This is a genomic window from Microbacterium sp. SORGH_AS_0862, from assembly GCF_030818795.1.
Lineage (GTDB): Bacteria > Actinomycetota > Actinomycetes > Actinomycetales > Microbacteriaceae > Microbacterium.
In genome coordinates this window covers 1,654,302-1,709,158 of record NZ_JAUTAY010000001.1, presented here as the reverse complement: position 1 = coordinate 1,709,158, position 54,857 = coordinate 1,654,302, and the positions used below count along the sequence as shown (strand labels likewise).

Below are 54,857 nucleotides of genomic sequence, written 5' to 3'. Positions count from 1 at the left end.
CGCGCGCGTTCTGCGAAAGGTTGCCGTGCAGATCGACCGAGGGGATGCCGGCAGACGTCAGCTTCTTGGCGAGCTTCTTCGCCTGGTGCTTGGTGCGCGTGAAGAGGATGCGGCGACCGCGCCCGGACGCCAGGCGCTCGACGAGATCGTTCTTGTCGTCGTCGGAGACGTGGAAGACCCGGTGGGTCATCGCGGCTGCGGGGACGCTGGACTCGTCGACCTCGTGGCGCACCTCGTTCTGGAGGAACTTGCGCACCAGCGTGTCGACGCCGCGGTCGAGCGTCGCGCTGAAGAGCAGTCGCTGGCCACCGGTCGGTGTCGCGCCGAGGATGCGGGTGACGCCCGGCAGGAAGCCCAGGTCGGCCATGTGGTCGGCCTCGTCCAGCACGGCGACCTGCACGCGGTCGAGACGGATGACGCCCTGCTTCATGAGGTCTTCGAGGCGACCCGGGCAGGCCACGACGATGTCGACGCCTGCGCGCAGCGCCTGTTCCTGCGGCTTCTGGCTCACGCCGCCGAAGATCGTGGTGACGTTCAGGCCCACGGCGGCCGCGAGCGGCGCGAGGGTCGCGGCGATCTGCGTCGCGAGCTCACGGGTGGGGGCGAGCACGAGGCCGGTCGGGCGACCGGCGGTGCGCGAGACGCCTGTGAGGCGCGCCACCATCGGCAGCGAGAACGCGATCGTCTTGCCGCTGCCGGTGCGGCCGCGGCCCAGCACATCGCGACCGGCAAGCGCGTCGGGCAGGGTGTCCTGCTGGATGGGGAACGGCTCGGTCTTGCCGGAGGCGGCGAGGACGGAAGCCAGCGGCGCGGGCACGCCGAGATCAAGGAAGGAAGGCATGAAGAAGTGCTTTCGGATGAGGCGATCGATCGTGATCGCAAGACGGGGCGACGGCGCGGATTCGCGCATCGGTTCGCCGCTCGAGAAGAGGGCCCAGCGCCCGGAGGCGGAGCACGCGTATCGACGACGCAGCCGCCCGAAGGCGACACACAACCCTAACACCGGTGGACGCGGGTGCATTCCGGATGCGGCAAGCGCCGGTCTTCTCGCGGTGCTCCCGCCCAACAAGACAGGACCGGGCCGGCGGTCGATGCCGCGCAGCCCGGTCCGTCGTCCGCCGTCTCAGCCGCCGAGCACCTCGCGCTCGAGGCGGGCGTAGCTGGCCTCCATGCCCTCGGTCATGCCGGTCGCGAGCACCATGTCGCGCGTGGCCGCATCCGGATACCCGATGAGGAGGGTGAGCAGCGTCGCGCCGTCCTCCTCGTAGAGCGAGAGGTCGTTCGTGGTCGAGGGGAAATCGGTCCCGGTCATGTGCTCGGTCGTCACCCAGCGCCGCTCGGGCACGACGAGCTGCGTCTGCCCGTCGAAGCCGAACGGCTCGCCGACGACACCCGCGCCGGGCGCCCACGCGTAGAGGTAGTCGCCGCCGGCGACGAGGTCGATCTCGCACGTGGTCATGGTCCAGCCCTCGGGGCCGAGCAGCCAGCGGCGCACGAGGTCGGGCTCGGTGTGCGCCCGCCAGACGAGGTCGCGCGGACCATCGATGAGCCGGGTGATGCGCACGTGCTGATCGCTGAGGATCTCGGTGCGTGTGCCCTTGCCCTCGGCGTAGGCACGCAGGTCCTGCAGCACCGCGTCGAGCTGGTTGAACGCCAGCTTCGATCCCTCGACGGCGCCCATCGCGATGACCTGCTTGAGCGCCTCGATCGAGTCGAAGTGCGAGACGTTCGTCAGCCGCGATCCGGCCTCGGTCGACGCGAAGGTGAAGGTCATGTGCTGCACCGGCATGCCCTCGACGGGGACGCCGTCCGCATCCGTGAACATGTCACGCACCTCGAACATCGTGGGCTCGTCGATCGCCACGAACTCCCACGCCCCGCTGTACGGCTCGCCCTGGGGGCTGGTCATCGTGTAGCGCGCGGTCCCGCCCACGGCGAAGTCGAACACGGAGAAGGATGCGGGATAGCCGGGCGGGCCCCAGAAGCGCTCCAGCTGACGCGGGTCGGTGAGGGCACGCCACAGGCGCTCGACGGGGGCGTCGACATCGGCGACGAGCGTCATGGTGAGCGCTTCGGGGTCGTGCGTGACGGCGGTGACGGGCATGGGGATCTCCAGGTGGGTTCGGCGGATGCGGCCGGTGCCGCATCCGGGTCAGGGCTCTTCGGCGAGCAGATCGTCGAGGCGGGAGATGCGCGATCGCCAGAGCTTCTCGTACTCGGCGAGCAGCAGGCGGGCGCGGGCGATCATTGCGGGATCGGCGCTCACGAGCCGCTCCCTTCCTTCGGCGCGCTTGGTGACCAGGCGCGCGGTCTCGAGCACGGCGACGTGCTTCTGGACGGCCGCGAACGACACGTCGTACACGGCCGCGAGGGCGGAGACCGACTGCTCGGCCTCGATCGTGCGCCGCAGGATGTCGCGGCGTGTGCGATCGGCGAGGGCCCGGAAGATCCGGTCCACCTCGGCGTCGCTGAGTTCCGTTTGTACAACCATTTGGTTGCACGTTAGCGCGCGGATGCGGGGTGCACAAGGGGGTGGGCGCACGTCCGGCAGAACCCACGCAGACGCGCGCACTGCCCCTCAACGGCTGAGCCGTGCAGCGCCGGCATCCTCATCTCGCTCAGCTCCGATGTCGGCGTCAACGAGCCGGGACTCCCTCGATCCACACCGACTCGACCCGGTGTCGCAATGTCCGCCCTTGGAAGGGCGTGTTCGCGGATGCGCTCATGTGATCGGCTCCGTCGACGGCGTACGTCGCCCCCGCACGGACGAGCGCGAAGGTGGCGGGCTCTCCCACAATGAGCGGACGCCCCGCCACAGACGCCACTCCGCCGATGGCAGCCGGGCGGTGGGCGAGAACGTCCGCAACGCGGGACCAATCGACCCTGCCGTCCGCATCCTCGAACACATCTGCCACGATCGAGAGCGCCGTCTCCAGTCCGGTGAAGCCGAAAGCGGCGTCCGCGAGCGGAGCGAGCTTCTTCGCCTTCGAATGAGGGGCGTGATCGGTCGCGACGATGTCGATCGTTCCATCGCGTAGCCCGAGCCGCAGCGCCTCGACGTCAGCCTCGGCCCTCAACGGGGGGTTCACCTTGAAGACACCGTTCTCCGCCTGAAGCAGGGAGTCGGTGAGGAGCAGGTGGTGCGGTGCGACCTCCGCCGTCACGGGGACCCCGCGTGCCTTGGCGGCGCGCACGAGCGCAACCGTCCCCGCCGTCGACACGTGGCAGATGTGCAAGCGTCCACCCGTGGCCGCTGCGAGGTCGATATCACGCGCGACGACCGCTTCTTCCGCCTCGACCGGCCACGGCTCCACTCCGAGGCTGGAAGCGACCCGCGCGTTCGCGACACCCCGCTCTGCAAGAGACGCGCTCTGCGCGTGCTGAGCGAAGACACCGCCCAGCACGGCGAGCGATCGAAGAAGCGCCTCGACGACAGCGGGGTCGTCGACACACGCCCCGTCATCGGAGAAGACATGCACCCCCTGCGCCCGCAGCGCCGCCACGTCGACGAGCTCCCGCCCCCGGCGTCCCATCGTCGCCGCAGCGATCGTGTGCACGCGCGAGCTCGCGCCGCGGGCGAGCTCGCGCTGGAGAAGCACATGCTGGACGCTGTCTACCGCGGGCTCGGTGTTCGGCATCGCGAACACGTCGGTGTACCCGCCGGCGACGGCCGCACGCGTGCCCGAAGCGATGTCCTCCGCTCCCTCCCCGCCAGGCTCACGAAGATGTGTGTGCAGATCGACCAGCCCCGGAAGGAGAACGAGGTCGCTCCGCCGCGAAACGGAGTCGCATATGGACGCTATGCGCCCCCTCTCCACGCGAACGTCGACGACACGCTGCGGCGCGTGCGACAGACGGACGGCCTCCAGGATCATTTGAGCGCTCCACGCAGATCGAAGACGGGGCCGTCGACGCAGACGAGGGGGCCCTCTGAGGCGGGGTCGGAGCGCATCGGAGCCGCGCAGCCATGACAATAACCGAGGCCGCATGCCATGTGAGCCTCGAGGGACACCTGGACCATGCTCCCCCAGCGATCCCCGAGGCGCCTCGCCAACAGCGCCAGCCGCGATGACCCGCAGACGAAAATGGCGCGCGGAGGAAGAGTGTCGAAGCGCCCCTCGAGCAGCTGCTCGACCGCTGCGATCTCACTCGAACCGTTCGCATCGTGCACGGCAATGGCCTGAACGCCCAACTCCGCGGCATCCGACTCGCCGATGACGCGCTGAGCCGTGCGCGCACTCAACACCGCGACGGCCGGGATCGCGCGCGTCCTCGCGTCCTCGGCCACAGTCATGAACGCGCAGATGCCGATCCCTCTCCCCATGAGCAGAATCGGTCCGGGCCCGTCGGGAATGCTGTAGCCGCGCCCCAGGGGACCGGTAGCTAGAAGCGAGGAACCCGCCTCGGCCTGCGAGAGGATGCGGGTACCCCTGCCTACCTGCCCGTAGATGAGCTCGATCGTGCCGTCGTCGACGCGTCGCCGGTGGATCGCCATCGGTCGCGGAAGGAGAACGCGTTCAGCACCGGGGACAGTGACCATGACGAATTGACCTGATTGGGCGCGTTCCGCGATCGCCGGCGCCTCCAGGACGAGGCGTCGGTAGGTCTGACTGACCGTTTCGTGACGGAGGACCCGTGCCGACACCGACACCGGTTCCGGGAGCGAGAACGGGACGGCCTGCGCACGAAGCTGATCCGCGAGGGCGTCGGGGATCACGCGTCGACGTCCAGCCGATAGAGCGCGGCGAGGAGCACATCCACACCGCTGGCGAGGTCGCTCGCCTCGGTGTGCTCTTCGGGGACATGGCTGAGTCCGTCGACGCTCGGAACGAAGATCATGCCCGTCGGGGTGACCCTGTTCACCTGTTGGGCATCATGGCTGGCGCCGCTGGAGAGCAGTCGGTACGCCAGCCCATGCTCAGCCGCCGCAGCGACGAGATGATCCTTGACGATCGCGGGCAGCACGACCGGCGATGTGTCGGCGATCACCTTCACCGAGACGTCTGTGCCTTCCGCCTCCGCGGCAGCCCGGTACGCGGAGACGAGCTGGTCGACAGTGGCCCTCTGTCGATCACTGTCGACGTCTCGCACATCCACAACGAAATCGACGCGTCCGGGGGATCGTCGTGATGGCCCCCGGCGACACATCGAGACGGCCGACGGTGACCCTGGTGCCGTGGTGAGCGGAATCGTTCGCGATGCTGTTGCCTGCGATGACGCACGATGCGGCGGCGACGAGCGCATCACGCCGCCGGTGCATGGGAGTGGCACCCGTGTGCGATGCCGTCCCATCGACCACGACATGCAGGCGGGTGCTCCCCGAGATGGAGTCCACCACTCCGATGGCGACGCCCGCATCCTGAAGCACCGCCCCCTGCTCCACATGAAGCTCCACGAAGGCGTGCCACTGAGCGGGATCCCACACGTGCGAGAGGAGCTCGTCAGGCGCGAGCCCGACATCACACATGGCCTGATACATGGAAACGCCGTCTACGTCTCGCAGATGCCGAGTGTCCTCCACGGAGGTCAGGCCGGCGATCATCCGTGATCCGTTGCAGGCCTGGCCGAACCTGGCGCCCTCCTCCGCGGCGAAGGCGACGAAACGCCACGGTCGCCGCCGCGCGATCGAGCTCCCCACCGCGAGACGGGCGACCTCCATCGCTGCGACCACACCTGCGATACCGTCGAATCGACCGCCGTGAACGACGCTGTCCAGATGCGACCCGGTACCGATCGCACCTGCGACGTCGGTGTCTGCCGTCGGAGCGAGTTCTGCAACGGTGTTGCCGGCTGCATCCGTGTGCACGGCGCAGCCCAACTCCCGCATCCGTTCCTCGAAGAAGGCATGAGCACGGCGTTCGAGAGCGGAATACGCCAGCCGCGTCACCCCGTCACCTGCCTCCGTGAAGGCCGCGAATGCGCTCAGATCAGCGGTGAGCCTCGAGGCCTCGGCGGGATGAACCGGCAGCACAGCCGTTCTCATCGCTCGGAGTCCCCGAGCGTACGCGCAGTCAGCAGACCGTCCCGGTCGCCCTCTGCCGGGGTGAGCTGCGCCACCGCGACGCACGTGTGACCGGCTCCGGCCAGCGCTTCCGCGGCGACGTCGATCTGTCGTGCCGACTCGGCCGATGCCGACACCAAGCCCACGCGAGCGGGCGGTATCTCCCAGCTCAGGTACAGCAGGCCCTCGTCCTCGGACAGCTGCACGGCCGGCACCCCCGAAGCGTCGGCGACCGCGAAAGCGAGTATCAGGTTCTCCGGACTGGTCCAGCAGGCGATGGCTGTGATGTCAGCGTCGAGCCCGCTCAAAGCGCGCGCCACCTCCGCAGCGACCTCACGAGCAGCTCGCGGGTCCTTCTCGGGGTGAAGACGAGCCCGCTCGTGTCCGGACGTGATCTTGCGGATGTTGTGTGCAATGGGAGTCATGACAGATCCTCTCGTGGGCTGATGATCGGGCTCGACGGCAACGTGAACAACGCATCCGCGCCAGGAGGCATCGCCCACACGGCGCGCCGGGCGACCACTGTCACCGCATCGTTCTGATACGCGTGCGCATCGGCTGCGCGTGCAGCAACGACGACGATCTGCTCGCCCGGAACGACCATGTCGCCCTCCTTACCGAAGGCGACACCGGTCGCCAGCGAGACGGCGGCTCCCAGAGCCTCGGCGCCGTCGCCGGTCGCGACGATCCTGTCGAAGTGAGGCGGCAGGGCGCGGGCGAGTTCGCTGGCCACACGACGCAGCGTCGAAGGTCGGTGGATCCACGCCGGCGTGCCGACCCCCGCGAGCGCTGCACCGTCGGCCAGGAGATCTGCTCGTAGTTCCTGGAGTCGGAGGGGGTCGTCGATCCAGTCGCCGCTCATCGCAGCTCTCCCATCTGCGTCATCAGCCGCTCGGCTGTGAGGTCTTGGTCGTCTGCGGCGATGTATCCGTTGGCGAGGGAGAGAGCACGTCCAGCGGCGATGACGCTCTGCGCAGCCTTCACTCTCGACTCCGCTGAATCCATGCGCGCCGCAGCGGCGGCGATCGTGACGGCGACGTCCACGCGGCCATCGGCCTCGTAGACGGGCGCGGCGACAGCCCAGACATCGTCGTCTAGTTCGTTGTCGCACACGTCGAAGCCGAAGCCGCGAACCTTGGCGAGATGATCGATGACGCGGTTCACCTCCCGGATCGTGCCGGGGGTGAAAGCGTCGCGTGGCGCCGCAGTGAGGAGGTGCTCGACGAACATCGGGTCCTGATAGGCCAAGATCGTCCGCGCCGAAGCGGCGGCATGAAGCGGCATCTCCTGACCTGCACGGACGAACAGACGCAGCGGATGGCGGCCTTCGACCAGCGAGATGCAGATGACGCGGGTGTCGTACATTCGGGTGAGAAACACCGTCTCCCCCGTCGCAACCGAGGCCACCCGCAGCGCATCAGGGGGTGCGACGATCGTTTCGGTGCGGCCGTGGCTCCGCCCGAGCCGGACGGCCTCCGGACCCAACCGGTATCGCTTCGTCGTGGGCGAGCGAACGACCCACCCCTCTGATTCGAGCGCCGCGAGAAGCCGGTGAACGGTGGCGAAGGGGATCCCGAGCTCAGAATGGATGGCTTTCATCGGCAGCCCCGCGGGAGCATCTGCCAGGTGGCTCAGCACCCTGAGGGCCCGGGTGATGCCCGTGAGACCCGCAGTGCCGCCCGCCCGTGTTTCTTCGGTCATGCAACAGCCCCCACTAGTTCGTCGAGCCCGCGCGCACCGTTCGCGATGACACGAGACCGTAGCTCGTCCACGATGTCTACCATCGATGAGGGCCGGGAGAAGGTGGCAGTTCCCACTTGCACGGCCGACGCGCCGAGACTCATGTAGTCGAGGGCGTCATCGGCCGTCATGATCCCCCCGCACGCGACCACAGGAATCCGCACGGCTCGCGCGCTCTGCCACACGAGCCGCTGGACGATGGGTTTGATCGACGGACCCGTGAGCCCACCCACGACGTTGCCGAGGATGGGACGACGCGTGCGCTCGTCCAGGGCCAGCACGGGCAGGGAGTTGGACACACAGACCGCGTCCGCTCCCGCCGCTTCGGCGGCCCCCGCGCACTCGGCGATCGAGGCGACCATGGGCGGGAGTTTGACGATGAGCGGCCGATCGGTCTCTCGCCGAGTCTGCGCGACGACGGTCATGATCGCCGACGGATCCGAGCCGATGTCTCTGCCGTCGGCGTCCAGATTCGGGCAGGAGACATTCAGTTCGTACGCGTCGGCCGCGTTGCCCAGTTCCGCGACGACGGGAGCATAATCCCCTTCGCGGTGCCCTCCGACACTGACGATCACCGACGTGCCCAACGCACGGTAGGCGGGATGCAGACTCTTCAGGTATCCGGTCGGACCCAGGCTGGGGATCCCGACGCTGTTGATCATTCCCGCCGGTATCTCGCTCAGGCGGTGCGGTGCGTTCCCGCCCCGCGCTTCGGCGAACACCGTCTTGGTGACCACGGCACCCAACCGCTGGCACGCCAACAAGGGCGCGAGCTCCGGCCCGAAGCATCCAGACGCCGGCATCACGGGATTGTTCAGCACGAGCGAACCGATGCGTACGCTCAGATCGACACCGACCGCCGGAGGGTCGGTCAGAACAGGAGAGATCACGCATACCTCCGTGTGAGAAGCCGTTCGGCCACCCTGACGGACTGGAACAGGGCCCAACCGATGAAGGACAGTATGAGCAAGGCGACGATCACCAGTGCCACGTCGTCATTGTCCTGCCCCTGCTTCTCGAGGAAGCCCAAGCCGGCCGTCGCACCGATGAACTCACCGATCACCGCAGCCGTCACGCCCGCCAGCATGCCGATTCCGAGACCGGACGCGAGTGCGGGGAGCGTGAAGGGCAGTTCCATGCGCACGGCGCGGCGCATCGCTCCCATGTTCAGGATCTTCGCGAGGTCCAACATCGCAGAGGGCAGTGCGTCGAGACGGGCGAGCATCGTGATGAGCACCGGGTAGAAGACAACGAGAGCCACGAGAGTGATCTTGGAGCCGATACCGAGACCGATCCACAGAATGAGCAACGGCGCGATCGAGATCTTGGGAGTCACCTGCATCACGACGACCACCGGCAAGAGCAGACGGCGGATGACGGGGACACGATAGAAGAGCATCGCGAGCACGACGCCCGCCAGAGCACCGATGACAGCGCCCTGCAGAACCTCGGCCAGAGTCTGCGCCGTGTTCAGCTGCAAAGACCCGCTCCCGAGGAGCGACTGCGCGCGCGCCAGCACCTCGCCGGGCGACGGGAGGACATAAGTAGGCAGACCGCCGTACTCGGCGAGCGCCCACCACGCGAAGAGGCCGGTGGCGAGTGAGGCCGCTCCGACAAGGAGCGACCTCACTCGCGACGCGGTAGAGGCGTCAGAGGTCACCGGGCTCCACCACCAGATCGGAGGCGTCGAAGGCCTTCGGGATGATGCCGTACTCCGCCTGATTGTCGATGGAGGCCTGCCAGCGATCGAGATCACCGTAACCGAGACCGTTCGCCTTCGTCGCGTCCGACGTCCACAGGTCCGGGATGAAGACGTTCTGGATCACATCGGTCACTGTCTTCTCCTGGCCCGCGAAGGTATCGGCGTAAGCGGGGATGACCTGCGCGACGGAGTCGGCGGGATGAGCGATCACGTACTCGATGCCCTTATCCAACGCCGAGACGAATCCGCGAACGACCTCCGGCTTCGACTCGCGGAAGGACGGGCTCGTCACCAGGACGTTACCGAACGAGGGAAGGTACTCGTCGCTGAGGATCTGGCCGACGGGGAAGCCTGCGGCCTGGAGAGCATAGTAGCGAATGCGCGAGAAGGCGATCGCGTCCACCTCGCCGTTCTGGAGAGCCTGGACGATGGCCCCGGACCCTACTGTCGACACCTGCACGTCGTTGACCGTCAGCCCTGCCGACTGGAGGATGGCCTGCAGCTGGATGTAGTTCGGGCTGCCGAGGTCGGTGACCGCGATGCGCTTGCCTGCCAGGTCCGCCGGTGAGGTGATGCCTGCAGTGTCCTTGTTGAACAGGATGGCGCCGATCCCCTGCTGATACGTCGTGTGGACGATGTCGACATCCACACCCTTGGCCTTCGCCGTGATGACGGAGTCACCGTTGGGGAATCCGAACTGCACGTTGCCGGCCGCAACGTTCTGTAGGATCGCGGAGCCTTCGGCATAGGTGAACTCGACATCGATTCCCTCGTCCGCGAAGTAGCCCTGCTCGACGGCTTCATAGAGCGGCGCGTAGTAGGGCACTGCGGCGCCGTCGATCTGAAGGGTGACCTTCGTCGTCTCGCCGCCAGCGGCGGATCCGCCGCTGTTGTTCGCGACGTCGGCGGGGCTACAGCCGGTGATCAAGAGAGCCGCCGCAGCGGTTGCCGCGACGAGCGCGGCGATGTTCTTGCGTGACATGCTTTTCCTTTGCGGGTGTGTGTCGGGTGGTGCAGGTCAGATCGCTCGCCACCGCAGGATGCGGCGTTCGGCGAACGAGATCACGCCGAAGCCGGCCAAACCGGTGACGATCGTGACGATGACGGCTGCGATGAGCAGCGAGCTGTTGTACGAGGTATTGCCGAGGACCATGAGATAGCCGAGCCCCTCTTGGGCGGAGATGAACTCCGCCAGGAACGCGCCGGTCATCGCGTCGACGATCGCGATCTTTGCCCCCGCGAACAGCTCCGGCATGGCGTGCGGCAGCTGAAACTGGAAGAAGTAGCGACCGCGGCCGACGCCGAGGATGCGGCCGAGGTCGCCGAAGGCGGGTGGTGTGGACGACAGTCCGAGCTGCATCGCGATCATCATCGGGAAGAACGTCAGCGTGAGGATGAGCACGAGCTGCGACTCGAGGCCGAGCCCGAACCACAGCACGAGCAGTGGGGCGATCGCGATCTTGGGGGCTGCCTGGAGCACGAGGATGTACGGATTTGCGATGTCTCGCGCCCACCGAGAACGCCACAGCACGTATCCGAGGCCGCATCCGATCACGACTCCGCCGATGAAGCCCAGTGCGATGTTGCGCAGGGTGTATCCGAGGTGCACCCAGAGCTCACCGCTGACCGTCAAGCCGACGAGCGCCTCTCCGACAGCGCCCGGGCTGGGAAGCAAGTACTGCGGGACATTCGCGATCGTGACGTACGCCCACCACAGCGCGATGATGACGACGACATATGCGAGCGCCCGCCCGACAAGCATGAGCGGCCGCGAGGTGATGCGCGGCCGCGACACTTCGGCCAGCTCGGTCGTCGTCATCCGAGTTCCTCGCGGAGCATGCCGGTGAAGTGCGCGAACTCCGGGAGTTGTCGCGTTTCGGATGACCGCTCACGAGAGAACGGCACGTCATGGATCGACTTGATTCGACCGGGCCGCGGGCTCATCACCACGACCCGGTCGGCGAGGTAGGCGGCCTCCTCGACGCTGTGGGTGACGAGCACGATCGTCTTGTGCGTGCGCTCCCAGATGGCGAGAAGGTCGTCCTGCAGCTTGTCGCGGGTGATCGCGTCGAGCGCACCGAAGGGCTCGTCCATGAGCAGGACGCGCGGGTCGTACGCCAACGCTCGCAGGATTCCGACGCGCTGCTTCATTCCCCCGGAGAGCTGTGAGGGATACGACTGCGCGAAATCGCGCAGTCCGACCATCTCGAGCAGTTCTTCCACTCGCGCCGAGCGGGCAGCCTTGTCCATCCGCTGACTTTCCAGGCCCAGCGCCACGTTGCGGCTCACGGATCGCCATGGAAGAAGGGTGGCCTCCTGGAAGACGAAGCCAATGTCCTTGCCGGGCCGCGGGGGCACGGACCACTTGAGAGAACCGACGTAGTCGTCGTCGAGGCCCGCAATCATGCGGAGCAGCGTGGACTTGCCGCATCCGCTTGGTCCGATCAACGCGACGATCTCTTGATCTCCGATCGACAAGCTGACGTCGCTGAGCGCCATCACATCAGGATTGCCGCGTCGGCGGTAGGTCTTGGTGACGTGGTCGATGTCGAGCAGAGTTGTCATAGCTTCCTTGTTTTCACTGAGCGAAAGTATGTTTCCATGAACTGCGCACAGAGTTTCGGGGCATCGGCGACCCGGCGAGCGAGAGAAAGCAAGTCTCCACCGGATGTGTTTCCGCGACGTTACAACGGCCTTGCATTCAATTTCAAGCACAAGCCCGGGTGCAACCATTAATGTAGTGAGGCCGGATGTACCGGCTTCCCGCAGGAGAAATCGGAATCAACTTCCGCTAGGAGAGAATTGAACATTCCACTGCGCTCCGCCGCGGATCCGTGGCTCGACGGGCGTCCGCCCCACATCCCCTCCGACGGCTCACCCTTGCCCGAAGTGTGCCTTCTGCCCGGCGACCCGGCGCGGGTGGGCTTGGCGGCCCCTCTCTTCGACAGCTTCGAGATCATCGGCTCGCGGCGAGAGTTCACTCTCGCGGTCGGTTCGTACAGGGGTACGTCCATCGCCATCTGCTCGACCGGAATCGGCGGACCGTCCACGGAGATCGCCCTGATCGAGTTGCACCGATTGGGGGTACGCACGTTCATCCGGGTGGGTGGGATGGGCGCTTCGAATCCTTCGGTCGCGCCCGGATCCCTCACCTCGGTCCAGAGGACGTTCAGAGAGGGTGGGGCAGCGCGCTTCTATGACTCCAGCACGGAGCCGGTGAGCGCGGACCCATCCGTGGCCGCCGCGCTCGAGCGCGCAGCCCGGACTCGTGATGAGACGCTGCTTCCGGTGTCCACGCTGTCGTGCGATTCGTACTACCTCGGTGAAGGGCGCCCGGTCAGCGGATTCGAGGACTTCGCGCGCGACCGGCTCCGACATGTCACCGAACTCGGCGCAGACGCAATGGACATGGAGTGCGAGACCGTCTTCGTGATCGCTCGCGCGCTCAACGCCCGATATGGGGCGCTGCTCGCCGCACACGGCAACAGAGCCACCGACGAATGGCTAGAGGACTACGAGCCCGTCCAGCTGCGACTTCTCCAGGTCGCTCTCGACGCATCGGTGAATCTGACCCCCACCGACCGGCTCGGACCGTAGACCGCGCGGGCAGAGCCCGCGCCTCCAGCCCCCGCCCTCGACCGCTGAGCCGTGCAGCGCCGGCACCCGAGTGAAACAATGAGGGATGCCCGCGCGCCGTGTCTCGATGGACGATGTCGCCCGCCACGTGGGTCTGAGCCGCAGCACGGTGTCGTTCGTCATCAACGACCGCACCGACATCCGCATCGTGGAGCACACCGAGCGCCGCGTCTGGGAAGCCGTGACGGAGCTGGGGTAACGCCCCCACGCGGCCGCCCGCGCCCTCGCGTCCGACGCGTACCCACGAGATGGGCGATCTCGAGGTCCGCGGCACACACGAGCTCGACGTGCGCGCCTCGTCGTACGAGCTGACCTGCACGCTCGAGTGGGCTGCAGCGGATGCGGCGAACGATATCGGCCTCGAGGTGTGCCGCGCCCCCGGCGGAGGGCGCTTCGTCTCGGCGGGCATCGAGCCACCCGCCGCCCGCGCCTACCTCGACCGCACGCACACGGTGAACCCCGGCGGCGGGCGCACGCACGCGCCGCTCGAGCACACCGCCGCACGGGTGAGCCTGCGACTGCTCGTCGACCGCACGAGCGTCGAGCTGTTCGTCGACGAGGGTCGCAGCGCACAGTCGCACCGTGTCTTCCCCCTCGCGGGCGACGACCGCATCCATTTCTACGCACGCGGGGGGAGCGCCGTGTTCCGCGACCTGGCCGTCCGCGAGCTCTCGGTGGTCGCCCCGGAGGTGTCGGGGATGAGCACGGGGTGCTCGTCGTCGGCGAGAGCCTCATCGACATCGTGACGGATGCGGGCCCTCGCACGACGGAGGTCGCGGGCGACTCCCCCGCCAACGTGGCCCTCGGACTCGCACGGCAGCAGGTGCCGGTGCGGCTGCTCACCGCTCTGGGCCGCGATGCGCGGGGCGAGCGGATCGGCGCGCACCTGCGCGCGGCGGGCGTCGAGATCCTCGACTCCTCGTGGTCGCTGTCGACGACGTCGACGGCGCATGCCCGCATCCGGGGCGACGGGTCGGCCGAGTACGTCTTCGACCTCGACTGGACGCTGCCTCAGACCGACCGGCTGGAGCCCGCCGATCTCGTGCACATCGGCTCGGTCGGCGCGTTCCTGGAGCCCGGCGCGACCACCCTCGAGCGATGGCTGGAGCGCCGTGACGAGAGCACCCTCGTGACGTTCGACCCCAACATCCGTCCCGCGCTGCTCGCGGACCGCGAGGCGTCGGTGGCGGGGTTCGAACGCCTCGCCGCGGTGTCGGACGTCGTCAAGCTCAGCGACGAGGACGCACAGTGGCTGTACCCCTCCCTGCCGCTCGACCGCGTCGCAGAGCGCGTACGGCGCTGCGGCCCTCGCCTGGTCGCGACGACCCGCGGCGGCGCCGGCGCGCTGCTGCATGCGGCGGGCGTGTCGGTGCAGCAGGGCGCCCCGTCGGTTGCCGTACGCGACACCGTCGGCGCAGGCGACACCTTCATGACCGCGCTCATCCAGCGCGTGCGGGCGACGCCCCGCATCCTCGACGCACCCGAGCGCTCCGCGATCGCGGAGGCCGGGGCGTACGCGGTCGCGGCGGCGGCGTTGACCGTGCAGCGCGTCGGTGCGGATCTGCCCACCGCGGCCCAGATCGTCGCGGCGATGGAGTGACCCGACCACCGAACGGAGCGACCAGAAGAGGCGAACCGAGTCGCCCGTTGCGCCGGAAGGAATACAGTCGTGGTCACCGCGCCCGCCCCGCATCTCGTCTTCGCCGCTGGGCCACGGCCGTCGGATTCGCCCTCGTTCCCGTGGTCTTCACCGCGGGGGGCGCTGGTGCTCGCGCTCGATCCCGCATCCGCCTCCCTGGTGCTGACGGGCACGACCATGCTCTCCGCGGCGCTCGGGCTGATCGTCCTCCTCACCGGCGGCGAGAGCCCGGCGGCGACCTGGACGCAGGTGGTGTTCACGGCCGTGTTCGGCCTGGTGGCCGCTCAGCTGGTCGTGCTCACGGACAGCCTGTGGCCCGTGATCGCCTGGCACGCACTGTGGGACTTCACGAACACCGTGGGCGGCAACCTCTCCACGCCCGAGGCGTTGACCGGAATCGGTGCCGCTGTCGTCGTGCTCATCATGTACTCGCTCGTGCTCGGCCGCCGGATCTCGGCCGGCGCCGCCTCGGGGGCGCGGCGATGACGGCGGCGTCCCTGGGCGGACGGGAGCTGACCGCGCGCCAGATCGAGCTGGCGGACGCCGCGCTCACGATCATCGCGCGCGACGGGATGGCGGCGCTGTCGTTCCGTTCGGTGGCGGCCGAGGCCGGCTGCTCCCTCGGGGCGGTGCAGAAGGCCTTCCCGCGCAAGGAGCGCATGCTCGCGGCCGCGTTCGCCCGGCTGCGCGAGCAGTCCGTCGCGCTCCCGCCCGACGCTCCGGGTCGACCGACCCTGCGGAGCTGGCTCGTCTCGCTGATCCTCAACATCCTGCCGCTCGACGAGCACCGACGCTCCGCGCAGCGCCAGTGCGAGGCGTTCGCGCACGGCGCCGCATCCGATTCCACGATCCGCGCGGCGGTCTCCGAGAGCGACGCGCAGCTGCGGGGCCTGCTCGCCTCGCTCGTCCTGCGCGCCCGTGAGGAGCGGGAGATCCCCGCCCACATCGACCCGGAGGCCACCGCGTGGGCGGTGCTGGCACTGACCCAGGGCGTCGCGACGCAGCTGAGCTACGACACCCTCCCGACGAACGAGCTGCGTATGCGCCTGGACGGCGCCGTGGCCGCACTGCTGGCCGCGCCCGCAGCGGACGCGGATACGGCACCGCACAACTAGACTGAGCAGGTCCGGCACCCCGATCCCTGGAGCTCAGCCGCGTGACCACTCCCGCCACCGCCTCGCGTCCTGCCGCCGATACCGTCGAGAACGCTCGGGCCACCCCCGAACGCGAGCAGCCGTACGCCGCTCTCGGCCTCAAGCCCGACGAGTACGACCGCATCCGCGAGATCCTCGGCCGTCGCCCCACCAGCGGCGAGCTGGCCATGTACTCGGTCATGTGGAGCGAGCACTGCTCGTACAAGTCGAGCAAGATCTACCTCCGCCAGTTCGGCCAGAAGGTCACCGACGAGATGCGCGAGCGACTCATGGTCGGCATGGGTCAGAACGCCGGCGTCGTGGATGTGGGCGAGGGCTGGGCAGTGACCTTCAAGGTCGAGTCCCACAACCACCCCAGCTACATCGAGCCCTTCCAGGGCGCGGCCACCGGCGTCGGCGGCATCGTGCGCGACATCATCTCGATGGGCGCGCGCCCGGTCGCCGTCATGGACCAGCTCCGCTTCGGCGCGATCGACAACCCGGACACCGCCCGCGTCGTCCACGGCGTCACGAGCGGCATCTCCTTCTACGGCAACTGCCTGGGCCTGCCGAACATCGGCGGCGAGACCGTCTTCGACAGCGTCTACCAGGGCAACCCGCTCGTGAACGCCCTCGCGGTGGGCGTGCTGCGCCACGAGGACCTCAAGCTCGCCGACGCGACGGGCCCCGGCAACAAGGTCGTGCTCTTCGGCGCCCGCACCGGCGGCGACGGCATCGGCGGCGCCTCCATCCTCGCCTCCGACACGTTCGCCGACGGCGGCCCGACCAAGCGCCCCGCCGTGCAGGTGGGCGACCCGTTCGCCGAGAAGGTGCTCATCGAGTGCTGCCTCGAGCTGTACCGCGACGAGCTCGTGGAGGCCATCCAGGACCTCGGCGCCGCCGGCATCTCCTGCGCGACGAGCGAGCTGGCCGCGAACGGCGGATCCGGGATGCGGGTCGACCTCGAGAAGGTGCTGCTGCGCGACCCCTCGCTGACTCCCGAAGAGATCCTCATGTCGGAGTCGCAGGAGCGGATGATGGCGATCGTCGCCCCGGAGAAGCTCGACGCCTTCCTCGCCGTCGTCGACAAGTGGGAGGTCGAGACGAGCGTGCTCGGCGAGGTGACCGGCGACGGCCGCCTCGCGATCTTCTGGCACGGCGAGCAGATCGTCGACGTCGATCCCTCGACCGTCGCCGTCGACGGCCCCGTCTACGAGCGTCCGGTCGCCTACCCGACGTGGATCGACGCACTCCAGGCGGACTCCGCATCCGCCCTGCCGCGTCCGAACGACGCGGCGGCGCTGCGCGAGCAGTTCCTGCAGCTGCTCGGCAGCCCGAACCTCGCCGACACGTCGTGGATCACGAACCAGTACGACTACTACGTGCTCGGAAACACCGCGCTCAGCTTCCCCGATGACGCCGGCATGATCCGCGTCGACGAGGAGTCCGGCCTGGGCTTCGCGATCGCCACGGACGCGAACGGGCGCTTCTGCCAGCTCGACCCGTACCAGGGCGCGAAGCTGGCCCTCGCCGAGGCGTACCGCAACGTCGCCGTCACGGGCGCCACTCCCACCGCCGTCACCGACTGCCTCAACTTCGGCAGCCCCGAGAACCCCGAGGTCATGTGGCAGTTCTCGCAGGCCGTCGAGGGCCTCTCCGACGCGTGCCTCGATCTCGGCATCCCCGTGACCGGCGGCAACGTCAGCTTCTACAACCAGACCGGCGACGTCCCGATCCACCCCACCCCCGTGGTGGGCGTCATGGGCATCATCGACGACGTCGCCCGCCGCATCCCGAGCGGATGGCAGGATGCGGGCGAGAACCTCTACCTGCTGGGCGTCACGGCGAACGAGCTCAGCGGTTCGGCGTGGGCCCAGGTCGTGCACGACCACCTCGGCGGTCGTCCGCCGGCGGTCGACCTCGCCGCTGAGAAGCGCCTGGCTCAGCTGCTGCGGGCCGCCGGCGATCAGGGACTCGTCTCCAGCGCCCACGACCTCTCGGAGGGCGGCCTCGGACAGGCCCTCGCCGAGGGCGTCATGCGCTTCGGCGTCGGCGCGCGCGTCTGGCTCACCGAGATCATGGAGCGCGACGGGGTGGATGCCGCATCCGCTCTCTTCTCCGAGTCGACCGGTCGCGTCATCGTCAGCGTGCCCCGCGAGGAGGACGTGAAGTTCCGCGGTCTCTGCGACGGACGCGACTACCCCGTGCTGCGCATCGGTGTCACCGATTCCGGCGACGGCGAGTCGGTGCTCGAGGTGCAGGACGTGTTCACCCTGTCGGTTTCCGAGCTGCGGGAGCGCTCGCGCGCGACGCTGCCCGCCGCGTTCGGTCCGACGGTGACCGAGGACGCCTGATGAACGACGACGAGGAGTACGAGGGCTTCGCCGACAAGCGCCAGATGCGCATGAAGGTCGTCGCCTGGGTGGTGATCATCGCTCTCGTGCTCGTCGGCGGCGGCTCGACCGTCCTCGCGCTGCTCTTCGGCTGAAGCGGATCGGCGCGGTCCGTTCGGATGCTGCGGGGTCCTGGGGGTCCTAGTGCGACATCTGCACGACTCGTGGTGCGGACGTGAACTCGCGAGGCGGATGAGGCGGGATTCACGGTGTCCGCCGTGCACATGTCGGACCGACTGAGCCGCCCCGGCTGTGCCTGTGTCCGCCGCATCCCCTCGGCCGTCCGTCCTGTCGCGCCGTACGATGGGAATGTGGGACCCCTGCTCGAGTTCCTCGCGGTCTGGTGGTGGACCGCCCCCGCTGCGGCGGGCGCCGGCACCGTCGGATACGTCGCGGCCACGACCGGGCGGCGCCGGGCGCGTCGTCTGGCGCTGGATGCGGCGCGGCACCAGGAACAGCATGCGGTCCGTGAGCTGCTCGGCGCCCGGGCCCGCACGCGTGCCGCGCAGGCCGAGGTGCAGGCCGCCCGTGCCACCCGCAGCGCCTCGCACTCCGAGGCGCGCCGCGCGCTGAACCAGGCACGCGAGGCGCAGCGCACAGCCACGCTGCTTCTGCGCGCCGCGCGCACGCGGGTGAAGGCGGAACGCGCGCAGCTGGCCGCCCGCGACGCCGAACTCCCGCTCGCGCGGATCGTGCGCGAGCACGACACGATCGCCGCGCGCTGGCTCGAGTACGAGACAGACGTCGAGCTCGCGATCGCCGTGCCCCAGATGAGCGACCCCCACCATCCGGCGACAGCCGCCTACCTGCAGGCGATGCAACGGGCGCAGTGGCTGCGCCCGCCGAACGGCGCGACGCGCATGGATCCCGCGGACTACGTGGCCTACGCCGCTGCGGTCCGTGAGCTGAACGATGCGTTCGCCGCCGCGGAGACCGCGGCCCTGCGGGCCTCCGCGGAGCGCGGGCGTCGGCATCCCGAGGTTCCGCCGCGCGAGAGCGCGTCGGCATCCGATCCGCCTCGCGTCATCCGCACCGAGCCCGCGCGGCCCGCACCGGAGACGCGGAAGCCCGCGCCGCGCACGCCGGAGTCGTCCGGAACGGCCGAGGGGGTCGTCCGCACCGTCTGGCCCGTGCCGCGCCGCTCCGGTGGCGCCGGTCGCGACCCGCGGTCCTGAGCCGGCGAGCACGCGCGCCCGGCGTCTCGGAGTGGCGCCATCTGCACGACCGACCCCGATCTGCCCGCCTCGCGGGCCCCGGACCACACACCGGCTCCGGCGATCGTGCGGACGTCGCGGCCGAGGGGAGCGGGCAGTGCGGTGTCCCCCGGCGTCAGCGCGGCAGCGTCAGGATCTCCGCGCCGGTCTCCGTGATGGCGATCGTGTGCTCGGTGTGGGCCGTGCGGCATCCGGTGGCGCTGCGCAGCGTCCAGCCGTCGTCGTCGATCACCAGTTGATCCGTGTCGACCATGACCCACGGCTCGAGCGCGAGCAGGAGGCCCGGACGCAGCACGAAGCCGCGCCCGGGACGCCCGGCGTTCGGGACGTGCGGATCCTGGTGCATCGTCGTGCCGATGCCGTGGCCACCGAACTCGACGTTCACGGAGTAGCCGGCCTGCTTGAGCACGGTGCCGATCGCGCGAGACAGATCGCCCACCTTGGCGCCCGGCTTCGCGGCCGCGATACCCGCGGCGAGGGCGCGCTCGGTCGCGTCGATCAGCGCGACGCTCTCGGCGGGGCGGGTCTCGCCGACGATGAAGCTCACCGCCGCATCCGCGGAGATGCCGTCGAGCGTGACGGCGAGGTCGAGGGTCAGCAGGTCGCCGTCGGCGACGCGCTCGTCATGCGGCATGCCGTGCAGGACGGCGTCGTTGACGGCGGTGCAGATGTAATGGCCGAACGGCCCACGGCCGAACGAGGGCGCGTAGTCGACGTAGCACGACACGGCACCGGCGCCCAGGATCATCTCCTTCGCCCAGGCGTCGATCTCGAGCAGGTTGGTGCCCGGCACGACGCGCGAGCGGATCGTATCGAGGATCTGACCGACGAGGGCACCCGTACGGCGTGCGCGGTCGACCTCGGCGGGCGTGAAGATCTCGATCATGAAAATAACTATACCGGTCGAGAAATACCGCTATCGTGGGCGCATGATGGTCCGACTCCCTCTGACACCCGTCGAGATGGAGCGCGGCCGACGCCTCGGCGCAGCTCTGCGGCGAGCGCGGGGCGAGCGCTCGATGCTCGAAGTGGCGCTCGACGCCGGCATCTCCCCCGAGACGCTGCGAAAGATCGAGTCGGGTCGCGTCGCCACGCCCGCATTCTCCACGGTCGCCGCCGTAGCGTCGGTCATCGGCCTGTCACTCGACGAGCTCTGGGCGGATGCGGCCGGCGCAGCGCCCGGGACACGACGAACTCTGGCCTCCTGACCCGCGATCGGAGCACCGCGGCTCCTAACATGGAGAAGTGGATCAGCTGTTCGCGTTCCTCCAGCACAACTGGTGGCTCGCCTTCCCCCTCATCGGCGTCGCCGGCGGCGTCGCCCGCGCGTGGGAACGAGGCGCGAAACGGCGGCATGAGAGGCGACTCGAACTGATCCGCGCCAGGAGCGGAGCGGTCCCACAGGCGCCCGTCGAGCCGCGGCCGGAGCCTGTGGCATCCGCGCTCGAACGCACGCTCGCCGAACACGACGCGACCACGGCGCGCTGGCTCGAGTACGAGCTCGACGTCGCCAAGATGATCGCCTACCCCGCCATGAGCGACGGGCGCCAGGAGCTCACGGCCGCGTTCCTGCGCGCCAAGCGGGTCGCGGACCGGATGCGGCCGGCATCGGCGGATGCGAGGATCACCGCGGCAGAGCTCGCCGCGTACCAGAACGCCCGTCACGGACTACGAGGTGGCCTTCGACGTCGCCGAACGCGAGGCGCGACGCGTACGCGATGCCGGGTTCACGCCGTCCGAGCGCAAACGCCTCGACACCGCGCAGCAGCTGCTCTCGGTCGCGGTAGACGAGGCGGCGACTCCCGCCGAGCGACAGCTCGCGTATCGCCGGGTGCGCGAAGAACTCGACGGGTTGATCTCGCTCTCCGATGCGGCGATCGACGAGCTCGAGCGACGCGTCGCCCTCGAGCTTCCTGCCACCGCCGCCTGGAACGGGGCCGATGCGGCGGAGGCCGGTCCCCCGGCATCCACGACCGGGTCGGATGAAGAGGGGCACCGGCGCGAACCGCCGATGCCCCCGGGCCCCCGCGACGCCCCCCAGCGACACTCACATCCATAACGCAGGCCGCGTCGTCTCAGGCAATCGCCTAACGTGGACGCCGTCCAAAGATATACCACGCCCATCTTTCACTTCAGGAGCCATGGCCGAGTCACTGCGCGCACGCAAGAAGCGCGACACCGAGAACGCGATCGAGATCGCGGCCGTCGAGCTCGCCCTCGAGCGCGGCCACGCGAATGTCACGGTCGCCGACATCTGCGAGCGCGCCGACGTGTCGCGCAGCACGTTCTTCAACTACATGAGCTCCCGCGAGACCGCGCTCTTCGGACGCTCGCTGCACCTGCTGCCGGCCGACCAGGCGGCCGTCATCATCGAGATGTCGGCGGACGTCCCGCTCACCACCGCGGTCTTCCGGCTGATCATCGCCTCGATCGGCCACGCGCAGATCAACGCGGTGGTGGCGGAGGGACGCAATCGGATGCTGCTGGAACAGCCCGATACGCAGGCCGCGATCCTCGCGCCCTTCCTCTCGCTGACCACGGAGCTCACGGCGTTCCTCGCGCCGTGGCTCGCGGCGCACCCCGAGTGCCGGCGGCTCGCCGGCGATGACACGTCGATCGTGCGTGAGGCATCGCTGACGGTGCTCGTGACCGTCTCCGCGTTCCAATCGCTCATCTCCGACATGACCGGCGCGGGCGACGTGGAAGCCACCGAGGCGGCGTTCCGCGATTCGGTCCGCAAGCTCGCCCTGCTCGCCGAGGAGAGCGCGCACTGAACGCCAGAATGCGCTGAGCGCGAGAGCGCAGTGAGAACCAGCACGCACCGAATGCCGGAACGCGCCGCACCCCGAAGGATGCGGCGCGTTCCGGCGACGATCGTCAGGACGTCAGCGCGTCCACCCACGCCTGGTTCTCGGCGATCCAGTCGGTGACCGCCGGGGCGTAGTCGTTGCCGCTGCCGCCGGAGTTGAACATCGCATCCTCGAGCGAGTACAGGGTGTCGTTGTCCATCTTGAACGACGCGAGCCAGTCGTTCACCTCGGGGAAGTCGTCCTTGAAGCTCGCCGACGTCACCGTGTGGATGCCCTCGGCGTCGCCGAGCAAGCCATCAGGATCCTCGAGGTCCTTGAGCGGGAAGGCGTTGTAGGCCCAGTGCGGACGCCACAGGGTCACGGCGATGTCCTTGCCCGCATCCGTCGCCGCCTGAAGCTCGGTGAGCATCGCCGGCGTCGAGGACGTGACGAAGTCGAGTCCTTCCAGACCGTAGCCGGGGATGACCTCGTCCTGCGTGACGGTCACGAGACCGGATCCCGCCTCGATGCCGACGAGACGGTTGCCGAAGACGTCGGCGTTGTCGGCGAGCTCGGTGAGCGAGTCGATGGGAGCGTCCTCGTTGACGGCGATCGTCAGCTTGGCCTCGTCGTTCCAGGCGCCGAGGTCGACGAGGTCGTCGCCGTAGGTCTCCATGTACTGGGCGTGGGTCAGCGGCAGCCAGGTGTCCAGCGTCAGGTCGTAGTCGCCGTTCGCGATACCGGTGTAGACCGCTGCCGGGTCCGCGTACTCGAGCTCGACCTCGTAGCCCTGCTCCTCGAGCACGTTCTTCCACAGCTCGGACGCGGCGATGCCCTCGTCCCAGCCGTTGAACACGGCGATCGTGATGGGACGCTCGCCCGACCCTTCGCCCGCGTCGCCGGCAGCAGAGCAGCCGGTCAGGGCGAGGGCGGCGACGCCCGCGAGGGCGATTCCGGCGGTCAGGTTCTTCTTGGTGACAGTCATCTGCAGTCCTCTCCGTCCGCGTGCTGTCGCGGACAAGGTCGGTACGGCACGTCGAGTGTCGACGGCCGCTCGCGAGTGATGAGCTCGCAAGTTCTCGGATGGGCCGGCGCGCGCTCAGGCCGCGCGGGCGAGCTCACGGCGTCGGCTGAGGAGCGCCCGCTTCGGGCGGGGGCCCGCGAAGCTCGAGGTGACGCGGTCGAGGATCATCGCGATGATGACGACGGCGAGACCCGCCTCCACGCCCAGCGCGATGTCGATCCGGCTGAGGGCCTGCACGATCTGACCGCCGAGCCCGCCCGCTCCCACCATGCCGGCGATGACGACCATCGACAGGCTCAGCATGATGACCTGGTTCACGCCGGCCATGATGCTCGGAAGCGCCAGGGGCAGCTGGATCTGGCGCAGGATGCGGCCGGGCGAGGCGCCGAAGGCGTGACCGGCCTCGACGACCTCGGTGTCCACACCGCGGATGCCGAGCTCCGTCAGTCGCACACCGGGAGACATCGCGAAGACGATGGTGGCGACGATGCCCGGCACGGGGCCCACGCTGAACATGATGAGCGCGGGGATCAGGTAGACGAAGGCGGGCATCGTCTGGAGGAAGTCGAGCACGGGCCGCACGACGGCGGAGACGCGATCGCTGCGAGCGGCCCAGATGCCCAAGGGAAGGGCGATGGCGACCGCGATGACGGCGGCGATGATCACGAGCGCGAGGGTGTCCATGGCCGCATCCCATTGATCGATCGTGACGATCAGCAGGAGCCCGATCGCCGTGCCCAGGGCCAGTCTCCACCCCTTCGCGAAGAACGCGAGCGCGACGAATACAGCGATGATCACCCAGAACGGCGGGCCGGACAGCACGGTGTCGAGCCCGTCGTAGAGGGCACGGAAGGCGACGCTGATCCCGTCGAAGAGCCAGGAGAAGGTCTTGATGATCCAGCGGACGGCGGTCTCGACGACGTCGCCGAGGGGAAGGCGGAAGAGATCGTTCACCGCGCACCTCCCGTGGTCGTGGCGGCGGGTTGGTCGACGACGGCGAGCGTCTCGGTGAGCACGCTCGCGGGCACGGATGCGGGGACGTCGATGATCGGGTTCTCGCGCGTGACGGTGGGAACGTTGCCGAGGGCGGCCAGGAGGGTGACGCGGGGGATCACGCCGATGAGGCGCTGACGCTCGTCGACCACGGCGACGGGGTAGGGCGACTCGACGGAGTGCTCGACGACATCCGTCAGCGGGTCATCGGGTCCGACCACCTGCTGCGCGCGCTGCACGATGCGGCGGAGGTCGGTCTCGCCCGCCTTGACCGCGCGGATCACGGCGCGGTCGGTCACGGCCCCGAGATAGCGGCGGTTCTCGACGACGGCCACCGCTCCGGCCTGGAGGTCACGCATGACGCGCAGGGCGCCCCGCATCCCGGCCGACACGGGCGTCGTCGCCTGCGGCGGCGCCATCACGGACGATGCGGTCAGCACGCGGGCCCGGTCGACGTCCTGCACGAACTGGGCGACGTAGTCGTTCGCCGGGTCGGTGAGGATCTCCTCCGGGGTGCCGTTCTGCACGATGCGCCCGTCGCGCATGACAGCGATGCGGTCGCCGAGGAACATGGCCTCGTTCAGGTCGTGCGTGATGAAGACGATCGTGCGCCCGAGCTCCTGCTGCAGCTCGATGAGCTGCTCCTGCATCTCGCGGCGGATGAGGGGGTCGAGGGCCGAGAACGCCTCGTCCATGAGGAGGATGTCGGTGCCGGAGGTGAGGGCGCGGGCGAGGCCGACGCGCTGGCGCATTCCGCCGGAGAGCTCACCGGGCATCGCGTCGACCCGATCGCCGAGGCCGACCTTGTCGAGGATCTCGCGGGCGCGCTCGCGGCGCTCCTGCGTGCCGACGCCCTGGATCTCCAGCGCGTACGCGGCGTTGTCGAGCACCGTGCGGTGCGGCAGAAGCGCGAAGTGCTGGAACACCATCGAGATCGACGAGCGTCGGATGCGGCGCAGCTGCGCGGCCGACGCCGTGGTCACGTTCTGGCCCTGCACGAGTACCTCGCCGGCGCTCGGGGGCAGCAGTCCATTGAGCATCCGGATGATCGTGGACTTGCCGGAGCCGGAGAGGCCCATGATCACGAAGATCTCGCCCGGGTCGACGGTGAAGCTCGCGTCGATCACCGCGGCCGTGCCGCGGTCCGACACCTCGGCTCGGGTCTTGCCCGCGCGCAACTGCTCGATGACGGACTTGGGATTCTTACCGAAGACCTTGAACAGGTTCCGCGCCTCAATGGCATGTTCGACACTCACGTGGATTGCACCTCGGCAGTCCGGTGCACAGACTGCATCGGTCACGCCCGGGTGGACGACCACAGGCGGTCGCGTCGGGAGGCGCAACACGCACGGGCACCGGGCATAGGGCCCGGGCACGGTCGCCGACCGTACGCTCGCCGACGCGCTCCCGGAGGGGCATCAGGCGACCGCGGACTGGTCGTGGGGCCCGGCGACGGGCCTTTTCCAACGTGTCATGCGTTTTCGGGGTTCGCAAGTCGGCCCCCGCGGTTGCCGCATCCGACCGATCGCGCTACCGCGCCCGCGTGATATCAAACGTCGCGCCCGTGCGCACATGCGGCGTGAATACCGGCTCCGCGCGGGTGCTCTGCGGGAGTAGGTTCACACCATGTACCGAATCCCCGCCGGCGAGACGTTCGACTTTCTGCGCGGACGCTCACTCGACCAGCTGTGCTTCGGGCGCTATCAACTGATCATGCGCTTCGACGAGGGCATCTACGTGTCCGTGGAGGGCCAGTTGGGGGTGCAGCAAACGGATTCTGAGGAGACCGTGGTCGACGACACCCGCGACGCCGCGGCGACTCTCGTCGCCGCGCTGGGAACTCTCGTCGCGGACGTCGTGGTCGACGACGATCGCAGTCTCTCGATGACCTTCGAGGGCGGACTGCGCGTTCGCGTCATCGACAGCTCCGACGAGTACGAGTCCTTCCAGATCGGGCACGGACAGAGCGTCTTCATCGTCTGACAGCGACGCGTACGCGCTCCGGTCCATCTCGGACGCGCGATGCGGTGCGATCCGAGTCCTGACGCGCACGTCGATCCGCGTACTTGACGCCGCCACACTCGTCGTTGCATGGTTAGTTAGTCAAGTAATGAACCACCGAACGGGGACCCAGTGATCGAAGAGGGCAGACCGCTCTTCCTGCAGATCGCGGAGAGCGTCGAGGACGCGATCGTCGACGGCAGCCTCCGCGAGGAGGACCAGGCGCCGTCGACCAACGAACTCGCCGCGTTCCACCGCATCAATCCCGCCACCGCAGCCAAAGGAGTCAACATGCTCGTCGACAAGGGCGTGCTCTACAAGCGCCGGGGGGTGGGCATGTTCGTCGCCCCCGGCGCCCGCGAGGTGCTCCTGAACGAGCGCCGCACCGCGTTCGCCGACCGCTTCGTCGAGCCGCTGCTGGCCGAGGCCCGCCGGCTCGGACTCGGCCCGGAGGACATCACCCATCTCATCACGGACCGCGCCGCCAACACCCCCGACGCCAACGCCAACACCAACGAAGGAGCGAACCAGTGACCGCCGTGATCGAGGTCAGCGCACTGACCAAGCGGTACCACGACACCGTCGCGATCGACGACGTCAGCTTCCGCATCGAGAAGGACGCCATCTACGGCCTCCTCGGACGCAACGGCGCGGGCAAGACGACGATCATGTCGATCCTCACCGCGCAGAACTTCGCCACCTCGGGACAGGTGCGCGTGTTCGGCGAGGACCCCTACGAGAACGCCCACGTGCTCTCGCGGGTCTGCTTCGTCCGTGAGAGCCAGCGCTACCCCGACGACGCCCTCCCCGCTCATGCGTTCCGCATCGCCAGGCTCTTCTTCCCGAACTGGGACCAGGAGCTCGCCGAGCGGCTCGTCGCGGACTTCCGCCTGCCGATGAAGACACGCATCAAGAAGCTCTCGCGCGGACAGCTCTCCGCGGTCGGCGTCATCATCGGCATCGCCTCCCGCGCCGAGATCACATTCTTCGACGAGCCGTATCTCGGACTGGATGCGGTCGCCCGCCAGATCTTCTACGACCGGCTCCTCGAGGACTACGCCGAACACCCCCGCACCATCATCCTCTCGAGCCACCTCATCGACGAGGTGTCGAACCTCCTCGAGAAGGTCATCGTCGTCGAGGGCGGTCGCGTTCTGCTGGATGAGGACACCGAGGCGCTGCGTGAGCGCGCGACGAGCGTCGTCGGCGACGCCGATGCGGTCGACGCCTTCGTCGCCGGCCGGGAGGTGCTGCACCGCGAGAGCCTCGGCCGCGTCGCATCCGTCACCGTGCTCGGCGCGGTCACCCCGGATGAACGCGCACGCATGCGGGATGCGGGCCTCGAGCTCGCGCCCGTGTCCCTGCAACAGCTCGTCGTGCGCCTCACCAAGCGCGTCGAGTCCCCCGCTCTCGAGAACGGAGTCGTGCGATGAACCGCATCCTCAAGGTCGTCCGCATGCAGCTGACCAACAAGCAGACTTTCGTCTGGGTGCCTCTCATCGTGCTGGGCGGAGCCTTCGGCCTCAGCCTCGCGGTCTACGGCATCCTCTTCAGCGCCGGAGTGACCGGCGCCTTCTACGGCGGCGGCGCGCAGGCGCCCCTCTGGTACTTCGCGGTCATCGGCGCCCAAGCGCTGACCATGACCTTCCCGTTCTCGCAGGCGATGAGCGTGACGCGCCGCGAGTTCTTCATCGGCACGATGCTGACCGCGGTGCTCACCGCCGTCATGCTCGCCGTCATCTTCGTCATCGGCGGGCTCATCGAAACGGCGACCGGCGGCTGGGGACTCAACGGCTACTTCTTCGCCGTCGGGGTCGTCTGGGAATCGGGAGCGACGCTGGCGGGGGTCTTCTACTTCGTGCTCGCCCTGTTGTTCTTCGTCTCCGGCTTCTGGGGCGCCACGATCTTCAAGCGCTTCGGCACGTTGTGGCTGATCGTCACCCTCGTCGCGGTCGCCGCCGTGATCGTGCTCGCGCTGTTCGCCGTCACGCGTATGGACGCCTGGCCGTCGGTCGTCGACTGGTTCGTGTCGATCGGGTTCGGAGGCGTCACGCTGCTGATCGCGGGCATCGCCGCACTGCTGGCAGCCATCGCCTTCCCGACGCTGCGGCGCGCCACCCCCTGAGAACGGCGGATGATGGAGGGGGCGCGATCCCGGATCGGAGTTGGGATCACGCCCTTGACGAGGAGAACAGCATGAGCGAGTTCGCACGACGCGTCGATGCCATCACCATCGATCAGCTGCGATCCACCGGGGCCACGAAGTGGTCGGCGGAGGACGGGACGCTGGGCGCGTTCGTCGCCGAGATGGACTTCGGCATCGATCGCAAGATCACCGAGGCGCTGCACCGAGCCGTGGAAGCCGGGTCGTTCGGCTACATGCCGCGGGGGATCGCGGCGGATCTCTCCGAGGCGACCGCGGAGTTCGTCGGGCGTCGCTACGGCTGGCAGGTTCCGGCATCGGATGTGTGGGGCGTTCCGGATGTCATCGTCGGTCTCGAACTCGCGATGGAGCACTGCTCGGCTCCGGGCTCCAAGATCATCGTGCCGACGCCCTCGTACATGCCGTTCCTGTTCGTGCCGCCGATGCGGGGGCGTGAGGTCATCGAAGTACCGCTCGCCGTCCGTGACGGCCGCTACGAGTTCGACCTCGACGCGCTCCAGCGCGCATTCGACGAGGGCGGGAACCTCCTGCTCCTGTGCAACCCGTACAACCCGGTCGGCCGCGTCTTCAGCCGCGAAGAGCTCGTCGCCGTCTCCGAGGTCGTCGACCGCAACGGCGGACACGTGTTCTCCGACGAGATCTGGGCTCCGCTCGTCTTCAGCGGATCGACCCACATCCCGTACGCGTCGATCTCCGAGGCCGCCGCTCAGCACACGATCACGGCGATGAGCGCGTCCAAGGCGTGGAACCTGCCCGGACTCAAGTGCGCTCAGCTCGTCCTCACGAGCGACGCCGACCGTGAGAGGTGGGCGAAGATCGGCCCGTTCGGCGGCCACGGCACCAGCAACCTGGGCGCCGTCGCCAACGCCGTGGCGTACCGCGACGGCGACGACTGGCTCGCCGAGCTCGTGCCGTACCTCGAACGCAATCGGGACGTCCTGCGGGACCTCGTCGCCGAGGAGATCCCGGGGGCATGGATGCCGAAGCCCGAGGGAACCTACGTCGGATGGATCGACTTCCGCGACGCCGGCCTCGGCGACGCGCCCGCCGATTTCTTCCAGCGGGAGGCGTCCGTCCAGCTCACGGAGGGAACCATGTGCGGTGTCGCCGGCACCGGTTTCGCGCGGCTCATCTTCGCGACCCCGACTCCGGTGCTTCAGGAGGTCGTCCGCCGCCTCGGCGCCTCGCTGCGCGCGCGTTCAGCGGCGTGAAGGCCGGGGCCGACTGTCCGCGCTGACGAGGATCAGTCGGTGGCGGATGCGGCGGCCTCGTGGTGGCGGATCACCTCGGCCACGACGAAGTTGAACCACTTCTCGGCGAACGCCGGGTCGAGGTCCGCCTGCAGCGCGAGACTGCGCAGCCGCGCGAGCTGTCGCTCCTCACGAGCTGGGTCGGAGGGAGGCAGGCCGTGCTCCGCCTTCAGTGCTCCGACGGCCTTCGTGCAGCGGAAACGCTCCGCCAGCATGAAGGTCAGCGCCGCATCGATGTTGTCGATGCTGGCGCGCAGCCCCTGGAGGGTGGAGATCGGGTCGACGGGCTCGGTCATGGCGTCCTCCTCGCGCTCGACACTACCGCGCGGGCCGCGCCCTAGAGTGTGGTCATGACCGATGAATCGGCTGGGTCCGTCGATCCCGCATCCGCCCCGCCCACCGCCACGGGCCTTCGCTGGCGCGCCGTGCACCATCCGTTCGCCCTCGGGTTCTTCGTGACCCTCGGCGGCCTGCTCGCCCTGGTGCTCGGACTCGCGGTCTCGAACCTGTCCACGGTGCTGATCTACGTGGCTTTCGCCCTGTTCGCCGCCCTCGGCCTCGACCCGCTCGTGCGATTCTTCGAGAAGCGCGGCGTCGCACGCGTCTGGGGCATCGTGATCGTGTTCGTCAGCTTCGCGATCGTGCTGGCCGGGGTGCTGCTGCTCATCATCCCGACCGTGGTGCAGCAGATCGCGGAGTTCTTCAACAGCGTGCCGCAGCTGTTCACGACGTTCCAGCGCAGCGACCTGTACCGCACACTCCACGACACCTTCGGCAGCGCACTGCCCGACATCCTGTCGCACGTGCAGGACTTCATCACCAACCCGACCAACATCGCCTCCATCAGCGGCGGTGTGCTCAAGGTCGGCGTCTCGATCGTCACCGGGATCTCCGGTGGGATCATCGTCCTGGTCCTGAGCCTCTACTTCACGGCCTCCCTGCCGACGATGAAGAAGTCGCTCCTCTCGCTCGCCCCCGCCTACTCGCGCACCAAGGTCGCCTCGCTCACCGAGGAGATCGCGGACTCCATCGGAGGGTACCTGCGCGGCATGGTCGTGCTCGCCCTGTGCAACGCCGTGTTCGTGCTGATCATGTTCCTGGTGCTGGGTCTGCCCTTCCCGCAGCTGTTCGCGGTGGTCGCGTTCTGCATCACCCTCATCCCTCTCGTCGGAACGGTGCTGTTCTGGGTGATCGGCTCGGTGTTCGCCCTGTTCGCGAGCCCGATGGGCGCGCTCGTGTTCGCGATCGCCTATCTCGTCTACATGCAGCTCGAGGCATACCTGCTGACACCCCGCGTCATGAACCGCACGATCTCGATCCCGGGATCACTCGTCGTGATCGGCGCGCTCGTGGGCGGCACCCTGCTCGGGCTGCTGGGGGCGCTGGTCGCGATCCCCGTCACCGCCTCGATCCTGCTCATCGTCAAGCAGATCATCATCCCCAAGCAGGACGCGAAGCTGCATCCGGACGCCTGAGAGCGCCGGCGTCTCGGCTCGCTTCGCTCGCTCAGCGGATGGGCAGCAGGCAGGTCGGGGACGGCACGGCCACGCGGGAGCGCACGCGCCCCGCGATTCCGGTGCGGAGATCCAGTGAGACGGACGTGACCTCGTCCGAACGCTGACCGGCGACAAGGACCGTGTCGCGGGAGACGACGTGATGGCGCGGCCAGTCCACGCCGCTGTCGGCGAGCGCGACGAACTGCAGCTGCTCCCCCGCGCCGGCCACCCGCACGGTGGCGAGCGTGTTGCTGCCGCGCACGCCCGCGACGAGGAACGAGCCGTCGGAGGATGCGGCGAGCTCGGCCGCGGTATCGCCGTCGAGGGTCCCCGCCAGCTGGACACCGCCGGCCAGATGCCAGGCGCCCGACGCATCCGGCGCCAGCACGAACACCTCGCGCGAGAGCTCCGCCACGACATAGAGATGCCCGCTCGGATGCCACACGCCGTGGCGCGGGCCGCTGCCCCGGGGAAGCACGACCTGCCCCGCCGCACGCAGCCCGTCGCCGGAGGGGCGCCAGAACCGCACGAGATCGAAACCCATGTCGGTCGTGGCCACGGCACCGCCGGGAAGAAGGATGCTCTGGTGGGCGTGCGGCGTGCGCTCCAGCACCGGGGTATCGAGCTCGGGGGCGACGGGCGCCTCCGACTCCCCCAGGTGCGGGATGAGGTGCGCGTACTCCTCGCCGGCCGCCTCCCTCAGGGCACGGGCCGCCGCCTCGAGACTCACGTCGGCCGCCTCCGCGACGGCGGTCGACACCGACATTCCCGAACCGGCATACGGATCGACGGGTGCCGGAGCGAGAGAGGGTCGCGACGGACGCCCGGTGGCGTCCAGCGTCATCCGCACCACACGGCCGTCCCCCCAGCACGTCGCCATGAGCCAGGCGCCGTCGGGCGCGACGGCGATGTGGCAGACGGCCTCGCCCGCGGGGACCGCAGGCCCGAGACGCTCGTACCGGGACTCACCCGTGCGACGGAAGGCCTGCACCGCACCGGCCGATTCGAGAGCCGCGTAGACGACATCGAGGGTGGGGTGGCGCGCGACCCACGAGGGCGACCCGTGGACGGGGGCGACCACGCCGGCGAAGGCGAGCGCCGAACCCGCGATCGAGTGGTCGGCGGCGCCGGCATGCAACTCGCCGATGCCTTCGCCGATGCCGTCCATCTCGGCGCCGTAGCCGCCGGTGAGCAGCCGCACGTCAGTCGACGAGGTCGTGGCGCACGATGACGGCGTCGCGGGCGGCGCCCACGCCGATCACCGAGATGCGGGTACCGCTCAGGCGCTCGAGCGCCAGCACGTAGTCCTGCGCCGTCTGCGGGAGCTCCTCGAACGTGCGCGCGGTCGAGATGTCCTCCGACCAGCCCGGCAGGTACTCGAGGATCGGCTTGGCGTGGTGGAACTCGGTCTGGTTCACCGGGACCTCGTCGAAGCGCACCCCGTCGACGTCGTAGGCGACGCAGACCGGGATCTGCTCGAGGCCGGTCAGGATGTCGAGCTTGGTGAGCACGAGATCGGTGATGCCGTTGATGCGCGTGGCGTAACGCGTGATGGGAGCGTCGTACCAGCCGACGCGGCGCGGACGGCCCGTCGTGGTGCCGAACTCGAACCCGCGCGAACGCAGCCACTCGCCCTGCTCGTCGAAGAGCTCGGTCGGGAAGGGCCCGGACCCGACACGCGTCGTGTACGCCTTCACGATGCCGACGATGCGGTCGAGCCGGTTGGGGCCGACGCCCGAGCCGGTCGCGGCGCCGCCGGCGGTCGCCGACGAGGAGGTCACGAACGGGTACGTGCCGTGGTCGACGTCGAGCATCGTGGCCTGGCCGCCCTCGAAGACCACGACGTCTCCCGCATCCAGCGCATCGTTCAGCAGCAGTCCGGTGTCGCAGACCATGGGGCGCAGTCGCTCCGCATACGAGAGCAGGTCCTCCACGATCTCATCGACCGTGATGGCGCGGCGGTTGAAGACCTTCACGAGAAGGTGGTTCTTCTGGTCGAGGGCGCCCTCGACCTTCTGACGCAGGATGTTCTCGTCGAACAGGTCCTGGATGCGGATGCCGACGCGGTTGATCTTGTCGGCGTAGGCGGGGCCGATCCCGCGCCCGGTGGTGCCGATCTGACGCTTGCCGAGGAAGCGCTCGGTGACCTTGTCGAGCGTGCGGTGGTACTGCGTGATCACGTGCGCGTTGGCGCTCACCCGCAGGCGCGACGTGTCGACGCCGCGGGCCTGGAGCGCCTCGAGCTCATAGAAGAGCACCTCGAGGTCGACGACGACGCCGTTCCCGATGACGGCGTTCACGCCGGGCGAGAGGATGCCGGACGGCAGCAGGTGCAGGGCGTACTTCTCGTCGCCGATCACCACGGTGTGCCCGGCGTTGTTGCCGCCGTTGAACTTGACGACCCAGTCGGTGCGCGAGCCGAGCAGATCGGTGGCCTTGCCCTTGCCCTCGTCGCCCCACTGGACGCCGACGATCACGATGCCTGGCATGGGTGGCTCCCTCGAATCGGGTGGCTGATGACGGCGCCTGACGGCACCGGAAGACGTGAACCCGCCGAGCGGGAGGTCTCCCGGCAGTCTATCGAGCCGGTCCTGCGCGGGCGCGCGGGGAATATCCCGATCGTCCGGCGCATTGCCTTCCGTGACGCCCGATTGGGCACCACACCCCCGAGTTCCGAGAATGGACGCATCATGTCCGCCCGTGAAGACCACGCCCGCTGGCACGCCGCGCGCGAACGCGCCGTCGCCGCCCCCACCGGCAACCTCGCCCTCGTCGAGACTCGCTGGACCGGTTCCCGCACCGATCTCGGCTCCGCGCAGGCCTCGGCTGCGCCCACCGTGCAGGTGACCGAGATCGAACGCACCGACATCGACACGGGTGAGCCGCAGCACGGCCTGCGGTTCTGGGATGCGGCGTCCCCCGCCATCGGCGCCTTCGAGCGCATCGACACCTACGACTACGACCCGGCCTGGGTCATCGACGGCACATTCCGCCCGGTGGAGGCCTCGCGCACGGTGCCCTTCGAGCACATCCGCGACAACGGCGGCACCCGCGATCTCATCGTCCCCGGCGACATCACCGCGACGATCGGCGGGGTGGAGCGCACGCTCGCCGCCTTCGACGACGGCGGGAAGCTCCTGCTCGTGTTCGGCGACACCACCAACGGCGTCGAGACCTACGGACCCGGTCGCTTCCTGTTCGTGCAGCACGTCGAGGGCGACCCGCACGCTGTCGTGCTGGACTTCAACCGCGCCTTCGTGCCGCCGTGCGGCTTCTCCGCTCAGTACAACTGCCCGCTTCCTCCCGCATCCAACCGTTTCGAGGTTCCGGTGCGCGCGGGCGAGAAGTCCGTCGTCTTCCGCGACGGCTTCGACATCTACGCCGCTTGACGCGGCGGCGCACAGCATCCCGACCCCACCCACAGCACCCTGGAGTATCCCCGCATGAGAAGACCTCTGCTCGCCGTGACGGCCGCCGCTGCCGCAGCCCTGCTGCTGGCCGGCTGCGCCGCCGGTTCCGGCACGACCGAGAACGCCGACGACGCCACGATCGTGATCGGCTCGCTGTACGAGCCGCAGAACCTGAGCAACACTCAGGGCGGCGGTCAGGGCGTGACCGAGGCCTTCAACGGCAACGTCTACGAGGGGCTCTACAAGCTCACGGACGACGGCGAGGTCCAGCCGCTGCTCGCCGAGTCCGAAGAGGTCAGTGACGACGGCCTGACCTACACGATCACGCTGCGCGAGGGCGTCGAGTTCCACTCCGGCAAGAAGCTGACCTCCGCCGACGTCAAGGCGAGCGTCGAGGCCGTCCTCGCGGACGACTCGAAGTCGGCCCGCAAGTCGAGCTTCGGGCCGATCGCGGACATCGCGACCCCCGATGAGAACACGGTCGTGTTCACGCTCTCGCAGCGCTCGATCTCGTTCCTCTACAACCTGAGCTACGTGTGGATCGTCAACACCGAGGCAGGCGATCTGACCACGACCGAGGACGGCACCGGCCCGTACACGCTCGACGAGTGGAAGCAGGGCAGCACGCTGACCCTGAAGCGCTTCGACGGCTACTGGGGCAGCGCCGCGAAGAACGCCGAGGTCGTCTTCACGTACTTCACCGACGCGACGGCCGAGAACAACGCGCTGCTGACGGGCGAGATCGACCTCATCACCAGCATCCAGGGCCCCGACCAGCTGGCGCAGTTCGACGGCAACAGCGACTACGTCGTGAGCGAGGGCACCTCGACCACGAAGGAGCTGCTCGCCTTCAACGACCGCGTCGCCCCCTTCGACAACGTCGACGTGCGCAAGGCCGTGTACTCGGCCATCGACACGAAGAAGCTGCTGAGCTCGATCTGGGGCGACTACGGCACCCTCATCGGCTCGATGGTCCCGCCGACGGACCCCTGGTACGAGGACCTCACCGGCGTGAACCCCTACGACCCGGCGCTGTCCAAGACGCTTCTCGCGCAGGCGGGCTACGCCGACGGCTTCACCTTCACCCTCGACACCCCGAGCTATGACCCGCACCCCGCCGTGGCGGAGTTCCTGCAGTCGCAGCTCGCCGAGGTCGGGATCACGGTCGAGATCAACACGATCAGCGCGGACGAGTGGTACACGAAGGTCTTCAAGGACCGCGACTTCACCGCCACCCTGCAGGAGCACGTGAACGACCGCGACGTGGTCTGGTACGGCAACCCCGACTTCTACTGGGGCTACAACAACCCGCAGGTGACCCAGTGGGTCTCCGAGGCCGAGCAGGCCACCACCGTCGACGAGCAGACCTCGCTGCTCAAGCAGGTCAACGAGCAGATCGCGGCCGATGCGGCTAGCGTGTGGCTGTACCTCTACCCGCAGATCGTCGTCGCCTCCAGCGACGTCAGCGGGTACCCGGTCAACGGCTTGAACTCGCAGTTCTTCGCCTACGACATCGTCAAGTCCTGATCGACGGATGATGCCGCCGACCGACCTGGTCGGCGGCATCATCCATTCCCGGTGAACCCCATGGTCGTCTATCTGCTGCGTCGGGCCGCGTTCCTCGCGGTCTCCCTCGTCGTCGCCATGGTCGTCATCTTCGTCCTGCTTCGGCTGCTGCCCGGCGATCCCGCCAACGCCCTGCTCTCGGTGGACGCGACGCCGGAGCAGATCGCGGCGGCCCGGGCCCAGGTCGGCTCGGACCAGCCGCTGGTGCAGCAGTTCGCGACCTGGGCCGCGCAGCTGCTGCGCTTCGACCTCGGCGAGTCGTACATCTCGTCCCGGTCGGTCGGCGACGAGGTCGCGGCGCGGCTGGCGATCACGCTCCCGCTCACCCTGCTCGCCTTCGGCCTCGCGCTGGTCGTCTCGCTCATCGTGGGCATCACCGCCGCGGTCAAGGCCGACCGCTGGTACGGCATCCTGCTGTCGGGGTTCGCGCAGCTCGGGGTGGCGGTTCCGGTCTTCTGGGTGGGCGTCATCCTGGTGTGGATCTTCGCCCTCCAACTGGGTCTGCTGCCCTCGGGCGGGTTCCCCCGCCAGGACTGGGAGAATCCCTCCGACGCCCTCCGTTCGCTGACCCTGCCCGTCATCACGATCGCGATCGTGATGAGCGCGTCGCTCAGCCGCTACGTGCGTGCCGCGACCCTCGACGTGCTCGGCAGCGACTACCTGCGCACCGCCCGAGCGGGCGGCGCCTCCCGCGCCGAGGCGCTCCTGCGTCACGGGGTGCGAAACGGCGCCGTACCGGTCGTCGCCGTGCTCGGTATCGAACTCTCGACGACGCTGCTGGGCGCCGTCGTGGTGGAGAGCGTGTTCACGCTGCCGGGGCTCGGCAGCATGCTGCTCACCGGTATCGAGCAGCACGACTTCGCCAACATCCAGGGCGTCCTCGTGGTCAGCACCCTGTTCGTGCTGCTCGTCGGTTTCGCCGCCGACGTGGTGCAGCGCCTGATCGACCCGCGCCTGCGCACGAGCGTCTCGGGCAACCGATGAGCGGCGCGGCTCTGAAGACTCAGACGGATGCGGTGGCCACCGCATCCGTCCGGCGGCGCCGGCCGCACGCGACCCTGATCATCGGGATCGTGCTGGTGGGACTCGTCGTGCTCACCGCGATCGTCTCGCTCGTCTGGCTGCCGTATCCGCTGAGCGACATCAGCGGTGACCGGCTCGAACCGCCGGGCCCCGGCCACCTTCTCGGCACCGACCGCCTGGGCCGCGACCTGCTGAGCCAGCTCATGGTGGGCGCGCGCATCGCTCTGACGGTCGGGGCGGGCGCGGTGCTGATCGCCGCCGTGATCGGCATCTCGCTGGGGCTCGTGGCCGCGTTCGCCCGGCCCTGGCTCGACGACACGCTCTCTGCCGCTCTCGACGTGGTGATCGCGTTCCCCGTGCTCCTGCTCGCGATGCTCGTGGTCGCTGTGCAGGGTCCGTCGCTGTTCTCGGCGATCCTCGCGATCGGGCTGGCGATGTCGGCCGTCGTCGCCCGGTTGACCCGCATCCTGGCACGGCGCGTCCTCGGCGAGCAGTACGTGGTCGCGGCGCGCACGAGCGGGACGCGGCTGGGCGGCATCATCCGGCAGCACGTCCTGCCCAACATCGCCCCGACGCTGCTGGTCAGCCTCGCGCTGCAGTTCGGCATCGCGGTGCTCGCGGAGGCGAGCCTGTCGTATCTCGGTCTCGGCGCCCCGCCGCCCAACGCATCTTGGGGGCGCATGCTGCAGGAGGCGCAGGGAACCGTGCTGACCGCGCCCGTGGGCGCCATCGCGCCGGGCATCGCGATCGTGGCGCTCGTGCTGGGCATCAACTTCCTCGCGGACGGACTGCGCGAGTGGACCGACCCGACCCGGCGGAGGTCGCGATGAGCCTTCTCTCGGTGACCGGGCTGTCGGTGCGCGCCGGCGGCGCGACGCCCGTGCGCGACATCTCGTTCGAGGTCGCGCCCGGCGAGCGCGTCGGGGTGATCGGCGAGTCCGGATCCGGCAAGTCGCTGACCGCCCTCGCGGTGCTGGGCCTGCTGCCTCCTGCGCTGTCCGCATCCGGCTCGATCCGTCTCGACGACCGAGAGGTCGTGGGCACGCGGGATGCGGATCTGAGAACGCTGCGGGGCCCCGTCGCGCAGATCGTCTTCCAGGAACCGCTGACGGCCCTCGACCCGTTGATGCGGGTGGGGCGCCAGATCGCCGAGCCGCTGCGGCGCTGGCGCGGGCTGCGCGGGACGCAGCTGCGTGAAGCCGTCTCCGCCGCTCTGGACGAGGTCGCGCTGCCCGACCCGCGGATCGCGCGCGCCTACCCGCATGAGCTCTCGGGGGGCCAGCGGCAGCGGATCGCCATCGCGATCGCGTTGGCCGCTCGCCCGCGGCTGCTGATCGCGGACGAGCCGACGACGGCGCTGGATGTCACGGTGCAGGACGGCGTGCTCGCGCTGCTCGAGCGTCTGGTGGCGGAACGCGGGATGGCCCTGCTGTTCATCAGTCACGACCTCGCGGTGATCTCCCGCATGGCCGAGCGCGTGATCGTGCTGCGCCAGGGCGCGATGATCGAGCAGGGAACCGTGGCCACGGTGCTCACCGAACCCGCACACCCGTACACGGCGCAGCTGATCGGCAGTGCCCGCATCCTCGACTCTGCCCTCGACGCGGGTCCGCGGGACGAAGGGGGTGCGCGATGAGCGTGCTGGAGCTTCGCGCTGCGGGGTTCGCGTACGGATCTCAGACGGTTCTCGAGGATGTCTCGCTCGCGGTCGGTGCCGGCGAGTCCGTGGGCCTGGTGGGCGAATCGGGCGCGGGCAAGTCCACGATCCTGCGCCTGTTGCTGGGGCTGTCGCGTCCGCGCGACGGCGAGGTGCGCTTCGACGACGCGCCCCTCGTCCTCCGCGATCGCGCGCTCATGCGGCGGTTCCGCGCGAGCGTGCAGCCCGTCTTCCAGGATCCGTACTCGTCGCTCGATCCCCGCCAGCGCATCGACCGGATCGTCGGCGAGCCGCTGCGCTCGCTGGGCCTCGCGTCGGGAGCGGATGCGGCGGCCCGCGTCGCCGAGGCGGTCGCCGCCGTGGGGCTGTCCGCGGACACCCTCCAGCGCTACCCGCACGAGTTCTCCGGCGGTCAGCGCCAGCGCATCGCGATCGCCCGGGCGATCGTGTCGCGCCCGCGCGTGCTCCTCGCCGACGAGCCGGTGAGCGCGCTGGATGTGACCACGCGCGTGCAGGTCATCGAGCTGCTCGCGCGCCTGCGCGAGGAGACGGGCCTCGCGCTGGTGATGGTCTCGCACGACCTCGGTGCCGTCGCCGCCCTGTGCGAGCGGACCGTGGTGCTGCAGCACGGCCGTGTCGTGGAGGAGGCGCCGACCGCCCGCATCCTCACCGCCGCCGAGACCCCCTACGCGCGCGAGCTGGTCGCCGCGGTCCCCCGCCTCCCCCGCTGACCCCTCTGACCCCGCTGACCCCCGCTCCCCGGCTCGAGCTCCGGTTCCCCCCGCTCCCCGGCTCGAGCTCCGGTTCCGGCTCCCGTCTTTGCCCGAGTTGCGTCGCAGTTGCGCAACCGCCACACTTCTGCGCACCTGCGCCTCAGAACAACTGGCGCGGGTGTGCAGAAGTGTGGCACCTCGCGTCCGGCGACCCCGCCCACCCCGCGCTGTGCCCAGACCCGCCCGCGACACCCGCGCGACCTGGTCATATCCGCAAAGGCCACACTGCGAATCCCATGCGCACGGATACGCTGACTGCATGCGTGCCCGACTCCTCGCTCTTCCCCTCACCGTCGCCGCCCTCGCCCTCCTGTCCGGATGCGCGAGCGCGGCCCCTGCCCCCGCCCTCACGACCCAGAGCACGGCCTCGTCCGCTGAGACAGAGACGGCCGGCACCTGCACCTACTCCGCCGGCGGCGCCGCGGCGCGCGAGGTCACGACCCCGCCGTCCGAGCCCGCCGTCACCGGCACCGTCGCCGTCACGCTGCAAACCTCCGCCGGCGACATCCCGATCAGCATGGATGCGGACCGCACCCCCTGCACGGTGAACAGCTTCGTCTCCCTCGCCACCCAGGGGTACTACACCGACACGAACTGCCACCGGCTCACGACCTCCGGCATCTTCGTGCTGCAGTGCGGCGACCCCACCGCGACCGGCATGGGCGGCCCCGGCTACCGCTACGCCGATGAGCTGGACGGATCCGAGACCTACCCGGCGGGAACCGTCGCCATGGCCAACGCCGGCCCGGGCACGAACGGCTCGCAGTTCTTCCTCGTCTACCAGGACACCCAGCTGAACCCGGACTACACGGTGTTCGGACACATGGATGCGGCCGGCATCGCCCACGTGCAGCAGATCGCCGCGGCCGGTACGGACAGCGGCGGCGCCGACGGGAAGCCGAAGACCCCGATCACGATCACCGGCGTGACCGTCGGCTGATCGCGGCCGCATACGCCGCCGGCGGCCTGCGACGTCTGTGTCGAGCGAGCATCCTTTCATCGAGCGAGCATCCGATCGAATGCGCACTCGGTGAATGTATGCGCGTTCGGCGCGTGGTCGCCTGCGCAGCGGGCTCGTTCAGCGCTTCGTGAACGTGTCGGTGATGTCGTGCCAGGCGTAAACCCCGGTGGGCTGCTCGCCGTGCGCGAAGTCGATGAGGATGCGCCGGGCATCATCGACGTCGAGCAGCTCGTTCGCGAGGATCGTCTGGGTCGCCCGGAATCGCGCCAGCCGCACATCGGGTCCGGACGTGTCGGGATCCGTCGCCGCCACGCCGTGCCAGAAGCCGCGGATGCGGGCGAGGCCGCGACGACGGCGGCGCCACTCGACCGTCAGCCCCGCACGGCCGCCGGCCGTCTGCGCGTAGTCGTCCTGCGAAGATTCGAGGATGACGTAGCCCGGGCCGTTGACGTCGTCGATCCAGCTCACGGCGGCCGCGATCAACGCGTCCGACGGCGCCTCGTGCGTGCCGAGCGTCTCGGTGCGCAGGACGAGTCCCGGATGCGGCGCGTCCTCGAAGCTCTCGGTCGGCGGCCACCAGACCCGGTCGGCCGCGGTGCTGTACGCCCAGACGGCCAGCGAGTGCCGTGCCGCCGTCGCCCAGACGAGCGGTTCCAGCTCATCTGCCGCATCCCATGCGCAGTGCAGGGTCGCCGTCTGGCCGGCCGGTCCGTAGTCGGCGTAGCGACCGCCGGGAGGCAACTCCTCCGGTGCTTCCTCGTAGCCGCGGAAGCTCTGACGCATCTCGCGTTCCCAGGCGGCGATGGATGCGGCGGGTGCGCTCCCGATCTGCGCGTCGAACCACTCCTGCAGCCGGTACACGTCCCGCGGCGCGCCCGCGGGATCGAACACGGCGATATCGAACGACATGTGCTCCCCCTGATCCTCTCCGCCCAGTCTTCCCCTCGCCGCCACGGCAGGCGAGTTCTCCACAGAAGCGGCGGCACGGGCCGCATCCGTCGGCTCAGTAGAATCGAGAGCATGTCCAAGGTCCTGCAGTCCCTGCCCGTCGGCGAGCGCGTCGGCATCGCGTTCTCCGGGGGCCTCGACACCTCCGTCGCCGTCGCGTGGATGCGCGACAAGGGCGCCGTGCCCTGCACGTACACGGGAGATCTCGGCCAGCCCGACGAGGACGACATCGCGTCGATCCCCGGCCGCGCGCTGCAGTACGGCGCCGAGGTCTCGCGCCTGGTCGACTGCAAGACCGCGCTGGTCGAGGAGGGCTTCGTGGCCCTGGCCTGCGGCGCCTTCCACATCCGCAGCGCCGGGCGCACCTACTTCAACACGACGCCCCTCGGCCGCGCGGTCACGGGAACCCTCCTCGTGCGCGCCATGAAGGAGGACGGCGTCGACATCTGGGGCGACGGCTCCACCTACAAGGGCAACGACATCGAGCGGTTCTACCGCTACGGCCTGCTCGCCAACCCCGCGCTGCGCATCTACAAGCCGTGGCTGGATGCGGACTTCGTCACCGAGCTCGGCGGCCGCAAGGAGATGAGCGAGTGGCTCGTCGCGCACGACTTCCCGTACCGCGACAGCGCCGAGAAGGCGTACTCGACCGACGCGAACATCTGGGGCGCGACCCACGAGGCCAAGACGCTCGAGCACCTCGACGTGTCGCTGGAGACCGTGGAGCCCATCATGGGCGTGCGGTTCTGGGATCCGGCCGTCGAGATCGCCACGGAGGACGTGACCGTCACCTTCGAGCGCGGCCGCCCGGTCGCCCTCAACGGCGTCGAGTACACCGATCCGGTAGAGCTCGTGTTCGAGGCGAACCGCATCGGCGGACGCCACGGCCTGGGCATGAGCGACCAGATCGAGAACCGCATCATCGAGGCCAAGTCCCGCGGCATCTACGAGGCCCCCGGCATGGCGCTGCTGTTCATCGCCTACGAGCGTCTCGTCAACGCCATCCTCAACGAGGACACCCTCGCGACCTACCACGAGCAGGGCCGCCGTCTCGGCCGCCTCATGTACGAGGGACGCTGGCTGGAGCCGCAGTCGCTCATGCTGCGCGAGTCGATCCAGAAGTGGGTCGGGTCCTCCATCACGGGCGAGGTGACCCTGCGTCTGCGCCGCGGCGAGGACTACTCGGTGCTCGACACGACCGCTCCCCACATGTCGTACGGACCGGAGAAGCTGTCGATGGAGCGCGTGGGCGACGCGGCGTTCGGGCCCACCGACCGCATCGGCCAGCTCACGATGCGCAACCTGGACATCCAGGACTCGCGCGCACGTCTGGAGCAGTACGCGGGCCTGGGACTCATCGGCGGCGCGACCGGCGCGCTGATGGGCGAGCTGCGGCGCGGTGCCGCGGACGAGATCGTCGAGCACGCCGAGCCCTACGACGCCGACCGCGAGGGTCTCGCCGAGGCGACGGATGCGGTCAACGAGGCCGCGGCCTTCGACGCCGGAACCGACTGATCACAAACTGCACACGAGTGTGCAGTTTTGGGCGTAGACTCCTCGTCATGCCCACCGCTGTTTCGTCGCGCCCTGACGCCCTGCGCAATCGCGCGGCGCTCGTCGAGGCCGCCACTTCTCTGATCGCGCGCGACCCGCACGCATCCATCGCCTCGATCGCCGAGGCTGCAGGCGTCAGCCGCCGCGCCGTGTACGGCCACTTCCCCGACCGTGGGGCCCTCGTGGCCGAGCTCGTCCGCTCCGGGGCCGAGCGCTTCAACGCCCTCGCCGCCGAGACGACCACCGACGAGCCGGCGCCTCTCGCCCTCGCACGACTGGCGGCACGCCTGTGGGACGAGGCCGCGCAGGTGCAGGTCGCCGCGTCCCTCGCGCTCGACGACGCGCACATCGAGCAGACCGCCTACATCCTCGCTCCGCTCCGGCGCCGCCTGATGGCGATCGTGCGCGAAGGACAGGATGCCGGGACGCTGCGCACCGACCTGACCGCGCCGACGCTCGCGCGACTCATCGAGGAGGCGGCGCGCATGGTGATCACCCGTATCGATGCGGCGAGTTCGCACGCGCGCGGCCTCGCCGTGCGTACCGTGCTCAGTGTCGCCGGACTCTCCTGGCGCGAGACGGACGCCCTGCTCGAGACTCACCCCGAGCTGGCGGAGGAGGACTGATGCGCATCGAGGCGATCACCGTCAGCAAGGGGCGCGGCGGCCAGGCGCTGGCGCCCGTCTCCCTCGCCTACGAGAGCGGGAGCGCGAGACTCGCGACCGCGGAGACCGAGCAGCGCCCGACGGTTCTGGGACTCATCGCGAGTGGACGAATGCGGCCCGACACCGGAGTGGTGTTGATCGGCGGCGCGGAGGACAACTCCGCAGTACGGCGCAAGGTCGCGCTCGTCGACGCGCCCGACGTATCGGATCCCGCTCCCAACGTCACGGTGTTCACGGTCGTCTCCGAGGAGCTCATGTTCGCGGGGCGCCCCTCCAACCCGATCGCGACCAAGGCGTGGCTCACCGAGGCCGGCCTGCTGGAGATCTCGCGCACCCCCATCGCCGACGTCGCTCCCGCGGATCGGTTGCGCATCCTGTTGGAGCTCAGCGTGCTGCGCCCGGATGTGGAGGCCCTCGTGCTCGTCTCCCCCGACAGACACGGCGGCGATCCGCGCGTGTGGTGGGATCTGGCGGAGGAGTTCGCCGGCCGCGGGCTCGCGGTGCTGGTGATCGCCGGCCAGGCGGCCGGTGCGGTTCTCGCGGGCCGCGCCGAGCGGGCCGAGATGGATGAGACGGAGGTGGCGCGATGAAGGTCCCCGCGATGATCACGGCGGAACTGCGCCGACTGACGTCCACGAAGATGTCGGTCATCGCCCTGATCGCCCTCATGTGCGTGCCCGTGCTCTACGGCGGCCTGTACCTGTGGGCCAACCAGGATCCGTACGGCCGCCTCGATCAGGTGCCGGTCGGTCTCGTCGTCCTGGATGCGGGTGTCACCGAGAACGGCGAGACGACGAACTACGGCGACGAGGTCGCCGACAACCTCGTGAAGGACGGCACGTTCGACTGGCAGCGGATGAGCGCCGACGGCGCCCAGGACGCACTGAAGCACGGCGCGGTCGACTTCACCGTCACGATTCCCGCCGACTTCTCCGACGCCCTGCAGTCGGCTGCCGGAACCTCGCCGCGCCAGGCGGGGCTGGAGCTGTCGACCAACGACGCGAACAACTACCTCGCCTCCACGATCGGCTCCCAGGCGATCGAGAAGATCCGCGCCTCGGTCGCGAAGCTGGTCGGCACCCAAGCCGCCAACCGCCTGCTGACGGCGATCAGCGACATCCGGGGCAACCTCGTCACCGCGGCCGACGGCGCCTCCCAGCTCGCCGACGGCGCGGCATCCGCTCTGGCAGGATCCCAGAAGCTCGGCGACGGCGCCTCCCAGCTCGCCGACGGGACGGCCCAGCTCTCATCCGGCGCCTCCCAGCTCGCCGGCGGAGCCTCGCAGCTCGCCGACGGCGCGAGCCAGGTGGCAGCGGGCACCGCCACGCTCGACGGCTACGCCGACCGCGCGGCCACGGCGTCGCAGGGCCTGGTGAACGATCTGCCCGCCATCCGTTCCGCGATCGCCGACGAGCTCGCCGCGCGCGGCCTCACCCCCGACGAGATCAACACCGTGCTCGCGCGACTCGACACCCTCGGCGGCGACGTGTCGTCCGCGAACGACCGGGTCCAGTCCGCCGTGAGTCAGATCGACCGGCTGAACGCCGGCGCCGCGCAGGTGTCGCAGGGAGCGGCGAGCCTTGCGAGCGGTTCGGCGCAGCTCGCGGACGGCGCAGCATCCGCGGCAAACGGTGCGGCGGCGCTCCGCGACGGCACCGGCACGCTCACGTCGGGCCTGTCCCAGCTGGACGACGGCGCCGATCAGCTCTCGAGCGGACTCGCCGACGGTGTGGCGCAGATCCCGGACTCCGACGCGGCGCTGCGCGAGCAGCAGGCCGACACGATCGCCGATCCGGTGGATGTGGAATCGAGCAAGGTCGCGGCGGCGGCGGACTACGGCGCGGGGCTCGCCCCCTTCTTCGCCTCGCTCGCGGGCTGGATCGGCATCTACGCGCTCTTCCTGATCGTGAAGCCCATCTCTCGCCGCGCGATCACGGCGCTCCACTCCCCCGTCCGCATCACCCTGGCGGGCTGGCTGACGCCGGGTCTTCTCGGCGGCATCCAGATGATCGCGTTGTTCGGCGTGCTGTCGCTCGCGCTCGGGTTCACGTTCGCGAATCCGCTCGCGACGCTCGGCATCATGGTGCTCGCATCCCTCACGTACGCCGCGATCATCCTCGCGCTGAACGTGTGGTTCGGATCGGTCGGTCAGTTCCTAGGTCTGGTGCTCATGGTCCTGCAACTCGTGACGGCAGGCGGGACGTTCCCGTGGCAGACGCTTCCTGCGCCACTGACCGGACTGCACCACGTGCTGCCGATGGGCTTCGTCGTCGATGCGATGAGACAGCTCATGTACGGCGGCGACATCGCCCGGATCGGCAGCGACATCACCGTGCTCCTCACCTGGATGCTGGGAGCCCTGGTGCTCGCAGCACTGGGCGTCACACGGATGACGCACAAGCGCACCCTCCGCGACCTCGCACCCTCCCTCATCGGCTAGCCCGCCCGCATCCGCTCGCCCTCAGGGCCGCGAGAATGCATCTCCAGCACGAGATCTCGGGTAATGACAGTGATCTCGTGACAAGAATGCAGTTTCGCGGGATGGGTTCGACGTCGGGGACGGATGCGGGCGCATGCACCGCGCGCCCAGGGTCCTGCCACGGTTCGTCCAGAAACCCCGCCTACGGTGTCCAGGTCGCCCGCGAGCCCGAACTCGCACGGCGGCAGCCCCGACGACGGGGCCTGTCCACCCTGCTGGCGCAGCGCGTGATCGTCCCCGACGTCACTCGCGCCCGCGCGTTCTCCGTGCCCCGCGTCAGGCAGGCCGCTTGACCCTGGAGCCCTATGCCCCGCTTCCGTCGCGCCCTGTTGAGCGCTGCCGCCCTCGTGGTGGCCGTCCCCCTCCTCCTTCCTACGGCAGCCTTCGCAGCCTCCGACGACGCGGCTCCCACGCCGACCCCGTCGGTCTCCACCCCTCCGGCAGACCCCGCACCCCGCGCGATCGACCTCGACGCGTCGCTCTACCTCTCGCTGGCGCACTCCGTCTCCGCCTCCGCGGCCGGGAAGGCCGACACGACGACGCTCGACAAGGAGATCGCCCGGTTGAGTTCCTCCACGGAGCTCTCGGATGCGGTGGCCGAAGCGTCCATCACCGTGCTCCGCGACGCGACGGCTCGCGTCACGGCTGAGCGCAACGCGTACGACGCCCGCGTGGCCGCGGAGCAGCAGGCGGCGGCCGAAGCGGCAGCAGCCGCGATCGCGCAAGCCAACACTCCCGACGGCGCCCGCGCAGCGGCCCGCACGATGGCAGCCGACAGCTACGGCTGGGGTGGCGACCAGTTCTCGTGCCTCGAGGCGCTGTGGCAGCGCGAGTCGAGCTGGAACTATCAGGCGTACAACGACGGGAGCGGTGCGACCGGCATCCCGCAGGCGCTGCCCGGATCCAAGATGGCCTCGGCCGGCGAGGATTGGCAGACCAATGCGATCACGCAGATCCGCTGGGGTCTGGACTACATCGATCGCGCCTACGGCACGCCGTGCGCGGCGTGGGGCCACTCGCAGGCGACCAGCTGGTACTGAGAAGCTCATGAGGGAGGGGCACCCGCATGGCGCGGGTGCCCCTCCCTCATATCCGGATCAGAGCGCGGCGCGGAGTCCCTCGACCAGCGGCGTCGTCGGACGTCCGATCAGCTCCGACAGCGTGTGATCCTCGGAGTCGAGGGCGCCGGCGGCGATCCCCGCGTCCAGCGCGACGACGAACTCCGCCGTGCCCTCGTCGAGGCCGACACCGCGCAGCGTCTCGAGCAGGTGCTCCTCGGACAGCGCTACATACGTCACGTCGCGCCCGTGGATCTCGGCTGCGGCGGCGGCGAGATCGGCGTAGTCGAACGCCACGTCGCCGGCGAGCTCGAGCACACGTCCGAGGTACGCATCGTCGGTCGCGACGATGGCCGCGGCCTCGGCGTAGTCGGCGCGGGCGGCAGCGGCCACCTTCCCGTCGGCGACGGCGGCGGCGATCACACCGGACTCGGCGGCGCGGGCCACATCCTGCGCGTAGTTCTCGATGTACCAGTTGTTGCGAAGGACCGTGTAGCGAAGGCCGGATGCGGCGAGCGCCTCTTCGGTGGCGACGTGCTCGGCCGCCAGGGGCAGCGGGCTCGTGGTGGCGTGATAGACGCTCGTGTAGACCAGCCCGCCGACGTTCGCGGCTACGGCGGCGTCGATGACCGCCTGGTGCTGGGGCAAGCGCTTGCCGATCTCGGAGCCCGAGACGAGCACGAGGCGGTCGATCCCGGCGAAGGCAGCGTCGAGCGTCTCAGGGGCCTCGTAGTCGACGACGGCCGTGCGCACGCCCCGGTCGGCCAGGCCGGCGACCTTGTCGAGGCTGCGGGAGCCCGCGATGACGTCGGATGCGGCGACGCCGCGCTCGAGCAGGCTTTCGACGATGAGGCGGCCGAGGTGTCCGCTGGCGGCGGTGACGAGAATGGTCATGGGGGTGTCCTTTCGATCCGGTATGTGGGGGTAAGCCCACCTTCCCCCCGGGACATTCCCTTTGTCAGGTACCCACTTTGGAGTAAGGTACCCACGTCATGGTGAGTTTTGTGAAATTGCAGGCCCTGCCCGAGGGATTGTTCACCCACGCGTGTCCCACGCGGACGGTGCTCGACCACGTGATGAGTCGATGGGGCGTGCTCGTGCTGTCGGCGCTCGTGGGAGGGACGCTCCGCTGGAGCGAGCTTCGGCGTGCCGTCGACGGCATCAGCGAGAAGATGCTCGCATCGACGCTGCGTCTGCTCACCGCGGACGGCTTCGTCGAGCGCGAGTCCTTCCCGACGGTGCCGCCCCACGTCGAGTACCGGCTCACCGACCGCGGTCGCGACCTCATGGCGCGCATGCTGCCGCTGCTGGAGTGGATCGCCACGAACGCCGACGAGATCGTGGCCGAACGGCCATGAGGCCGCAACGGCATAACGCGCGACCTAGTCGATGATGCCGCGTCGTGAGGCTTCGATGACTGCTTCCGCGCGGGACGCGACCCCGAGTCGTCGGTAGATCGACTTCAGCTGAGTTTTCACCGTGTTCGCGCTGACTTTCAGCGCGGCTGCGGCCTCGGCCACGGTGTCGCCCTCCGCGATCCGCGCGAGGACGATGCGCTCGCGGCGAGTCAGAACGTCGGCCCGACGACCGGGCCATGCGCTCCGCGGGGAGGACGCCCGCCTCTCGGCACGGCGGGCTCGACTGTCGACAACATCGCGAAGCCGTTCGAGACGTTCGCGCTCGATGATCTCGCCGGCCTCCCGAAGCGCGGTCTCTTCCTCGATGCCGGACGAATGCGCCGCGACCGCCAGAAGGAGCTCCGCTCGCGCCACAGGCCCGACCTCACCACGGTCCAGGACCTCTCTCGCGCGCGTGACCGCCTCGAGCGGGGGCGACTGCTCCGCGAGCAGCACACACAGCGAGAAAGACGACTCGCGAGCCTCTTCGATGGGAATGTGGTCGCCATGCTCCCGCGTGCCCTCCACCATGCGCACAGCGAGGCGTTGACTGCGAACCACATGCCACGCCAGCGAGCCCGGCAGAAGCAGACGCGGGCCAGGCACAGGATCCTCCAGCAGGCGGCTGGCCGCATCCACCTCGCCACGACCGAGGCGCCAGCGCACGCGCGCCAACAGGAGCAACGGCCAGAGCTCGTCGATGAGATCGTCATCAACCCGCTCCAGCAACCGCTCCGCACCGGGATCGGCGCGCTCGACCGCCAGCAACCCGCGCGCCAGCAGCAGCCGCTCGTCGTCAACGCGCGACAACCACCCTTCGCTCGCGGACACCTTCTCCGTGCGGGCGATCGCATCGGAGGCGGCGACCAACCTCCCGTCCGCTGCGAGCGCGAGCGACATGAGCGCGAGAAGATGTCGACGCAGCCGGGGATCCTCTCTTCCCGACGCAGCGATCGCACGCTCCGCTTCGCGCACCCCCTCCGAGAACCGACCCCTCAGCACCTCCGTAAGAGCCAGCTCGCCACGGATGAATGCGTCGGAAGCCGTCGTCGAGGATCTCGGCGTCACCTCCAGCCTCTCGCTCAGCGACGCGGCGAACGCGGATGCCTCGACGAGGTCACCACGTCGGCGATGGAAGATGAGTCCACCGACGAGGTACGCGTCGATCTCGTCGTCGGCGGGATCCTCCCACGACCCGATCGAGGGCCACCTGCCGCTCGGCACCGCCCCGGCCAGCCAACGAAGCATGCCGGTGCGACGCAGGACCTCTACGACACCGTCGCGGACCGCTTCACCCTCGGACAACCGATCGACGAGCTGGGAGACCTGCACCGGATCCTCGAGGACGGCGTCGAGGAGGTCCCGATCGAGGACATCGACCACCTCAACCAACCCGACTCGATCGTCCGAGCCCCCCACCCCACTCACCATGTCGCGCACGACCGTCACACTCACCCTCGCGCCCCACGGCGTGTCTGCGGCCGGCCGTCGGCCTCCTCAGACCGTTCTCGCAGCGCGACCGGTCGCGCATCGGCTCCCAGACGTGACGGATCCAGAACGAAGAGCCCGATGAGGAAGACCGCGACACCTCCGATGATGAACCACCCGCTCCCGCTCTGGAGCGCGAGCGTCACGTAGCCCAAGCCGACGATGTGGAAGATGTACTTGCCGACCGTACGGACGTCGTACGGCTGCGGATCGTCGGTGTCGTTCGCATCACCACGGAGGATGAGCGATGCTCCTCCTCCCTCGATGGACGTGGCCTGGACGACCCGGTGAGTCACCAGGCCGAGGTCTCGAGGCCGTTGCACCGTGACGATGTCGCCGACGACGACATCGTCGGCCGGGACCTCCTGGGTGAACACGACCGAGCCGACAGGTATGCCGGGCGCCATCGAACCGGAGATCACCACGACGGGCCTGACGTTCGTCACGAGCGCAGCGAGGAAGACGAGGATGCAGATGGCTCCGAGCACCCCGGCCAAGGTCAGCACACCCGATCGGGCCGCGCCGTAGACACGAAGGATGCTTCCCCCGCGGCCAGCGACCCGGCTTCGCGTGCTCACGGTGTCACCGAGCTCGCGTGGAAGCGGATCCCGATCGCCGCCTGACCGCCGTTGTAGTCTTCGACGCCGGGCGCGTCGGGATACGAGATGGTCAGAGTGAAGGAAGTGTCGCTGCCCGAAGCTCCCGGGGTGTATGCCTCCCCTGCACTCAGCGGGTCGAGACCGCGGGCCCCGAGCGTCCCGAGCGAGGCGCTCGCCTGCTCCCACGTCACGCCCGTGAAGAGCGGATCACCCGACGCGTCCTGCGCGCTGAAGCGCAGGAGCGGAGCGATGTTCGGCACCCCGGGCGCTACCGTGCCGTCACCGTTGCGCAGGACGATGGAGAACGTCACATCGGCAGCGAGCCGATCAGTGTTGTTGAAGAGAGACACGTCCGTCGTGATCTCGTGGCCGGGGACCAGTCGCTCGGCCCCCGTCACGACCCAGTCGTATCCCGCGGGCTCGGTGGCCTGCTCGACGAGTCCGTCGGGGCGGATCACCGCGATGTCGAAGACACCGGAGAAACCGATCCCGTCTTCACCGAGATTCAAGTTGGCCCTGTCGGTGAGCGCTGCGCTGGAAACCCCGAACCCGGCGATCAGCAGAGCACCCGCGGCGATGAGCGCACGGGCGGAATCCCACCGCCTCGTCCTGCGGAGCCGACGTCGACGTCGGGTCGTCGTCTGATTCACTGCGCCACCACCTCAAGTGCGTTCTGACCGGAGAAGAGGATCTGTCGGTTGGCCCCTTGCGTGCCGACCGGCAGACCGATGGCGCCCTGAGGGTTGTACCCCCGACCCCAGAAGGTCCCGTCCTGCCGTTGCCAGAGGTAGTACCCCTGCCCCGCGGCGTACTGCGCGATGTTCGTGTCCAGGATCGCGGGCAGGAGCGGATTGTTGCCGTAGTCATCGGCCGCGCCATACCCCCACAGACGGCTCTGGCCGTCGAGGAGAACGACTCCGGTGTACCCGAACTGCATGGACACCACTCCGCTCAACGTCGGAACGAGTGCCGGCGAGGTGGGCGCACCGCGCCCCGTCCGACTCGCGCTGGAACCCCAGCTGAGGACCGTCCCATCCGAGAGCAGCGCGGCACCCATGTTGATGCCGCCGTCGACGGCGACGATGTACGGGGCACCCGCGGCGACATTGGCCTTCATCCACGGCGAGAGCGCCGTCAGCTTCGTCGCCGTCGCTCCGGCATTAGGCGTGCCCGGTGGCAGACTGCTTCCTCCCACGCCGCCCCAGTAATAGACGTCTCCGTTCTCGAGGATCACGAAGAAGTTCGTGTAGGCGCCTTTGAGGTAGACGGGACGCTGACCCGCCACGGACGGGTCGGGAAGACCGGCGAGCTGGCTCGCACCGGCACCGCTGTTGCCGCCATATCCGGTCGACGCCCCCCAGTGCCACACCGTCCCGTCCGATCGGATGCCTGCGCCGGCCGTCTCGGTCGAGGACAATGCGACGACCGAGTCGAGGAGCGCACCGGCGCCGTTCCACGCCGTGCCGATGCGCAGCCGCTGCGGGGCACCGGAGGGTCGGGTGGTGTCGGTCCCGTTTCGGGTGTTGTCGGAGCCCCACCCCCAGACCTGGCCCATCGCGTCCAGTGCATTGACGTCGTAGATCATGCCGCTGACCTGTGAGATTGTCGTCCCGGTCGGAAATGGGACCTGCTGCGGCGACTGTTGCCCACCGGGGTTCGCGGCGCCGCCGTTGATGTTCAGCGACGTGAGACCCCAGACGTAGACGTTGCCGGCGGACGAGAGCCCGAGCCCGGTGTCGACCATGCGGGAGTTGCGTGAGAGCCCCGGAGCGAACGGCGGGGTCGCGACGACCCCGATCGCATCCGTCCGGGCATATGCGTCGTCACGGTAGGCCGCGGCGGAGGGAACGAGCGCGGCGGCCACCGTCGTTCCCGCGATCGCCAGCGTGAGAGCCGCAATCGCTCTGCGTCGAGTGATGTTCGTCATGCGTAGTTTTCCTTTCGCCGGCGCGACAGGGCCAGCCAGAGGCCGAGGATCAGCACCGTCGCCCCCGCGGCGGCGATGACGGTCACCGCGAAGAGGTCCTGGCCCGTGATCGCCAGCGCCGGCGGAGCGGCCGAGGCGACGGCGACGAATCGGAAGTCGAGCGTCGCCGAGGCGCCCTGGTAGGTGTTGTCCGCCTGGGCGGGGAGGGTGGCTGAACCGACGAGCCCGTACTCGGCGCCGGCGGCGAGGTCGGGAAGGGTGAGCGTCATGCCCCGTAGGTCTGCAGGGCTCCCCTCCGCCACGACGCGCGAGGTTTCGCGCTCCCGAACGGTCACCGTGATCGGCGTCGGCCCCTCCAACAAGCGTCCGCCATCATCGGAGATGCTCAACTCGAGGGGAAGCGGGCCCGTGGTGATGTTGCGCACCGACATGTCCCAGCTGACCGTTTCGCCGGGTGCGGGAGCCGTAATACTCACGGATGCCGGCGTCGCATCGATGAGGTTCTCCGCGGCCGAGGCGGGGATCGCCACCACCGTGAAGAGAAGCGAGGCGACAACAGCGACAGCCGCCCTCCGGACACGATTCCTGCGGTTCATCGACTCTCCCCTTCCGTCATGACGCCGACCGCCGTGGTCTTTCCGATCACGGAGATCCCGCTGCCGTCGGCGAGGACGGCGGAAATCGTCACGCGGTGCTCCACCCCTGGCTGCACGTCCGAGAAGACGAGCCCCGCGGCGTTGACATCTGCCGCCGTCGCCTCCGTCACCGCGGCCGTGGTCGCCCCGTCGAGGTAGACGGTGAATCGCAGCTGGTCATAGAGGTCGCCCGTCGCGGCCGGATCGGGATCCCAGAGTCGAAGTGTGAGATCGCCCGCGACGCCGGGCGCGCGATTGAGGAACGTGGCCTCGAAGACGACGGGGGTCGTTTCCGAAAAAGCAGCACCCGTCGTGGGGGAGAGCACGACGGCACCGGATGGCGAGGCGGCGTCCTGCCACTGTCCGGCGGCGTCGAGGACCGCGATGTCGAACTTGTCGGGGTTGCCCACCCCAGAGCCCGCAGCACCCGTACCGAAGTTGAGGAGCGCGTTGTCAGTGAACGATGCGGCGCTCAGCGCTACGACCGACGCAAGCAGAAGCCCCGATGCGAGAGCCGCACGAGCGCGACCCGTCCGCTTCACGAGGGGCGTCATGACTGCACCGCGTGGAACGAGAACAACACATCGGTCGTTGCGCCCTGCCAACGATTGTCGACGCTGTCGGGCAGGTCGATCGTCACTTCGAGCTTCTTCCACTCACCCGTCGCGAAGACCTGCGGCAAGACATGAGGGGTCAACTCCGGCGCCGCGACGTGATCCAGCAGGACGGGACCGTCGACCTCTCGCACGGTGAAGACGAGTTGGTCGAAGAGTTCCAGATACCTCCCTGTCGCCGGATCGGTAGCGCTTCCGCGGGGAGTCGGATCCTGCACCGTGAGCGAGATCGCCGCATTCAGGCGCGGGCTGTCGTTCTTGACGGCGATCACCGCGCGTACGGAGCCCCCGGGGGAGATGAGGATTCCCTCGTCATCCCCGGCGCCGAGCGGGACCGCATCCGGATTCCCCTGCTGCCAGCCGGCCGTCTCGGGCGACCACGTCTGGGGGTCGAGACCGACGCCACCCGCGGTCACGATGTCGAAACGGTTGAGTGAACCGTCCAGGTCGATTCGCACATCAGCGTGATCCGTGAAGGCTGCCGCGGTGGCGAGCGCACCGCCCGCGGCGAGCATCCCCACGGCCAGCACCGCGCGCGCCCGCCCACTATTCATAACTCTCATCGTCGGTTCCTCAATCGTCGGTGTCAGTGTCCGCGCGGCTGGACGCTTCCGGTGCGGAAGCGTCCAGCCGAAGGATCACGGCTGGACCGAGGTCGCCGCGAAGTGAGCCTGCACGTAGGACACCTTCGACTGCAGCGCATTGTTGGCCGCCTCGCTGCCCTGATCGGGCAGCGAGATGCTCACGCTGAGGGTTCCCTGCGCTCCCGTCACGTACGTGCCGAGATCGAGATCCGCGACGGCATCCTGCGTGGCTGCGCTGAGAACGGTGGTGCCATCCAGCGCGATCGTGTAACGCAGGGCATCCGCGATCTCGGGATCGGAGACGTAACCGGGACGATCCTGGAGAGAGAAGCCGATGTCGGCGC

63 protein-coding genes (2 of these 63 cut by a window edge) are annotated in these 54,857 nt (G+C 69.2%); 31 read left to right on the top strand and 32 right to left on the bottom strand.

What is annotated here, in order from left to right:
• From QE377_RS08245 to QE377_RS08175, 15 genes are all read right to left on the bottom strand, one after another.
• Nucleotides 1-841 carry the beginning of a DEAD/DEAH box helicase gene (locus QE377_RS08245; RefSeq protein ID WP_307321696.1) on the bottom strand. It extends 881 nt beyond the left edge of the window, so only the first 841 of its 1,722 coding nucleotides appear in the window; its start codon is at nucleotides 839-841; the stop codon falls past the left edge of the window.
• Nucleotides 842-1,123: 282 nt separating this feature from the next.
• A complete protein-coding gene (locus QE377_RS08240; protein ID WP_307321695.1) occupies nucleotides 1,124-2,104 on the bottom strand; it encodes an SRPBCC family protein in 981 nt (326 codons plus the stop codon).
• 48 nt (nucleotides 2,105-2,152) lie between these two features.
• Nucleotides 2,153-2,491 (bottom strand): helix-turn-helix transcriptional regulator, encoded by a 339-nt coding sequence (locus tag QE377_RS08235; RefSeq protein ID WP_307321693.1) that lies wholly within the window; start codon nucleotides 2,489-2,491, stop codon nucleotides 2,153-2,155.
• 145 nt (nucleotides 2,492-2,636) lie between these two features.
• On the bottom strand, nucleotides 2,637-3,875 hold the full coding sequence (locus QE377_RS08230; RefSeq protein WP_307321690.1) for a dihydroorotase: 1,239 nt from the start codon (nucleotides 3,873-3,875) through the stop codon (nucleotides 2,637-2,639).
• The gene (locus tag QE377_RS08225; RefSeq protein WP_307321688.1) at nucleotides 3,872-4,717 is read right to left on the bottom strand and encodes an FAD-binding oxidoreductase; all 846 of its coding nucleotides are present in this window, start codon (nucleotides 4,715-4,717) and stop codon (nucleotides 3,872-3,874) included. The genes QE377_RS08230 and QE377_RS08225 overlap by 4 nt, the downstream gene beginning before the upstream one ends.
• Nucleotides 4,714-5,097, bottom strand: coding sequence for a M20/M25/M40 family metallo-hydrolase (locus tag QE377_RS08220; protein WP_307321685.1), 384 nt, complete (start codon nucleotides 5,095-5,097; stop codon nucleotides 4,714-4,716). The genes QE377_RS08225 and QE377_RS08220 overlap by 4 nt, the downstream gene beginning before the upstream one ends.
• Nucleotides 5,072-5,983, bottom strand: coding sequence for a hydantoinase/carbamoylase family amidase (locus tag QE377_RS08215; RefSeq protein ID WP_307321682.1), 912 nt, complete (start codon nucleotides 5,981-5,983; stop codon nucleotides 5,072-5,074). Before QE377_RS08215 ends, QE377_RS08220 begins: the two co-directional genes overlap by 26 nt.
• On the bottom strand, nucleotides 5,980-6,426 hold the full coding sequence (locus QE377_RS08210) for a hypothetical protein (protein ID WP_307321679.1): 447 nt from the start codon (nucleotides 6,424-6,426) through the stop codon (nucleotides 5,980-5,982). The genes QE377_RS08215 and QE377_RS08210 overlap by 4 nt, the downstream gene beginning before the upstream one ends.
• Complete coding sequence (locus tag QE377_RS08205; RefSeq protein ID WP_307321678.1) at nucleotides 6,423-6,863, bottom strand: hypothetical protein; 441 nt, start codon at nucleotides 6,861-6,863, stop codon at nucleotides 6,423-6,425. Before QE377_RS08205 ends, QE377_RS08210 begins: the two co-directional genes overlap by 4 nt.
• Nucleotides 6,860-7,702, bottom strand: a complete 843-nt coding sequence (locus tag QE377_RS08200; RefSeq protein WP_307321674.1) for an IclR family transcriptional regulator — start codon at nucleotides 7,700-7,702, stop codon at nucleotides 6,860-6,862. Before QE377_RS08200 ends, QE377_RS08205 begins: the two co-directional genes overlap by 4 nt.
• On the bottom strand, nucleotides 7,699-8,631 hold the full coding sequence (locus QE377_RS08195) for a dihydroorotate dehydrogenase (RefSeq protein ID WP_307321671.1): 933 nt from the start codon (nucleotides 8,629-8,631) through the stop codon (nucleotides 7,699-7,701). Before QE377_RS08195 ends, QE377_RS08200 begins: the two co-directional genes overlap by 4 nt.
• Nucleotides 8,628-9,371, bottom strand: coding sequence for an ABC transporter permease (locus QE377_RS08190; RefSeq protein ID WP_307321668.1), 744 nt, complete (start codon nucleotides 9,369-9,371; stop codon nucleotides 8,628-8,630). The genes QE377_RS08195 and QE377_RS08190 overlap by 4 nt, the downstream gene beginning before the upstream one ends.
• A 19-nt stretch (nucleotides 9,372-9,390) precedes the next feature.
• A complete protein-coding gene (locus QE377_RS08185) occupies nucleotides 9,391-10,425 on the bottom strand; it encodes an ABC transporter substrate-binding protein (protein ID WP_307321665.1) in 1,035 nt (344 codons plus the stop codon).
• 36 nt (nucleotides 10,426-10,461) lie between these two features.
• Entirely contained in the window at nucleotides 10,462-11,262 is an 801-nt protein-coding gene (locus QE377_RS08180; protein ID WP_307321662.1) for an ABC transporter permease, read from the bottom strand.
• The gene (locus QE377_RS08175; protein ID WP_307321660.1) at nucleotides 11,259-12,008 is read right to left on the bottom strand and encodes an ABC transporter ATP-binding protein; all 750 of its coding nucleotides are present in this window, start codon (nucleotides 12,006-12,008) and stop codon (nucleotides 11,259-11,261) included. Before QE377_RS08175 ends, QE377_RS08180 begins: the two co-directional genes overlap by 4 nt.
• 324 nt (nucleotides 12,009-12,332) lie before the next feature.
• Between QE377_RS08175 and QE377_RS08170 the strand changes: the two genes are divergently transcribed.
• The 9 genes from QE377_RS08170 (at nucleotide 12,333) to QE377_RS08130 (ending at nucleotide 19,419) form a co-directional block, all read left to right on the top strand.
• A complete protein-coding gene (locus QE377_RS08170) occupies nucleotides 12,333-13,040 on the top strand; it encodes a nucleoside phosphorylase (protein ID WP_307321658.1) in 708 nt (235 codons plus the stop codon).
• Nucleotides 13,041-13,125: 85 nt separating this feature from the next.
• Nucleotides 13,126-13,278: a LacI family DNA-binding transcriptional regulator gene (locus QE377_RS08165; RefSeq protein ID WP_307321657.1), complete on the top strand. Its 153-nt coding sequence runs from the start codon at nucleotides 13,126-13,128 to the stop codon at nucleotides 13,276-13,278.
• A 49-nt stretch (nucleotides 13,279-13,327) separates the two neighbouring features.
• Entirely contained in the window at nucleotides 13,328-13,825 is a 498-nt protein-coding gene (locus QE377_RS08160; RefSeq protein WP_307321654.1) for a GH32 C-terminal domain-containing protein, read from the top strand.
• Entirely contained in the window at nucleotides 13,789-14,679 is an 891-nt protein-coding gene (locus QE377_RS08155; protein WP_307321651.1) for a PfkB family carbohydrate kinase, read from the top strand. The genes QE377_RS08160 and QE377_RS08155 overlap by 37 nt, the downstream gene beginning before the upstream one ends.
• A 165-nt stretch (nucleotides 14,680-14,844) precedes the next feature.
• Nucleotides 14,845-15,204 (top strand): type II CAAX prenyl endopeptidase Rce1 family protein, encoded by a 360-nt coding sequence (locus tag QE377_RS08150; RefSeq protein ID WP_307321649.1) that lies wholly within the window; start codon nucleotides 14,845-14,847, stop codon nucleotides 15,202-15,204.
• Nucleotides 15,201-15,833, top strand: coding sequence for a TetR/AcrR family transcriptional regulator (locus QE377_RS08145; RefSeq protein WP_307321647.1), 633 nt, complete (start codon nucleotides 15,201-15,203; stop codon nucleotides 15,831-15,833). The genes QE377_RS08150 and QE377_RS08145 overlap by 4 nt, the downstream gene beginning before the upstream one ends.
• 41 nt (nucleotides 15,834-15,874) lie before the next feature.
• Nucleotides 15,875-18,205, top strand: a complete 2,331-nt coding sequence (gene purL / locus QE377_RS08140; protein ID WP_307321645.1) for a phosphoribosylformylglycinamidine synthase subunit PurL — start codon at nucleotides 15,875-15,877, stop codon at nucleotides 18,203-18,205.
• The gene (locus tag QE377_RS08135; protein WP_307321643.1) at nucleotides 18,205-18,339 is read left to right on the top strand and encodes a hypothetical protein; all 135 of its coding nucleotides are present in this window, start codon (nucleotides 18,205-18,207) and stop codon (nucleotides 18,337-18,339) included. Before purL ends, QE377_RS08135 begins: the two co-directional genes overlap by 1 nt.
• A gap of 216 nt (nucleotides 18,340-18,555) precedes the next feature.
• Nucleotides 18,556-19,419, top strand: coding sequence for a hypothetical protein (locus QE377_RS08130; RefSeq protein WP_307321642.1), 864 nt, complete (start codon nucleotides 18,556-18,558; stop codon nucleotides 19,417-19,419).
• 154 nt (nucleotides 19,420-19,573) lie between these two features.
• On the opposite strand, the gene map is transcribed toward QE377_RS08130, so the two are convergent.
• Nucleotides 19,574-20,344, bottom strand: coding sequence for a type I methionyl aminopeptidase (gene map, locus QE377_RS08125; protein WP_307321640.1), 771 nt, complete (start codon nucleotides 20,342-20,344; stop codon nucleotides 19,574-19,576).
• 46 nt (nucleotides 20,345-20,390) lie between these two features.
• On the opposite strand from map, the gene QE377_RS08120 reads away from it, so the two are divergent.
• The 3 genes from QE377_RS08120 (at nucleotide 20,391) to QE377_RS08110 (ending at nucleotide 22,232) form a co-directional block, all read left to right on the top strand.
• Nucleotides 20,391-20,666, top strand: a complete 276-nt coding sequence (locus QE377_RS08120; RefSeq protein WP_307325912.1) for a helix-turn-helix domain-containing protein — start codon at nucleotides 20,391-20,393, stop codon at nucleotides 20,664-20,666.
• A 467-nt stretch (nucleotides 20,667-21,133) separates the two neighbouring features.
• Nucleotides 21,134-21,517, top strand: a complete 384-nt coding sequence (locus tag QE377_RS08115) for a hypothetical protein (protein WP_307321638.1) — start codon at nucleotides 21,134-21,136, stop codon at nucleotides 21,515-21,517.
• 82 nt (nucleotides 21,518-21,599) lie between these two features.
• The gene (locus QE377_RS08110; protein ID WP_307321636.1) at nucleotides 21,600-22,232 is read left to right on the top strand and encodes a TetR/AcrR family transcriptional regulator; all 633 of its coding nucleotides are present in this window, start codon (nucleotides 21,600-21,602) and stop codon (nucleotides 22,230-22,232) included.
• A 103-nt stretch (nucleotides 22,233-22,335) separates the two neighbouring features.
• Here QE377_RS08110 and QE377_RS08105 read toward each other — a convergent pair whose 3' ends face one another.
• From QE377_RS08105 to QE377_RS08095, 3 genes are all read right to left on the bottom strand, one after another.
• Nucleotides 22,336-23,232, bottom strand: a complete 897-nt coding sequence (locus QE377_RS08105) for a glycine betaine ABC transporter substrate-binding protein (protein ID WP_307321633.1) — start codon at nucleotides 23,230-23,232, stop codon at nucleotides 22,336-22,338.
• A gap of 114 nt (nucleotides 23,233-23,346) precedes the next feature.
• The gene (locus QE377_RS08100) at nucleotides 23,347-24,225 is read right to left on the bottom strand and encodes a proline/glycine betaine ABC transporter permease (protein WP_307321629.1); all 879 of its coding nucleotides are present in this window, start codon (nucleotides 24,223-24,225) and stop codon (nucleotides 23,347-23,349) included.
• Nucleotides 24,222-25,520 (bottom strand): glycine betaine/L-proline ABC transporter ATP-binding protein, encoded by a 1,299-nt coding sequence (locus tag QE377_RS08095; protein WP_307321626.1) that lies wholly within the window; start codon nucleotides 25,518-25,520, stop codon nucleotides 24,222-24,224. Before QE377_RS08095 ends, QE377_RS08100 begins: the two co-directional genes overlap by 4 nt.
• A 370-nt stretch (nucleotides 25,521-25,890) precedes the next feature.
• Here QE377_RS08095 and QE377_RS08090 point away from each other — a divergent pair, with 370 nt between their 5' ends.
• The 5 genes from QE377_RS08090 (at nucleotide 25,891) to QE377_RS08070 (ending at nucleotide 29,640) form a co-directional block, all read left to right on the top strand.
• Nucleotides 25,891-26,247, top strand: coding sequence for a DUF6188 family protein (locus tag QE377_RS08090; RefSeq protein WP_307321625.1), 357 nt, complete (start codon nucleotides 25,891-25,893; stop codon nucleotides 26,245-26,247).
• Nucleotides 26,248-26,397: 150 nt separating this feature from the next.
• On the top strand, nucleotides 26,398-26,799 hold the full coding sequence (locus tag QE377_RS08085) for a GntR family transcriptional regulator (RefSeq protein ID WP_307321622.1): 402 nt from the start codon (nucleotides 26,398-26,400) through the stop codon (nucleotides 26,797-26,799).
• Nucleotides 26,796-27,698 (top strand): ABC transporter ATP-binding protein, encoded by a 903-nt coding sequence (locus QE377_RS08080; RefSeq protein WP_307321619.1) that lies wholly within the window; start codon nucleotides 26,796-26,798, stop codon nucleotides 27,696-27,698. The genes QE377_RS08085 and QE377_RS08080 overlap by 4 nt, the downstream gene beginning before the upstream one ends.
• Nucleotides 27,695-28,390, top strand: a complete 696-nt coding sequence (locus QE377_RS08075) for a hypothetical protein (protein ID WP_307321617.1) — start codon at nucleotides 27,695-27,697, stop codon at nucleotides 28,388-28,390. Before QE377_RS08080 ends, QE377_RS08075 begins: the two co-directional genes overlap by 4 nt.
• 71 nt (nucleotides 28,391-28,461) lie before the next feature.
• A complete protein-coding gene (locus QE377_RS08070) occupies nucleotides 28,462-29,640 on the top strand; it encodes a MalY/PatB family protein (RefSeq protein ID WP_307321615.1) in 1,179 nt (392 codons plus the stop codon).
• A gap of 32 nt (nucleotides 29,641-29,672) precedes the next feature.
• Here QE377_RS08070 and QE377_RS08065 read toward each other — a convergent pair whose 3' ends face one another.
• The gene (locus QE377_RS08065; RefSeq protein ID WP_234074159.1) at nucleotides 29,673-29,975 is read right to left on the bottom strand and encodes a chorismate mutase; all 303 of its coding nucleotides are present in this window, start codon (nucleotides 29,973-29,975) and stop codon (nucleotides 29,673-29,675) included.
• A 54-nt stretch (nucleotides 29,976-30,029) separates the two neighbouring features.
• On the opposite strand from QE377_RS08065, the gene QE377_RS08060 reads away from it, so the two are divergent.
• Nucleotides 30,030-31,154 carry an AI-2E family transporter gene (locus tag QE377_RS08060; RefSeq protein WP_307321612.1) on the top strand — a complete coding sequence of 375 codons (1,125 nt, stop codon included), beginning with the start codon at nucleotides 30,030-30,032 and terminating at the stop codon, nucleotides 31,152-31,154.
• A 31-nt stretch (nucleotides 31,155-31,185) separates the two neighbouring features.
• Here QE377_RS08060 and QE377_RS08055 read toward each other — a convergent pair whose 3' ends face one another.
• Both QE377_RS08055 and QE377_RS08050 read right to left on the bottom strand, forming a co-directional pair.
• Nucleotides 31,186-32,376 carry a beta-propeller fold lactonase family protein gene (locus tag QE377_RS08055; RefSeq protein ID WP_307321607.1) on the bottom strand — a complete coding sequence of 397 codons (1,191 nt, stop codon included), beginning with the start codon at nucleotides 32,374-32,376 and terminating at the stop codon, nucleotides 31,186-31,188.
• A 1-nt stretch (nucleotide 32,377) separates the two neighbouring features.
• Nucleotides 32,378-33,664: an adenylosuccinate synthase gene (locus QE377_RS08050; protein WP_137418441.1), complete on the bottom strand. Its 1,287-nt coding sequence runs from the start codon at nucleotides 33,662-33,664 to the stop codon at nucleotides 32,378-32,380.
• Nucleotides 33,665-33,865: 201 nt separating this feature from the next.
• Here QE377_RS08050 and QE377_RS08045 point away from each other — a divergent pair, with 201 nt between their 5' ends.
• The 7 genes from QE377_RS08045 (at nucleotide 33,866) to QE377_RS08015 (ending at nucleotide 40,544) form a co-directional block, all read left to right on the top strand.
• Complete coding sequence (locus QE377_RS08045; RefSeq protein WP_307321601.1) at nucleotides 33,866-34,564, top strand: DUF1684 domain-containing protein; 699 nt, start codon at nucleotides 33,866-33,868, stop codon at nucleotides 34,562-34,564.
• Nucleotides 34,565-34,618: 54 nt separating this feature from the next.
• Nucleotides 34,619-36,112: an ABC transporter substrate-binding protein gene (locus tag QE377_RS08040; RefSeq protein ID WP_307321599.1), complete on the top strand. Its 1,494-nt coding sequence runs from the start codon at nucleotides 34,619-34,621 to the stop codon at nucleotides 36,110-36,112.
• Nucleotides 36,113-36,172: 60 nt separating this feature from the next.
• Entirely contained in the window at nucleotides 36,173-37,135 is a 963-nt protein-coding gene (locus QE377_RS08035) for an ABC transporter permease (protein WP_307325909.1), read from the top strand.
• The gene (locus tag QE377_RS08030; RefSeq protein ID WP_307321596.1) at nucleotides 37,132-38,004 is read left to right on the top strand and encodes an ABC transporter permease; all 873 of its coding nucleotides are present in this window, start codon (nucleotides 37,132-37,134) and stop codon (nucleotides 38,002-38,004) included. Before QE377_RS08035 ends, QE377_RS08030 begins: the two co-directional genes overlap by 4 nt.
• The gene (locus QE377_RS08025; RefSeq protein ID WP_307321594.1) at nucleotides 38,001-38,810 is read left to right on the top strand and encodes an ABC transporter ATP-binding protein; all 810 of its coding nucleotides are present in this window, start codon (nucleotides 38,001-38,003) and stop codon (nucleotides 38,808-38,810) included. The genes QE377_RS08030 and QE377_RS08025 overlap by 4 nt, the downstream gene beginning before the upstream one ends.
• Entirely contained in the window at nucleotides 38,807-39,562 is a 756-nt protein-coding gene (locus QE377_RS08020; protein ID WP_307321592.1) for an ABC transporter ATP-binding protein, read from the top strand. Before QE377_RS08025 ends, QE377_RS08020 begins: the two co-directional genes overlap by 4 nt.
• Before the next feature lie 301 nt (nucleotides 39,563-39,863).
• Nucleotides 39,864-40,544, top strand: coding sequence for a peptidylprolyl isomerase (locus QE377_RS08015; RefSeq protein WP_307321589.1), 681 nt, complete (start codon nucleotides 39,864-39,866; stop codon nucleotides 40,542-40,544).
• A 138-nt stretch (nucleotides 40,545-40,682) separates the two neighbouring features.
• On the opposite strand, the gene QE377_RS08010 is transcribed toward QE377_RS08015, so the two are convergent.
• The gene (locus QE377_RS08010; RefSeq protein WP_307321586.1) at nucleotides 40,683-41,474 is read right to left on the bottom strand and encodes a hypothetical protein; all 792 of its coding nucleotides are present in this window, start codon (nucleotides 41,472-41,474) and stop codon (nucleotides 40,683-40,685) included.
• 111 nt (nucleotides 41,475-41,585) lie between these two features.
• Between QE377_RS08010 and argG the strand changes: the two genes are divergently transcribed.
• From argG to QE377_RS07985, 5 genes are all read left to right on the top strand, one after another.
• Nucleotides 41,586-43,028, top strand: coding sequence for an argininosuccinate synthase (gene argG, locus QE377_RS08005; RefSeq protein WP_307321583.1), 1,443 nt, complete (start codon nucleotides 41,586-41,588; stop codon nucleotides 43,026-43,028).
• Between the two features lie 47 nt (nucleotides 43,029-43,075).
• On the top strand, nucleotides 43,076-43,693 hold the full coding sequence (locus QE377_RS08000) for a TetR/AcrR family transcriptional regulator (protein ID WP_307321581.1): 618 nt from the start codon (nucleotides 43,076-43,078) through the stop codon (nucleotides 43,691-43,693).
• Entirely contained in the window at nucleotides 43,693-44,322 is a 630-nt protein-coding gene (locus tag QE377_RS07995; protein WP_307321579.1) for a hypothetical protein, read from the top strand. The genes QE377_RS08000 and QE377_RS07995 overlap by 1 nt, the downstream gene beginning before the upstream one ends.
• Nucleotides 44,319-46,172: a YhgE/Pip domain-containing protein gene (locus QE377_RS07990; RefSeq protein WP_307321577.1), complete on the top strand. Its 1,854-nt coding sequence runs from the start codon at nucleotides 44,319-44,321 to the stop codon at nucleotides 46,170-46,172. The genes QE377_RS07995 and QE377_RS07990 overlap by 4 nt, the downstream gene beginning before the upstream one ends.
• Nucleotides 46,173-46,516: 344 nt before the next feature.
• Nucleotides 46,517-47,251 carry a hypothetical protein gene (locus tag QE377_RS07985; protein ID WP_307321574.1) on the top strand — a complete coding sequence of 245 codons (735 nt, stop codon included), beginning with the start codon at nucleotides 46,517-46,519 and terminating at the stop codon, nucleotides 47,249-47,251.
• A gap of 57 nt (nucleotides 47,252-47,308) precedes the next feature.
• Here the strand turns inward: QE377_RS07985 and QE377_RS07980 are convergent, their stop codons facing one another.
• On the bottom strand, nucleotides 47,309-48,163 hold the full coding sequence (locus QE377_RS07980) for an NAD(P)H-binding protein (protein ID WP_307321571.1): 855 nt from the start codon (nucleotides 48,161-48,163) through the stop codon (nucleotides 47,309-47,311).
• A 98-nt stretch (nucleotides 48,164-48,261) separates the two neighbouring features.
• Here QE377_RS07980 and QE377_RS07975 point away from each other — a divergent pair, with 98 nt between their 5' ends.
• Nucleotides 48,262-48,627, top strand: a complete 366-nt coding sequence (locus QE377_RS07975; RefSeq protein WP_307321568.1) for a helix-turn-helix domain-containing protein — start codon at nucleotides 48,262-48,264, stop codon at nucleotides 48,625-48,627.
• Between the two features lie 24 nt (nucleotides 48,628-48,651).
• Here QE377_RS07975 and QE377_RS07970 read toward each other — a convergent pair whose 3' ends face one another.
• From QE377_RS07970 to QE377_RS07935, 8 genes are all read right to left on the bottom strand, one after another.
• Nucleotides 48,652-50,049: a LuxR C-terminal-related transcriptional regulator gene (locus tag QE377_RS07970; protein ID WP_307325907.1), complete on the bottom strand. Its 1,398-nt coding sequence runs from the start codon at nucleotides 50,047-50,049 to the stop codon at nucleotides 48,652-48,654.
• 68 nt (nucleotides 50,050-50,117) lie between these two features.
• Nucleotides 50,118-50,732, bottom strand: a complete 615-nt coding sequence (locus tag QE377_RS07965; RefSeq protein WP_307321566.1) for a signal peptidase I — start codon at nucleotides 50,730-50,732, stop codon at nucleotides 50,118-50,120.
• A complete protein-coding gene (locus tag QE377_RS07960; RefSeq protein ID WP_307321564.1) occupies nucleotides 50,729-51,403 on the bottom strand; it encodes a hypothetical protein in 675 nt (224 codons plus the stop codon). The genes QE377_RS07965 and QE377_RS07960 overlap by 4 nt, the downstream gene beginning before the upstream one ends.
• A complete protein-coding gene (locus QE377_RS07955) occupies nucleotides 51,400-52,680 on the bottom strand; it encodes a hypothetical protein (protein WP_307321562.1) in 1,281 nt (426 codons plus the stop codon). The genes QE377_RS07960 and QE377_RS07955 overlap by 4 nt, the downstream gene beginning before the upstream one ends.
• A complete protein-coding gene (locus tag QE377_RS07950; protein WP_307321559.1) occupies nucleotides 52,677-53,276 on the bottom strand; it encodes a hypothetical protein in 600 nt (199 codons plus the stop codon). Before QE377_RS07950 ends, QE377_RS07955 begins: the two co-directional genes overlap by 4 nt.
• A complete protein-coding gene (locus tag QE377_RS07945; protein WP_307321556.1) occupies nucleotides 53,273-53,869 on the bottom strand; it encodes a hypothetical protein in 597 nt (198 codons plus the stop codon). Before QE377_RS07945 ends, QE377_RS07950 begins: the two co-directional genes overlap by 4 nt.
• Nucleotides 53,866-54,492, bottom strand: a complete 627-nt coding sequence (locus tag QE377_RS07940) for a hypothetical protein (protein WP_307321553.1) — start codon at nucleotides 54,490-54,492, stop codon at nucleotides 53,866-53,868. The genes QE377_RS07945 and QE377_RS07940 overlap by 4 nt, the downstream gene beginning before the upstream one ends.
• A 75-nt stretch (nucleotides 54,493-54,567) precedes the next feature.
• Nucleotides 54,568-54,857, bottom strand: the final stretch of a protein-coding gene (locus tag QE377_RS07935; protein ID WP_307321550.1) for a hypothetical protein. The gene runs 334 nt beyond the window's last position; only the last 290 of its 624 coding nucleotides appear in the window; the start codon falls outside the window, past its right edge; the stop codon is at nucleotides 54,568-54,570.

Coding starts and splice junctions, on each gene's coding strand:
- QE377_RS07975 (WP_307321568.1), top strand. CDS start 48,262: ATGGTGAGTTTTGTGAAATTGCAGGCCCTGCCCGAGGGATTGTTCACC.
- QE377_RS07940 (WP_307321553.1), bottom strand. CDS start 54,492: ATGAGAGTTATGAATAGTGGGCGGGCGCGCGCGGTGCTGGCCGTGGGG.
- QE377_RS08145 (WP_307321647.1), top strand. CDS start 15,201: ATGACGGCGGCGTCCCTGGGCGGACGGGAGCTGACCGCGCGCCAGATC.
- QE377_RS08025 (WP_307321594.1), top strand. CDS start 38,001: ATGAGCCTTCTCTCGGTGACCGGGCTGTCGGTGCGCGCCGGCGGCGCG.
- QE377_RS08205 (WP_307321678.1), bottom strand. CDS start 6,863: ATGAGCGGCGACTGGATCGACGACCCCCTCCGACTCCAGGAACTACGA.
- QE377_RS08235 (WP_307321693.1), bottom strand. CDS start 2,491: ATGGTTGTACAAACGGAACTCAGCGACGCCGAGGTGGACCGGATCTTC.
- QE377_RS07945 (WP_307321556.1), bottom strand. CDS start 53,869: ATGACGCCCCTCGTGAAGCGGACGGGTCGCGCTCGTGCGGCTCTCGCA.
- QE377_RS08030 (WP_307321596.1), top strand. CDS start 37,132: ATGAGCGGCGCGGCTCTGAAGACTCAGACGGATGCGGTGGCCACCGCA.
- QE377_RS08200 (WP_307321674.1), bottom strand. CDS start 7,702: ATGACCGAAGAAACACGGGCGGGCGGCACTGCGGGTCTCACGGGCATC.
- QE377_RS08215 (WP_307321682.1), bottom strand. CDS start 5,983: ATGAGAACGGCTGTGCTGCCGGTTCATCCCGCCGAGGCCTCGAGGCTC.
- QE377_RS08000 (WP_307321581.1), top strand. CDS start 43,076: ATGCCCACCGCTGTTTCGTCGCGCCCTGACGCCCTGCGCAATCGCGCG.
- QE377_RS08020 (WP_307321592.1), top strand. CDS start 38,807: ATGAGCGTGCTGGAGCTTCGCGCTGCGGGGTTCGCGTACGGATCTCAG.
- QE377_RS07995 (WP_307321579.1), top strand. CDS start 43,693: ATGCGCATCGAGGCGATCACCGTCAGCAAGGGGCGCGGCGGCCAGGCG.
- QE377_RS08050 (WP_137418441.1), bottom strand. CDS start 33,664: ATGCCAGGCATCGTGATCGTCGGCGTCCAGTGGGGCGACGAGGGCAAG.
- QE377_RS07950 (WP_307321559.1), bottom strand. CDS start 53,276: ATGAACCGCAGGAATCGTGTCCGGAGGGCGGCTGTCGCTGTTGTCGCC.
- QE377_RS08035 (WP_307325909.1), top strand. CDS start 36,173: ATGGTCGTCTATCTGCTGCGTCGGGCCGCGTTCCTCGCGGTCTCCCTC.
- QE377_RS08210 (WP_307321679.1), bottom strand. CDS start 6,426: ATGACTCCCATTGCACACAACATCCGCAAGATCACGTCCGGACACGAG.
- QE377_RS07980 (WP_307321571.1), bottom strand. CDS start 48,163: ATGACCATTCTCGTCACCGCCGCCAGCGGACACCTCGGCCGCCTCATC.
- QE377_RS08240 (WP_307321695.1), bottom strand. CDS start 2,104: ATGCCCGTCACCGCCGTCACGCACGACCCCGAAGCGCTCACCATGACG.
- argG (WP_307321583.1), top strand. CDS start 41,586: ATGTCCAAGGTCCTGCAGTCCCTGCCCGTCGGCGAGCGCGTCGGCATC.
- QE377_RS08090 (WP_307321625.1), top strand. CDS start 25,891: ATGTACCGAATCCCCGCCGGCGAGACGTTCGACTTTCTGCGCGGACGC.
- QE377_RS08110 (WP_307321636.1), top strand. CDS start 21,600: ATGGCCGAGTCACTGCGCGCACGCAAGAAGCGCGACACCGAGAACGCG.
- QE377_RS08120 (WP_307325912.1), top strand. CDS start 20,391: ATGGTCCGACTCCCTCTGACACCCGTCGAGATGGAGCGCGGCCGACGC.
- QE377_RS08065 (WP_234074159.1), bottom strand. CDS start 29,975: ATGACCGAGCCCGTCGACCCGATCTCCACCCTCCAGGGGCTGCGCGCC.
- QE377_RS08180 (WP_307321662.1), bottom strand. CDS start 11,262: ATGACGACGACCGAGCTGGCCGAAGTGTCGCGGCCGCGCATCACCTCG.
- QE377_RS08015 (WP_307321589.1), top strand. CDS start 39,864: ATGCGTGCCCGACTCCTCGCTCTTCCCCTCACCGTCGCCGCCCTCGCC.
- QE377_RS07985 (WP_307321574.1), top strand. CDS start 46,517: ATGCCCCGCTTCCGTCGCGCCCTGTTGAGCGCTGCCGCCCTCGTGGTG.
- QE377_RS08010 (WP_307321586.1), bottom strand. CDS start 41,474: ATGTCGTTCGATATCGCCGTGTTCGATCCCGCGGGCGCGCCGCGGGAC.
- QE377_RS08160 (WP_307321654.1), top strand. CDS start 13,328: ATGGGCGATCTCGAGGTCCGCGGCACACACGAGCTCGACGTGCGCGCC.
- map (WP_307321640.1), bottom strand. CDS start 20,344: ATGATCGAGATCTTCACGCCCGCCGAGGTCGACCGCGCACGCCGTACG.
- QE377_RS08075 (WP_307321617.1), top strand. CDS start 27,695: ATGAACCGCATCCTCAAGGTCGTCCGCATGCAGCTGACCAACAAGCAG.
- QE377_RS08070 (WP_307321615.1), top strand. CDS start 28,462: ATGAGCGAGTTCGCACGACGCGTCGATGCCATCACCATCGATCAGCTG.
- QE377_RS08045 (WP_307321601.1), top strand. CDS start 33,866: ATGTCCGCCCGTGAAGACCACGCCCGCTGGCACGCCGCGCGCGAACGC.
- QE377_RS07990 (WP_307321577.1), top strand. CDS start 44,319: ATGAAGGTCCCCGCGATGATCACGGCGGAACTGCGCCGACTGACGTCC.
- QE377_RS08175 (WP_307321660.1), bottom strand. CDS start 12,008: ATGACAACTCTGCTCGACATCGACCACGTCACCAAGACCTACCGCCGA.
- QE377_RS07955 (WP_307321562.1), bottom strand. CDS start 52,680: ATGACGAACATCACTCGACGCAGAGCGATTGCGGCTCTCACGCTGGCG.
- QE377_RS08105 (WP_307321633.1), bottom strand. CDS start 23,232: ATGACTGTCACCAAGAAGAACCTGACCGCCGGAATCGCCCTCGCGGGC.
- QE377_RS08185 (WP_307321665.1), bottom strand. CDS start 10,425: ATGTCACGCAAGAACATCGCCGCGCTCGTCGCGGCAACCGCTGCGGCG.
- QE377_RS08040 (WP_307321599.1), top strand. CDS start 34,619: ATGAGAAGACCTCTGCTCGCCGTGACGGCCGCCGCTGCCGCAGCCCTG.
- QE377_RS08230 (WP_307321690.1), bottom strand. CDS start 3,875: ATGATCCTGGAGGCCGTCCGTCTGTCGCACGCGCCGCAGCGTGTCGTC.
- QE377_RS08135 (WP_307321643.1), top strand. CDS start 18,205: ATGAACGACGACGAGGAGTACGAGGGCTTCGCCGACAAGCGCCAGATG.
- QE377_RS08165 (WP_307321657.1), top strand. CDS start 13,126: ATGCCCGCGCGCCGTGTCTCGATGGACGATGTCGCCCGCCACGTGGGT.
- QE377_RS08060 (WP_307321612.1), top strand. CDS start 30,030: ATGACCGATGAATCGGCTGGGTCCGTCGATCCCGCATCCGCCCCGCCC.